53 protein-coding genes and 2 tRNA genes (2 of these 55 cut by a window edge) are annotated in these 55,653 nt (G+C 69.1%); 28 read left to right on the plus strand and 27 right to left on the minus strand.

The annotated features are described in order from the left end of the window. Both ACQPYZ_RS09975 and ACQPYZ_RS09980 read left to right on the plus strand, forming a co-directional pair. Positions 1-521, plus strand: partial view of a DUF4231 domain-containing protein gene (locus ACQPYZ_RS09975; RefSeq protein ID WP_433167167.1) — the 3' portion only. Its footprint begins 364 nt before the window's first position; only the last 521 of its 885 coding nucleotides appear in the window; its start codon lies beyond the left edge, outside the window; the stop codon is at positions 519-521. A gap of 551 nt (positions 522-1,072) precedes the next feature. Next, positions 1,073-2,215: a TIR domain-containing protein gene (locus ACQPYZ_RS09980; protein ID WP_433167168.1), complete on the plus strand. Its 1,143-nt coding sequence runs from the start codon at positions 1,073-1,075 to the stop codon at positions 2,213-2,215. 96 nt (positions 2,216-2,311) lie between these two features. On the opposite strand, the gene ACQPYZ_RS09985 is transcribed toward ACQPYZ_RS09980, so the two are convergent. Further along, the gene (locus ACQPYZ_RS09985) at positions 2,312-2,854 is read right to left on the minus strand and encodes a hypothetical protein (RefSeq protein WP_433167169.1); all 543 of its coding nucleotides are present in this window, start codon (positions 2,852-2,854) and stop codon (positions 2,312-2,314) included. Further along, positions 2,851-3,765, minus strand: coding sequence for a hypothetical protein (locus tag ACQPYZ_RS09990; RefSeq protein WP_433167170.1), 915 nt, complete (start codon positions 3,763-3,765; stop codon positions 2,851-2,853). Before ACQPYZ_RS09990 ends, ACQPYZ_RS09985 begins: the two co-directional genes overlap by 4 nt. Before the next feature lie 56 nt (positions 3,766-3,821). Between ACQPYZ_RS09990 and ACQPYZ_RS09995 the strand changes: the two genes are divergently transcribed. The 3 genes from ACQPYZ_RS09995 (at position 3,822) to ACQPYZ_RS10005 (ending at position 5,935) form a co-directional block, all read left to right on the plus strand. Continuing rightward, positions 3,822-4,088, plus strand: coding sequence for a hypothetical protein (locus ACQPYZ_RS09995; protein WP_433167171.1), 267 nt, complete (start codon positions 3,822-3,824; stop codon positions 4,086-4,088). A 76-nt stretch (positions 4,089-4,164) separates the two neighbouring features. Further along, entirely contained in the window at positions 4,165-4,440 is a 276-nt protein-coding gene (locus tag ACQPYZ_RS10000; protein ID WP_433167172.1) for a helix-turn-helix transcriptional regulator, read from the plus strand. Positions 4,441-4,453: 13 nt separating this feature from the next. Continuing rightward, on the plus strand, positions 4,454-5,935 hold the full coding sequence (locus ACQPYZ_RS10005; RefSeq protein ID WP_433167173.1) for a helix-turn-helix domain-containing protein: 1,482 nt from the start codon (positions 4,454-4,456) through the stop codon (positions 5,933-5,935). 86 nt (positions 5,936-6,021) lie between these two features. Here the strand turns inward: ACQPYZ_RS10005 and ACQPYZ_RS10010 are convergent. The 3 genes from ACQPYZ_RS10010 to tenA form a co-directional block, all read right to left on the minus strand. After that, a tRNA-Lys gene (locus ACQPYZ_RS10010) sits at positions 6,022-6,094 on the minus strand. Between the two features lie 66 nt (positions 6,095-6,160). After that, positions 6,161-7,714, minus strand: coding sequence for a phytoene desaturase family protein (locus tag ACQPYZ_RS10015; RefSeq protein ID WP_433167174.1), 1,554 nt, complete (start codon positions 7,712-7,714; stop codon positions 6,161-6,163). Beyond that, positions 7,711-8,373: a thiaminase II gene (tenA, locus tag ACQPYZ_RS10020; protein ID WP_433167175.1), complete on the minus strand. Its 663-nt coding sequence runs from the start codon at positions 8,371-8,373 to the stop codon at positions 7,711-7,713. Before tenA ends, ACQPYZ_RS10015 begins: the two co-directional genes overlap by 4 nt. A gap of 94 nt (positions 8,374-8,467) precedes the next feature. Here tenA and ACQPYZ_RS10025 point away from each other — a divergent pair, with 94 nt between their 5' ends. Next, a complete protein-coding gene (locus ACQPYZ_RS10025) occupies positions 8,468-10,186 on the plus strand; it encodes an aminotransferase class V-fold PLP-dependent enzyme (RefSeq protein ID WP_433167176.1) in 1,719 nt (572 codons plus the stop codon). 91 nt (positions 10,187-10,277) lie between these two features. Here ACQPYZ_RS10025 and ACQPYZ_RS10030 read toward each other — a convergent pair whose 3' ends face one another. Continuing rightward, positions 10,278-11,315: a hypothetical protein gene (locus ACQPYZ_RS10030; protein WP_433167177.1), complete on the minus strand. Its 1,038-nt coding sequence runs from the start codon at positions 11,313-11,315 to the stop codon at positions 10,278-10,280. A gap of 186 nt (positions 11,316-11,501) precedes the next feature. Here ACQPYZ_RS10030 and ACQPYZ_RS10035 point away from each other — a divergent pair, with 186 nt between their 5' ends. Further along, positions 11,502-11,774: a hypothetical protein gene (locus tag ACQPYZ_RS10035; protein WP_433167178.1), complete on the plus strand. Its 273-nt coding sequence runs from the start codon at positions 11,502-11,504 to the stop codon at positions 11,772-11,774. A 342-nt stretch (positions 11,775-12,116) separates the two neighbouring features. Here ACQPYZ_RS10035 and ACQPYZ_RS10040 read toward each other — a convergent pair whose 3' ends face one another. Together ACQPYZ_RS10040 and ACQPYZ_RS10045 are read right to left on the minus strand one after the other, a co-directional pair. Further along, complete coding sequence (locus ACQPYZ_RS10040; protein ID WP_433167179.1) at positions 12,117-13,475, minus strand: amidase; 1,359 nt, start codon at positions 13,473-13,475, stop codon at positions 12,117-12,119. Next, positions 13,472-14,119: a lipoyl protein ligase domain-containing protein gene (locus tag ACQPYZ_RS10045; protein ID WP_433167180.1), complete on the minus strand. Its 648-nt coding sequence runs from the start codon at positions 14,117-14,119 to the stop codon at positions 13,472-13,474. The genes ACQPYZ_RS10040 and ACQPYZ_RS10045 overlap by 4 nt, the downstream gene beginning before the upstream one ends. A gap of 166 nt (positions 14,120-14,285) precedes the next feature. Between ACQPYZ_RS10045 and ACQPYZ_RS10050 the strand changes: the two genes are divergently transcribed. Beyond that, on the plus strand, positions 14,286-14,921 hold the full coding sequence (locus tag ACQPYZ_RS10050; RefSeq protein ID WP_433167181.1) for a DUF429 domain-containing protein: 636 nt from the start codon (positions 14,286-14,288) through the stop codon (positions 14,919-14,921). Positions 14,922-14,940: 19 nt separating this feature from the next. On the opposite strand, the gene ACQPYZ_RS10055 is transcribed toward ACQPYZ_RS10050, so the two are convergent. Together ACQPYZ_RS10055 and ACQPYZ_RS10060 are read right to left on the minus strand one after the other, a co-directional pair. Beyond that, positions 14,941-16,038, minus strand: a complete 1,098-nt coding sequence (locus ACQPYZ_RS10055; RefSeq protein ID WP_433167182.1) for an ankyrin repeat domain-containing protein — start codon at positions 16,036-16,038, stop codon at positions 14,941-14,943. A gap of 116 nt (positions 16,039-16,154) precedes the next feature. Then, the gene (locus tag ACQPYZ_RS10060; RefSeq protein ID WP_433167183.1) at positions 16,155-17,105 is read right to left on the minus strand and encodes an SMP-30/gluconolactonase/LRE family protein; all 951 of its coding nucleotides are present in this window, start codon (positions 17,103-17,105) and stop codon (positions 16,155-16,157) included. A 135-nt stretch (positions 17,106-17,240) separates the two neighbouring features. Here ACQPYZ_RS10060 and ACQPYZ_RS10065 point away from each other — a divergent pair, with 135 nt between their 5' ends. From ACQPYZ_RS10065 to ACQPYZ_RS10085, 5 genes are read left to right on the plus strand one after another with little or no spacing between them, the layout of a single operon-like run. Continuing rightward, positions 17,241-18,452, plus strand: a complete 1,212-nt coding sequence (locus ACQPYZ_RS10065) for a sensor histidine kinase (RefSeq protein ID WP_433167184.1) — start codon at positions 17,241-17,243, stop codon at positions 18,450-18,452. Further along, entirely contained in the window at positions 18,449-19,069 is a 621-nt protein-coding gene (locus ACQPYZ_RS10070; protein WP_433167185.1) for a response regulator, read from the plus strand. Before ACQPYZ_RS10065 ends, ACQPYZ_RS10070 begins: the two co-directional genes overlap by 4 nt. Before the next feature lie 42 nt (positions 19,070-19,111). Further along, on the plus strand, positions 19,112-19,390 hold the full coding sequence (locus ACQPYZ_RS10075) for a hypothetical protein (RefSeq protein ID WP_433167186.1): 279 nt from the start codon (positions 19,112-19,114) through the stop codon (positions 19,388-19,390). 5 nt (positions 19,391-19,395) lie between these two features. Further along, complete coding sequence (locus ACQPYZ_RS10080; RefSeq protein WP_433167187.1) at positions 19,396-19,809, plus strand: hypothetical protein; 414 nt, start codon at positions 19,396-19,398, stop codon at positions 19,807-19,809. After that, positions 19,806-21,284: a hypothetical protein gene (locus ACQPYZ_RS10085; RefSeq protein ID WP_433167188.1), complete on the plus strand. Its 1,479-nt coding sequence runs from the start codon at positions 19,806-19,808 to the stop codon at positions 21,282-21,284. The genes ACQPYZ_RS10080 and ACQPYZ_RS10085 overlap by 4 nt, the downstream gene beginning before the upstream one ends. 273 nt (positions 21,285-21,557) lie before the next feature. On the opposite strand, the gene ACQPYZ_RS10090 is transcribed toward ACQPYZ_RS10085, so the two are convergent. The 3 genes from ACQPYZ_RS10090 to ACQPYZ_RS10100 form a co-directional block, all read right to left on the minus strand. Next, positions 21,558-21,630 (minus strand) — tRNA-His (locus tag ACQPYZ_RS10090). 78 nt (positions 21,631-21,708) lie between these two features. Then, entirely contained in the window at positions 21,709-22,329 is a 621-nt protein-coding gene (gene orn, locus ACQPYZ_RS10095; protein WP_433167189.1) for an oligoribonuclease, read from the minus strand. Positions 22,330-22,471: 142 nt separating this feature from the next. Next, a complete protein-coding gene (locus ACQPYZ_RS10100; RefSeq protein ID WP_433167190.1) occupies positions 22,472-23,386 on the minus strand; it encodes a class I SAM-dependent methyltransferase in 915 nt (304 codons plus the stop codon). A gap of 130 nt (positions 23,387-23,516) precedes the next feature. Between ACQPYZ_RS10100 and ACQPYZ_RS10105 the strand changes: the two genes are divergently transcribed. From ACQPYZ_RS10105 to ACQPYZ_RS10115, 3 genes are read left to right on the plus strand one after another with little or no spacing between them, the layout of a single operon-like run. Continuing rightward, a complete protein-coding gene (locus tag ACQPYZ_RS10105; RefSeq protein WP_433167191.1) occupies positions 23,517-26,762 on the plus strand; it encodes a tetratricopeptide repeat protein in 3,246 nt (1,081 codons plus the stop codon). A 33-nt stretch (positions 26,763-26,795) separates the two neighbouring features. Continuing rightward, complete coding sequence (locus tag ACQPYZ_RS10110) at positions 26,796-27,209, plus strand: M23 family metallopeptidase (RefSeq protein ID WP_433167192.1); 414 nt, start codon at positions 26,796-26,798, stop codon at positions 27,207-27,209. After that, positions 27,206-27,718 carry a GNAT family N-acetyltransferase gene (locus tag ACQPYZ_RS10115; protein WP_433167193.1) on the plus strand — a complete coding sequence of 171 codons (513 nt, stop codon included), beginning with the start codon at positions 27,206-27,208 and terminating at the stop codon, positions 27,716-27,718. Before ACQPYZ_RS10110 ends, ACQPYZ_RS10115 begins: the two co-directional genes overlap by 4 nt. A 3-nt stretch (positions 27,719-27,721) precedes the next feature. Here the strand turns inward: ACQPYZ_RS10115 and ACQPYZ_RS10120 are convergent, their stop codons facing one another. Next, positions 27,722-27,925, minus strand: a complete 204-nt coding sequence (locus ACQPYZ_RS10120; RefSeq protein WP_433167194.1) for a cold-shock protein — start codon at positions 27,923-27,925, stop codon at positions 27,722-27,724. A 176-nt stretch (positions 27,926-28,101) separates the two neighbouring features. After that, entirely contained in the window at positions 28,102-28,887 is a 786-nt protein-coding gene (locus ACQPYZ_RS10125; protein WP_433167195.1) for a hypothetical protein, read from the minus strand. Positions 28,888-29,000: 113 nt separating this feature from the next. On the opposite strand from ACQPYZ_RS10125, the gene ACQPYZ_RS10130 reads away from it, so the two are divergent. From ACQPYZ_RS10130 to ACQPYZ_RS10140, 3 genes are read left to right on the plus strand one after another with little or no spacing between them, the layout of a single operon-like run. Continuing rightward, positions 29,001-29,807, plus strand: coding sequence for a hydroxypyruvate isomerase family protein (locus tag ACQPYZ_RS10130; protein WP_433167196.1), 807 nt, complete (start codon positions 29,001-29,003; stop codon positions 29,805-29,807). A 12-nt stretch (positions 29,808-29,819) separates the two neighbouring features. Then, positions 29,820-31,589, plus strand: coding sequence for a glyoxylate carboligase (gcl, locus tag ACQPYZ_RS10135; protein ID WP_433167197.1), 1,770 nt, complete (start codon positions 29,820-29,822; stop codon positions 31,587-31,589). Beyond that, positions 31,589-32,581, plus strand: a complete 993-nt coding sequence (locus ACQPYZ_RS10140; RefSeq protein ID WP_433167198.1) for a 2-dehydropantoate 2-reductase — start codon at positions 31,589-31,591, stop codon at positions 32,579-32,581. The genes gcl and ACQPYZ_RS10140 overlap by 1 nt, the downstream gene beginning before the upstream one ends. Positions 32,582-32,627: 46 nt before the next feature. Here ACQPYZ_RS10140 and ACQPYZ_RS10145 read toward each other — a convergent pair whose 3' ends face one another. The 4 genes from ACQPYZ_RS10145 to ACQPYZ_RS10160 are packed head-to-tail and all read right to left on the minus strand — an operon-like array spanning position 32,628 to position 37,550. Next, on the minus strand, positions 32,628-34,370 hold the full coding sequence (locus ACQPYZ_RS10145) for a glycoside hydrolase family 35 protein (RefSeq protein ID WP_433167199.1): 1,743 nt from the start codon (positions 34,368-34,370) through the stop codon (positions 32,628-32,630). Positions 34,371-34,372: 2 nt separating this feature from the next. Next, entirely contained in the window at positions 34,373-35,719 is a 1,347-nt protein-coding gene (locus tag ACQPYZ_RS10150) for an ABC transporter substrate-binding protein (RefSeq protein ID WP_433167200.1), read from the minus strand. An 11-nt stretch (positions 35,720-35,730) separates the two neighbouring features. After that, positions 35,731-36,648: a carbohydrate ABC transporter permease gene (locus tag ACQPYZ_RS10155; RefSeq protein ID WP_433167201.1), complete on the minus strand. Its 918-nt coding sequence runs from the start codon at positions 36,646-36,648 to the stop codon at positions 35,731-35,733. Continuing rightward, positions 36,645-37,550 carry a carbohydrate ABC transporter permease gene (locus ACQPYZ_RS10160; RefSeq protein WP_433167202.1) on the minus strand — a complete coding sequence of 302 codons (906 nt, stop codon included), beginning with the start codon at positions 37,548-37,550 and terminating at the stop codon, positions 36,645-36,647. Before ACQPYZ_RS10160 ends, ACQPYZ_RS10155 begins: the two co-directional genes overlap by 4 nt. A gap of 125 nt (positions 37,551-37,675) precedes the next feature. Here ACQPYZ_RS10160 and ACQPYZ_RS10165 point away from each other — a divergent pair, with 125 nt between their 5' ends. After that, entirely contained in the window at positions 37,676-38,710 is a 1,035-nt protein-coding gene (locus ACQPYZ_RS10165) for a LacI family DNA-binding transcriptional regulator (protein WP_433167203.1), read from the plus strand. Between the two features lie 310 nt (positions 38,711-39,020). Here the strand turns inward: ACQPYZ_RS10165 and ACQPYZ_RS10170 are convergent, their stop codons facing one another. The 3 genes from ACQPYZ_RS10170 to sucC are packed head-to-tail and all read right to left on the minus strand — an operon-like array spanning position 39,021 to position 41,951. Continuing rightward, a complete protein-coding gene (locus ACQPYZ_RS10170) occupies positions 39,021-39,896 on the minus strand; it encodes a 2-hydroxy-3-oxopropionate reductase (RefSeq protein WP_433167204.1) in 876 nt (291 codons plus the stop codon). Continuing rightward, the gene (sucD, locus tag ACQPYZ_RS10175; protein WP_433167205.1) at positions 39,893-40,786 is read right to left on the minus strand and encodes a succinate--CoA ligase subunit alpha; all 894 of its coding nucleotides are present in this window, start codon (positions 40,784-40,786) and stop codon (positions 39,893-39,895) included. The genes ACQPYZ_RS10170 and sucD overlap by 4 nt, the downstream gene beginning before the upstream one ends. Before the next feature lie 10 nt (positions 40,787-40,796). Continuing rightward, positions 40,797-41,951 (minus strand): ADP-forming succinate--CoA ligase subunit beta, encoded by a 1,155-nt coding sequence (gene sucC / locus ACQPYZ_RS10180; protein WP_433167206.1) that lies wholly within the window; start codon positions 41,949-41,951, stop codon positions 40,797-40,799. Positions 41,952-42,100: 149 nt separating this feature from the next. Between sucC and ACQPYZ_RS10185 the strand changes: the two genes are divergently transcribed. Continuing rightward, positions 42,101-43,477: an MFS transporter gene (locus ACQPYZ_RS10185; RefSeq protein ID WP_433167207.1), complete on the plus strand. Its 1,377-nt coding sequence runs from the start codon at positions 42,101-42,103 to the stop codon at positions 43,475-43,477. Further along, entirely contained in the window at positions 43,474-44,067 is a 594-nt protein-coding gene (locus tag ACQPYZ_RS10190; RefSeq protein WP_433167208.1) for a hypothetical protein, read from the plus strand. The genes ACQPYZ_RS10185 and ACQPYZ_RS10190 overlap by 4 nt, the downstream gene beginning before the upstream one ends. Here the strand turns inward: ACQPYZ_RS10190 and ACQPYZ_RS10195 are convergent. Continuing rightward, positions 43,998-44,276: a hypothetical protein gene (locus tag ACQPYZ_RS10195; RefSeq protein ID WP_433167209.1), complete on the minus strand. Its 279-nt coding sequence runs from the start codon at positions 44,274-44,276 to the stop codon at positions 43,998-44,000. The two genes, ACQPYZ_RS10190 and ACQPYZ_RS10195, sit on opposite strands and share 70 nt — an antisense overlap. Positions 44,277-44,414: 138 nt before the next feature. On the opposite strand from ACQPYZ_RS10195, the gene ACQPYZ_RS10200 reads away from it, so the two are divergent. From ACQPYZ_RS10200 to ACQPYZ_RS10220, 5 genes are all read left to right on the plus strand, one after another. Next, entirely contained in the window at positions 44,415-46,130 is a 1,716-nt protein-coding gene (locus ACQPYZ_RS10200) for a thiamine pyrophosphate-binding protein (protein WP_433167210.1), read from the plus strand. Positions 46,131-46,143: 13 nt separating this feature from the next. After that, on the plus strand, positions 46,144-47,370 hold the full coding sequence (gene frc / locus ACQPYZ_RS10205) for a formyl-CoA transferase (RefSeq protein ID WP_433167211.1): 1,227 nt from the start codon (positions 46,144-46,146) through the stop codon (positions 47,368-47,370). 30 nt (positions 47,371-47,400) lie between these two features. After that, complete coding sequence (locus tag ACQPYZ_RS10210) at positions 47,401-49,542, plus strand: acetate--CoA ligase family protein (RefSeq protein WP_433167212.1); 2,142 nt, start codon at positions 47,401-47,403, stop codon at positions 49,540-49,542. A 156-nt stretch (positions 49,543-49,698) separates the two neighbouring features. Continuing rightward, a complete protein-coding gene (locus ACQPYZ_RS10215) occupies positions 49,699-51,105 on the plus strand; it encodes an Nramp family divalent metal transporter (RefSeq protein WP_433167213.1) in 1,407 nt (468 codons plus the stop codon). A gap of 2 nt (positions 51,106-51,107) precedes the next feature. Continuing rightward, positions 51,108-51,641, plus strand: coding sequence for a hypothetical protein (locus ACQPYZ_RS10220; protein ID WP_433167214.1), 534 nt, complete (start codon positions 51,108-51,110; stop codon positions 51,639-51,641). Between the two features lie 73 nt (positions 51,642-51,714). Here the strand turns inward: ACQPYZ_RS10220 and ACQPYZ_RS10225 are convergent, their stop codons facing one another. The 3 genes from ACQPYZ_RS10225 to ACQPYZ_RS10235 all read right to left on the minus strand — a co-directional run bounded on the left by ACQPYZ_RS10225 (position 51,715) and on the right by ACQPYZ_RS10235 (position 53,909). After that, the gene (locus ACQPYZ_RS10225; protein WP_433167215.1) at positions 51,715-52,473 is read right to left on the minus strand and encodes a GntR family transcriptional regulator; all 759 of its coding nucleotides are present in this window, start codon (positions 52,471-52,473) and stop codon (positions 51,715-51,717) included. Positions 52,474-52,587: 114 nt separating this feature from the next. After that, positions 52,588-52,749 (minus strand): hypothetical protein, encoded by a 162-nt coding sequence (locus ACQPYZ_RS10230; protein WP_433167216.1) that lies wholly within the window; start codon positions 52,747-52,749, stop codon positions 52,588-52,590. A gap of 209 nt (positions 52,750-52,958) precedes the next feature. Then, entirely contained in the window at positions 52,959-53,909 is a 951-nt protein-coding gene (locus ACQPYZ_RS10235; protein ID WP_433167217.1) for a LysR family transcriptional regulator, read from the minus strand. Between the two features lie 183 nt (positions 53,910-54,092). On the opposite strand from ACQPYZ_RS10235, the gene ACQPYZ_RS10240 reads away from it, so the two are divergent. After that, complete coding sequence (locus tag ACQPYZ_RS10240; RefSeq protein ID WP_433167218.1) at positions 54,093-54,863, plus strand: alpha/beta fold hydrolase; 771 nt, start codon at positions 54,093-54,095, stop codon at positions 54,861-54,863. A 10-nt stretch (positions 54,864-54,873) separates the two neighbouring features. On the opposite strand, the gene dnaN is transcribed toward ACQPYZ_RS10240, so the two are convergent. Continuing rightward, positions 54,874-55,653, minus strand: the 3' portion of a protein-coding gene (dnaN, locus tag ACQPYZ_RS10245) for a DNA polymerase III subunit beta (RefSeq protein ID WP_433167219.1). 354 nt of this gene lie beyond the right edge of the window; only the last 780 of its 1,134 coding nucleotides appear in the window; its start codon lies off the right edge, out of view — the gene reads right to left on this strand; it ends in the stop codon at positions 54,874-54,876.

The raw sequence follows: 55,653 nt of genomic DNA on the forward strand, positions 1-55,653 counted from the left end.
TGCTCAACCTGCTGAAGGAACTCCGTAACGACTATCCACAGCTGAACTTCCGTCCGATCTCGGGCTCGAACCTCTCTCCATGGATGCGCAATGTGCGATCAAGTGATCTCGATGATCGCCGCCGGATGTACATGGCAGACCGGGTGCGCGACCAGCAGAACTGGTATCAAAAGAAGCACGACGAGAATCGCCGCTGGGCGACGAGATGGCGAGTCTCTCTGATTACTCTTGAATTCCTTGGCGCGGCCGCTGCACTTCTCGAAGCGTTGACGCAGCTTGGCGTTCTATTGACCCCCGCCTTAGCGGCCGCTGTCGGAGCGATTGTAGCGTGGCTGCAAACCAAGCAGCACGATCAGGTCGCACGAGCTTACGGCACAACCGTAGTGGACCTTGCGAATGCCTTGGACAAACTTGAGATGGCGACCTCGGAGGCCGACTGGGCGCGCGAAATGAACGATACCGAGGATGCGATTAGCCGTGAACATACGCTTTGGCTCGCATCACGTTCGTTCGCCGGCTGATTGCAAGCCTCTGCCGTCGCATGTCGCCATCCTTCGGGCTCGCGCTCCCGTATGTTCCAGCCATTGTTGCTCATGCTTCGAGCTGGAACATGGGGGACCATTAGATCGTGGCGGGGCAAGGTCGGCTACTCCCGTCCGGCTCCACGCTGTAGTCGCACAGCCAGTTGGCATCGAGGCAGGCTTGCTCTGCCCGGCACGCCCCTCGGACTTGAGCCCGGCCGGGACAGCCGGGACCGGTTGCAGCCAGGTCAGCACGCCGACCCGGCCTCTTGTGCGCCACCAGGGACTCGAACCCGATTCCGCTGACTCCCGACATGCTCGCGTTAGTGACGCTCGTTGCTTCTCTTTCATGCGCTTGACCTGGGTGAATGATCCGCAGTCCGCGCCTCCAGCCGTCCCGCCGAGCTTGTAGATGCTCGTTGATTTCAATGGGGTAAGGCATGGGGATGAGGGGATCGACGGCTCGCCCAACGTCAGTCGTTCCGGGCTGATGGCTGCCCCGGTAGACTCCGGCCCCTCGGTACGAAGCATACGGAAAGAGGGGGGAGAGCATGTCTGAGGACAATGTTGGACCTATCGGGTTTTGGAGCTATGTCCACAAGGATGACGAAGGTGTAGATGGTCGCATCTTACGTCTAGCACGCAGGCTGTCCGATGAATTCTCACTGCTGACGGGGCAGGAGCTTTCGATTTTCATCGATAGATCGTCACTGGAGTGGGGTAATGAATGGGATCAGCGCATCAACGTTGCATTGCAGGAGACCACGTTCTTTATTCCGGTGATCACCCCTCGCTATTTTCTCAGCAGCGCCTGTCGGGGCGAGTTGTTGAGGTTCTCTGGATATGCGCGAAGTCTTGGTGCTGAGGAGTTGTTGCTACCAATCTACTATGTGAATGTCGCGGACTTGGCGGATGACAGCGACGATGAGGCAAAGGCCCTGATTGCAAAGACTCAATATCAGGATTGGCGAAAGCTGCGCTTGGTTGACGAAGGCTCCGCGGAGTATGCGCAAGCGGTTAACGATATGGCGTTGCGCTTGGCCGATATCAGTAGAGACTACTCGGCCAAGCCGACGCTCACTCCTGATGAGGTTGCGAGCGAGCAAGGAGGGGGTGGAGTTGTAGACGATGAGCCCGGGGTCGGGGACCTGATTGCCCAACTCGAAGAGGCGATTCCAAAATGGCTCGAAACGATTGAGTCTCTGCCGCTGGTTACTCAGGAGATCACAGAGATAATTCAGCGAGCGACCGAGAAGCTGAATGCTGGCAACGAAGAGGGGAAGGGATTCGCGTACCGCGTCCTCGTTGCTCGGGAGATAGCAGCTGAAATCGCTGAGCCGGCCGAGAGGCTAAAGAATCTGGGTGAGCGGTATGCCGCTCAACTTCTTGAGATGGACCCCGGCGTCCGTGCATTCATCTCCGTTTCCGGTGAACCTGAACGAACCGAAGAAGAGCGACAAAGTGCGCTGGAAGCCTTTGATAGCATCGTAGAACTGGTAGCGACCTCGCAAGATACTCGGGATTCTATCAGTGGATTCGCTGATTCTGTGCGCGGTCCAGCGAAGCAGTTCCGGGACTTGCGCCCAGGTATGAATACGATTGAAGCGGGCCTGCGGAATGTCATTGACGCTCAGTCGATCCTGGAGGAGTGGGGTCGGCTCATCGAGACCTCGCCGCTAAAAGCGGTGGATTAGAGCGCGGGGGTGCCTCGGGCGCGACGGAGTTGGATGCGGCCGGGCCCGAGGCGTAGCCCGGGAGTCTTGTCAGAAACCGGCTGGCTACCTAGTCGGCTAGATGCTGATGCCGTCGAGCTGGTCAAGGACCCATTCCCATCGAAATCGGCGCGCCACCTCTTGGCCCGTGCCGGACTCGATTGGTGCGACCGCATCGGTTGTCCCGTCGCCTGGGTCAGAGATCTTCACCCCTGCGTAGCGGAGTACAGCGAGGGACGCGAGCCAAGCGGGGTGGCCTGTGAGGTCGGACTTCGCGAATGGGACCGCGACAGTGGGCGTCCGCGACCCCAAGGCTGCGCAGAGCGTCGTTAGCGGGTAAGTGTGGGCGTTGCCGTTGGCCCAGGCGTTGAGAGTGTTGAAGATGGTGGGCACCACGGCGACCGCGTCGGCCTTTGGGGTGCGTTTCGGTTCGTCGGGTTTGCGGTTGCCGGTTAAGACGAGGGCATCGGCCAGGTCCTGGCCTTCGAGCCAGGGGAGGGCTGCGTCTGTGGGGATGACATATGGCGTCCAGCCACGCTCTCGGGCGGCGCGTACGCCGTCGCCAACGCGGGAGGCCAGGGGGGCGCCACAGGTGACGATGTACAGGGTGCGGTCGGTCACGCGAGGACTCCTGCGCGGGTTGCGATTGCGGTCAGGGCTGGGGTGGGTTTGCGGCTGCGCTTGAGGAGTTCGCGGACCAGCTCGCGCGCGATGAGGTGGTATCGGATGGACTCGGGCGCGACGCGTTCGGCTTGCTGTAGGTGCAGGATCGCTTCCATGTCGTTCTTGGCTTGTGCCTGTGCCCATGCGAGGTCAAGATGCAGGCGCGAACGTCGGCCCTGGAGTCCCGCCGGCATGGCTTCGGTGTCGATCTCGGTTGCTACTCGCAGCACGCCCGAGGGATCACCGAATTCGGCCGCGACCGAGGCCCGGTGGATCAGGACATTGGTCGGGCCGAAGGCTGTCCACCAATGGTTGCCGTCGTGGGCCAGGAGATCCCCGAGCCGGGCGGCGGTCGCCAGCCGTTCGGTGGATGCCGCACGGTCGGAGCGTCGAGCAGCGATGACGGAGGAGATGAGCCAGAGCGCACCGGCGAGCGAGACGGCGTCCGGAGCATCGGAACTGGCGAGCGACATCAAACCTTCAGCGGAACGGACAGCAACGTGTTCGGCGTCATCCATCTGCTGGCTGCGAAGCAGTGCGATTACGACCTGATAGGCAGCCATGCCTTGCGCCGTGGGAGATTCAGCCGCTAGTGCGGCGTGGGTCGCGCGATCGGCCGCGAGCCAACCGAGCTGGTGCTCACCGACCTTGGTTAGCAGCTTGGCGGCGGCGGTGTAGACCGAACATCGGGCCAAGTGCGTCTCGCGTCCGTCGCGACCCTGGTACCCGTCGTACGCGTCGGCGGCTTGGATCAGATCCGGCAGCATCGCGGTTGCGTGTTTGTACTTCGCCGCCTGATAAGCCTGGTTCACCTGGACTGCGCCGTTGCGCAGCTGCGGGAGCGGCCAAGGGGTCGTCGGCTCGCCCAAGAGATGGTGATAGCTCGCGAACTGGCTTCGTACGCGCCCTAGCCGTCTACGACCTCATGGGCCGATCCGACCCCGACCTGGACGACGCCCGCGAAGTCCTCACCTGGATCACCAAGCACGGCCAGCCCACCTTCACCCGACGAGATGCCCTCCGCGCCCTCCAAGGCCGGACCCGATTCAGCACCGCCGCCGACCTCGACCCCGCACTCACCCTGCTCACCGACCACGGCCACATCCGGCCCAAGACGCCCGAGAAGTCGAGTAAGGGCGGCCGTCCTTCGACCGCGTACGAAGTCCACCCCGACGCCCTCCGAGCCCCATGACAAAACTGACAAAACCCCTCGTTCTGTCGGTTTTGTCGGTTTTGTCAGGGGTCATCCACCCCGAGGAGAGACCTGCATGAGCACGGCCAGTACGACACCCAACCTGCACCTGACCCGGGAGGCATCACACATGTCCGAAGGCATCGCCGAGCTCGACCTTCCCCAAATCGGCGAGCACGTCGCCCGCTGGACAGTGCACGACGTGGCCGACTACCTCCGGATTTCGGTGAAGACGATCTACAAGTGGCGACTGACCGGCGACGGGCCGATAGGTGTGCGGATCGGCAAGCACCTCCGCTACGACCCGGCCGATGTCGTGGCCTGGTTCGAATCCCAGAAGACGGCAGCCTGAGAGGAATCCAGACATGGCACGCAAACCCCTCCCGCTGGGTGGCTGGGGCAAGATCCGGACCTACGTTGACGCGACCAACGAGAAGGGCAAGGCGACGTCGTACCGCTCGGTCGCGTACTACCGAGACTTCGACGGGAAGGTACGGCAGGTCGAGGCGAATGGCCGGACGAAGACGCTGGCTGAAAACAAGCTCCTGGAGAACCTGAAGAATCGTCGTCGTGCCAACGGAGGCGTAGGGCTCGACGCGATGGACCGGTTCTCGAAAGCCGCTGAGATGTGGTTCGAGAAGCTGCAGGAGAAGGTGCGGGACGGCAAGAGGTCACCGGGCACCGTAGATACCTACAGGCGTCAGCTCGACAATCACGTGCTCCCCGCGCTGGGCGAGGTGCGTCTCGGGGAGCTGACCACGCCGCTGCTGGACAAGGTGATCGGCAAGATCAAGACCGAGGTTGGTCCGCCGACGGCGAAGACGTGCAGGAGCGTCGTCTCCGGAACGCTCGGTTTGGCCGCTCGGTATGGCGCGCTGGACTTCAACCCCATCAGGGATGTGGACACGATTGAGAGCGCGTCGAAGCGCAAAGCGCGGGCGCTCACCGACGAGGAGCGGGACGCCTGGTTCGAGCAACTTCGAGCCGACCGAGCAGCAGTTGCAGCCGACCTGCCGGACCTGTCGACGTTCATGCTCGCGACCGGCGTACGGATCGGCGAAGCGTTGGGGACGCTCGGGCATCAGGTCAATCTCGCCGCTAGCGAGGTGGAGATCACGCACCAGATCATCCGCGTGAAGGGTGAAGGTCTGATGCGCATCAAGACGAAGTCGCGCGCGGGGGAGCGGGTCCTGAAAGTGCCGGCGTGGGGACTGGCGATGCTCCGCCGACGCCTGATGGACGGCGGGAGGTTGGACCAGCCGATCTTCGCCAACCGTGACGGCGACTACCGCGATCCGACGAACGTACGGCGCGACCTGCGGGAGGCGCGGTCGCCGATCGGCAGCGAGACGCGGCGCGATCTCGGGAACCGGCTACGTCAGGCGCGGCGAGCAGCCGGGCTGTCTCAGACGGAGACGGCCACCAAGCTCGGCTGGCCACAGTCTCGGGTGAGCCTGGTCGAGACGGCCCGCGTCCGGCTGGAGGTGGGTGACGCTGAGAAGGTGCTCGACCTGTACCGGGTCCGTGGCAGCGACCGCGTCGAGCTGCTGGAGCTCGCGAGCGAGGCCGCTGAGGGAAGCCAGGCTGACGCGCTCGCGTGGATCACGTCGCACTCGTTTCGGAAGACCACGGCGACCATCCTGGACGACGCCGGGCAGAGCGCCCGCCAGATCGCCGACCAGCTCGGGCACGCCCGGCCGTCGCTGACTCAGGATGTCTACATGGCGCGGCGGGCGAAGAACCCGGACGCGGCCGCCGCGCTGGAGACCGCTCTCAACCGGTCACTCGACGTCGCCGACCGATCCCGGCACGGTGAGCCGACTGACGCGACAGGAACAGGCGGGTGAGTGTGCGGTAGGACACAAAGCCATGGGATAAACCATGGGGTCCAGATAAGCGAAAGCCCTGGTCACCTTCGTGACCAGGGCTTTTGTGCGCCGCCAGGGACTCGAACCCCGAACCCGCTGATTAAGAGTCAGCTGCTCTGCCAATTGAGCTAGCGGCGCGTGTTTCTTGCGGTGGAACGATGAGGATCGTAGCAGGGGTGGGAGGGAGATGCGAAATCGGTTCTGTCAGGGGTGGCGGGCCAGGACGGACATGGCGGCGTTGTGGCCGCCGAGGCCGGAGACGGCGCCGCCGCGGCGGGCGCCGGAGCCGCAGATGAGGAGGTTGGCGACGTCGGTCTCGGTGCCCCAGCGGCCGGCGTCGGCGTCGTCGGTGGCCCAGGGCCACTGCAGATCGCCGTGGAAGATGTGACCGCCGGGCATGCCGACGGATTCCTCGATGTCGTACGGCGTCTTGGACTCGATGCACAGGTTGCCGTCGGCGTCGCGGGCGATGCAGTCCTCGAGCGGCTCGGCGAGGTACGAGTCCAGGCCGGCCAACACCCGGCGGGTCGCCTCGGCCCGGGCCGCATCGTTGTCCGAGGCAAACAACCGGGCGGGGAAGTGGACGCCGAAGACGGTCAGCGTGTGGTGGCCGGAGGCAACCAGTGACGGCGACAGGATCGACGGGTCCGTCAGCGAGTGGCAGTAGACCTCGGAGGGCGGTGTCGGCGGCACGACCCCGGACAGAGCCGACTGGTACGCGGACTCCAGTTGGCTGTAGTCCTCGTCGATGTGGAAGGTCCCGGCGAACGCGCGGGTGGGGTCGTCGCCCGACTTGAGCGCGGGCAGCCGCGACAGCAGCAGGTTGATCTTGAGCTGCGATCCCTCCGGCTTCTCGCCCACAGGCCGACCACGGAGCGCATCCAGAGTGGTCGGCGCGACGTTGGCAAGCACGTAGGAGCTCTCGACGGTCCGTTCGCCGTCGCCACCGAGCCAGGTCACGGACGCGCCGACGCCGTCGGCCTCCACGGAGGTCACCGCCGCGTTGGTGATCAGCGATGCGCCGGCACGACGGCCTGCGGCGGCCAAGGCGTCGGTCACCGCGCCCATGCCGCCGACAGGCACCCGCCACTCACCGGTGCCGTTGCCGATCAGGTGGTAGAGGAAGCACCGGTTCTGGATGAGCGATGCGTCGTGCAGGCCCGCGAACGTCCCTATGACTGAGTCGGTTGCGACCACTCCGCGCACGGTGTCGTCGGCGAAGCGCCGTTCGACGCTCTCGCCGAGCGGTCGCTCAATGAGCTCCTCCCACAGCCCTGCATCGACACGTGCACGCAGGTCGGCGGCCGACGGCAGCGGCTCGAGCAGTGTGGGAGCGACCACCTCGGCCAGCGACCCGACCGCGCGGTAGAAGGCAGTCCAGGCGTCGTACTCCGCATCACTGCCCGTCAGCGCCTCGAACGACGCCCGCGTCGCCGCGCCCTCTGGTCGCTCGACCATCAGGCCGAGGTCGCGTCCGGAGCGGCGTACCGGGGTGTACGACGCCACCGCGCGCGACCGCAGTTCCAGGGAGAGACCGAGGTCGGCGACGACCTTGTCCGGGAGCAGGCTGACCAGGTACGAGTACCGCGACAGCCGCGCGTCCACACCCGGGAACACCTGCTCGCTGACCGCTGCGCCACCGGTGTGCGACTGCTGCTCGAGGACGAGCGTGGAGAGCCCGGCCTGGGCCAGATAGGTGGCGGCGACGAGGCCGTTGTGGCCACCGCCTACGATCACGACGTCGTAGAAGTCCTTCATCCGACCGGCCAATCCAGCTTGGTGTACGCGGCGTCCCAGAACATCCATTCGTACCGGCACGTCGTCCGGAAGTGCTGGTGACAACGGTCCCGCTCCGACGCGCTCACGTCCAGCCCGTCGGTCACCGCCAGCACCGACTCGACCACGGCGTCGAACTCGTCCGAGCCGTACGTCTCGATCCACTGCCGGTAGAGCGGGTCCGGCGACGACCGCTTGAGCAGTTCACGTCCGACGTCGCGGTAGATCCAGTAGCAGGGCAGTACGGCGGCCACGGCCTCGGCGTACGTGCCCGTCGCGCACACGGCGGTCAGATAGGACATGTACGCCGTCGTCGTCGGACCGGACCCAGCTGCGTCGACATCCGCCGCGGTCAGTCCGAGAGAGCCGAGCAGAGAAGCGTGCAGCTCGCGTTCGACCTCGATCGCGTTGGCGGCGTGCAGCGCGAACATGCGGACCGCGTCCTCGTCGACCGCACGGCCGGCGACCAGCGTCAGCGCCCGCGAGTACGAGCGCAGATAGTGACTGTCCTGGACGATGAAGTAACGGAACGCGTCGTGGTCCAGCGTGCCGTCGGTCAGGCCGGTGATGAACGGGTGCTTGACGATCTCGTCGTACACGGTCGCCCCGCCGCGGTCCCACAGCTCGCTGGAAAACGTCATCCCCAACTCCCTCGCGGTCGACTGCGACGACCTTATCCACAACCCGGCGCGACGGCACGAGACGAAAGTCACTCCGTCGCTCTACCCTGACGCCATGACGATGCAGGGGGAGCGGGTCGAGCCGACGGCGGGGATGCCGCCGGACACGCCGCTGCTCGCCCGGATCCGCGCGTCCGTGATCGGCGACGACCAGGTGATGCCCGGGCCGTACGGTCCGCGCCGGGTCACGTACGCCGACTACACCGCCTCGGGCCGCGCGCTCACCTTCCTCGAGGACTTCATCCGCGACGAGGTGCTGCCGCGGTACGCGAACACCCACACCGAGTCCAGCGGGACCGGTCTGCAGACCACCCGCCTGCGGGAGGACGCCCGCCGGATCATCCTGAACAGCGTCGGCGGCGACGACCGGACCGCGGTGATCTTCTGCGGCTCGGGCGCGACCGGCGCGATCGACAAGCTGATCGGGATCATGGGGCTGCGGATCCCGGCCGAGCTCGACGACACGTACCACTTCACCGACCAGATCCCGCCCGAGCAGCGCCCGGTCGTCTTCATCGGGCCGTACGAGCACCACTCGAACGAGCTGCCGTGGCGCGAGTCGATCGCCGACGTGGTCGTGATCGGCCAGGACCACGACGGCCACATCGACATCGACCAGCTCGAGTCGCGCCTGGTCGAGTGCGCCGACCGCCCGCTCAAGATCGGCTCGTTCTCCGCGGCCAGCAACGTCACCGGGATCGTCAGCAACACGCGGCGCGTCTCCACGCTGCTGCATCGGTACGGCGCCCTGTCGTTCTGGGACTGCGCGGCGGCGGCGCCGTACGTCGAGATCGACATGTACGGCGACGACCCGCTGGCGTACAAGGACGCGATCTTCCTCAGTCCGCACAAGCTGATCGGCGGGCCCGGGACGCCCGGCGTACTCGTGGCCCGGCGGGAGTTGCTGCGGAACCGCGTTCCCGACGTACCGGGCGGGGGGACGGTCGCGTACGTGAACCCGCTCGAGCACCGGTACCTCGAGGATCCGGTGCACCGGGAGGAGGGCGGGACGCCGGCGATCATCGGGTCGATCCGGGCCGGGCTCGCGTTCCAGCTCAAGCAGGCGGTCGGGATCGACGTGATCCGCGCGCACGAGGACGCGTACCTGCGGCGCGCGGTCGAGGCGTGGACGGCCGAGCCGAACGTCCAGATCCTCGGCAACCTCGACGCCGAGCGGCTGTCGATCGTGTCCTTCGTGATCAAGGCACCGTCCGGGCGGTACCTGCACCACAACTTCGTGGTCGCGCTGCTCAACGACCTCTTCGGCATCCAGTCGCGCGGCGGGTGCTCGTGCGCGGGGCCGTACGGGCACACCCTGCTCGGGATCGACCTGGTCCGCTCGCACGAGTTCGCCGAGGAGATCCTGCACGGGTGCGAGGGGATCAAGCCCGGCTGGGTCCGGGTGAACTTCAACTACTTCATCTCCGAGGCGGTGTTCACGTACGTCGTGGAGGCGGTGAAACTGGTCGCCCGCGACGGTTGGCGGCTGCTCGGTGACTACCGGTTCAACCCGGCGAACGGGCTGTGGCGGCACCGTCGCGGGCCGGTCGAGCCGCCGATGCGGCTGTCCCAGGTCGGGTACGACGCCGACGGCACGCTGAGGTACCCGCGCCACGACCACACGGCTCCCGAGTCGGCGCTCGAGGACTATCTGGCCGAGGCCCGCGAGCTGCTCTCGACGTGTCCGGAGAGTGCGGATCGCGATGGTCACGTGAATGCGGACTTCGACCACTTGCGCTGGTTCGATCTGCCGTCCCGCTGTCTGTCGGGCTGAGCGCGGGTTGTGTCGAGGCCTGGACGTGAACAGTGGCCGGGCGCCTCGGGAGGCGACCGGCCACTGATGTCGTACGGGTGAGCCAGCGGTCTTACGGGCAGCGCGGGGCCTTCTTGCCGTCGGGCGCGATGGCGAACCAGGCGTTGCCGACGCCGTACCCGGCGGTCTGGCCGAGCTTCTTGTCCTTGTGGAAGTAGTACAGCGGCCAGCCGTTCAGCGTGAGCTGCTTGCCTTCCGGGCGGTCGATCGTGCCGACGGCCGCGCGGTCGATCTTGTTGCTCAGGATCTTGACGCCCTTCTTGCCGGTCAGGACCGGCTCCCACTTCTTCGCGCAGTCGCCGGAGCAGTTGCTGCGCGAGGGGTTGGCGGAGTCGTTGTCGAAGCGGTAGATCGTCCGGCCAGCCTGGTTCGTGAGGAACGGCATGAATCCGTCGACCACGTTGACGGTCAGCGTCTGCACGTCCTTCTGCGCCGGCGCGGCCGGCTCGGCCTGCGTGGTGGACTTCGCCTTGCCGCCCTGCGGGCTGACGGCGAACCACACGCCGCCGCGACCCTGACCCGCGAGTTCACCGAGCTTCAGGTCGTCCTTGAAGTAGTAGAGCGGCCAGCCCTTCAGCGTGACCTGCTTGCCTTCCGGGCGGTCGATCGTGTTGATCAGAGCCTCGTCGACACCGCCGCCGTCGATCTGTACGCCGGCGCCGGCGAGCACCGGCTCCCAGAGTTCGGCGCACTCGTCGAAGCAGGTCGACTGGGACGGGTTCGCCGAGTCGTTGTCGAAGCGGTAGACGGTCCGGCCGGTTGCGCTGGTGACGATCGGCGTCAGGCCGGGAACCTGCTGCACCTTGAGTACCTTCGCCTCTTCCTCGCCGGCCTGCTCGGCCCCCTGCGCGCCGCCTGCCGGTTCGGTGTTCTGCGACGACGGTGCGGGTTCCGGTGTGCTGTTCCCGGCTTGGCCGTTTCCGGCTTGGGCGTTGCCGGTCTGGGCGTTGCCCGTTTGGGTGTTGCCCGTGTCAGCGGTGCCGGTCTCGGTGTTGCCGTCAGCCGATCCGTAGAACTCGGACGCGTCGCAGGCCGACAGCGCCAGCACGGCGGCAAAGGCGGTGATCGTCGCGGCAAGGGACTTTCTCATCGGATCCTCCGTGGTCTGGAACGCCTGTCTTCGGTCTGTCTCAACGGGGGATACGGACGCTTCGGCGGACCGGTTCACCGTCGGCCCAAGTTTTTTCTGATCGGGTTCGTCGGTTGCTATAAGCAACAAAACTGGTGACCCCTCGGGTTGACAGGATGGGCCGACGGCGACGGGAGAGAGGTCACGGTGGGGTCCAAGCTGCCAGGTGTGCTCGCGGTGCTCGGCGGAGTCTGGATGCTGTATCTGTACTTCGGTGCCGCCGAGGTGACGTACTTCGGGGCGGGTCAGGACGACCGGGTGGAGGTGAGCTGCGCGCCGTTCGGACCGATGGGCGGGACCGTGGAGAGCTTCCGCGATCCGCTGACCGTCGAGCAGCGTGAGGCCGTGAGCGCGTACGTCGACACGCTCGATGGCACCACGTCCCGCGAGGATGCCGAGCGACTCGAGGCCGACGCCTAGCAGTCGCTGATGGCCGACTGTGATCGCGCCCGACTGGACCGGCTCGCCCTGCTGGTCCTGGTAGCTGCTACAACCTGCCTACTCGTCGTTGCCCAACGCACACGCAACCGCCGCGCGGCACCAGTCGAAAGCTCAGCGGACAACAACCACGCCTCGTCCGGAAGCGACCACCACCCGCCCACGGCCGACGGCGGTCCATCCGCGGTCGACCGCGGCCTATCCACGGCCGACCGCCGCCCGCCCGCGGCCGACGATGGCTCGTCCGAGTCGTCCGCGCCAGACCTCGCCTCGTCGGAGGGCGAGCAGGCGGCTTCCCGACGCGATGGGGCTTGAGCAGGATTGCTAGCGCAGCTGCTGCTCGATCCAGTGGGCTGTCTCGAGGGCCCGGTTGTTGCTTTTGGCAATGATCTGTAGGCCGATGGGGAGGCCTGGGGTCGGGAGGGGGATGGTGATGGCTGGGTGGCCGGTGAGGTTGGCCAGGCGGGTGTTCTTGAGGAGTTGCGCGCGGACGGCGAGGGAGCCGGCGGGGGTGTCGACGGCGTCGATGGGTGGCGCGGTGGTGAGCACCGTGGGCGTGATGACGGCGTCGACCTCGGTGAGGAGCGCGTCCATGGCGTTGGTGATCTCGGCTGCTTTGGCGCGCGCGGCGCCGTACTGGCTGGCTGAGACTGCTGCGGCTTCGCGGAGTCGCTCCTGGACGTCGGGCTGGTAGTTGGTGAGGTCCCGCCCGGCGTGGTTGGCGGCCGCCTCGGGACCTTGGATTTCCGCCGCGGCCTGGAAACTCTCGGCCCACTCCGGCAGGCGGACGTCGATTGTCGACAATCTGCTGATCGACAACCGCCAGGCTGTCTCGACCTCAGGGGTGAAGTCCAGGTACTCCTCGTTCACCACTACCCCGAGCCGCTGCGGCCCAGACCCGCTTGTGGCTGCTGTGGTCGGACTGGCGGCGGGGGTGGCCAGGGCTGCTAGGGCGTAGGCGGCGTCGGGGACGGTGTTGGTCAGTACACCTACGTGGTCGAGGCTGATTGCGAGGGGAAAGACGCCGTCGACCGGGAGCGTGCCGTACGCCGGTTTGAGCCCGACGACGCCGCAGAGCGCTCCGGGGATCCGGACTGATCCGGCGGTGTCGGTGCCGATGGCCAGTGGGACGATTCCGGCGGCGACCGCGGCGCCGGCGCCGGAGCTGGAGCCGCCGGTCATGCGGGTGGGGTCGTGCGGATTGCGGCAGGGCCCGGCGCGGTTCGACGTACCCGTGCAGCCGTACGCGAACTCGTGCGTGTGGCTCAGCCCGATGACGATCGCCCCGGCCGCCCGGAGCCGCGCGACCACCTCGGCGTCGCGGCGCGCGGGCTCGTCCATCGAGGCGGATCCGCAGCGGTGCGGCATGCCCTCGACCTCGATGATCTCCTTGACCAGGACGGGTACGCCGGCCAGCGCGCCGGTTCGCGGATGGTCGGCCGCAGCCTTGCGGGCGCCGTCCGCGTCGAGGTGTACGACGGCGTTCAGGTGCTTGGTCTCTTCGGCCCGTCGGAGTGCTTGCTCGACCAGTACGACGGGATCCAGACGACCGGCCCGGACGCCGTCGGCGATCTCCGCAAGACTCGGCCAGCCCCCGGACCGCGCCGAGCTCCCGGGCGGTGCCGAGTTCGCGGACGACGCCGGCCTCCCGGGTGGTGGCGAGGTCGTGGGGTCGGGGGTCATGGGGTGATCCTGTGGTCGGGGGCTAGTTGGGTTGCCAGTTCGAGGGTCGCTTCATCCAGCGGTTGCGGGCTCGTCGCGCCGTACGCCTCGAGGACTCGTTGCTCGACCGAGTCCACCGTCAGCCCGGGCACCTCGGTCGCGAGCGAGCCGACCGACGCGGGGTCGAACGGTAGCTCCAGGAGGTCGTACACCTCGGCCAGCAGCGGTCGCAGGCGGGCGTCGTCGCCGACCACGGTCAGCGCGCTGAACAGCCAGCCGTTGGGTACGACGCGCTGCCCGGTCCCCACCAGCTTCACCACACCGCGGGCGTTGACGCTGTGCGCGCCGGGGCAGTATTCACCAGGAACCGCACCCACGCGCGCGTCGATCCCGAGTCCGTGCAGTACGTCGGCGTACAGCGAGCCGTACTGCTTGAACCGCGTTTCCAGTCCCTCCGGCGCCAGTCGCTCCTGCTTGACGTGGTCCACCACCAGCGCCTCGGTCGTGTAGGCGACCGGCCGACCGCCCACGGCCCGCACCAACGGCTCGAACCCAGCAGCCTCGGCAGCCCGTACAGCCGCCGGGAACCCGGGTAGGTGCGTGTCCCGCCGCCCGAACACCACCACCGGCGCGGTCGGCCGATACACGCGCAGGGCCTCCGTCACCGCACCAGCCGACACCCGCCGCACCAACGCGTGCGCCGCCGCCAGCTCAAGCCCCTCATCCCCAACGCCACCACCAAACACCAGCACGCCGCCATCGTGTCATGTGACACTCGGGCGCATGGGTAGCAGCCGGGTCTTGGGGGTTGATGCTTGTCGGAAGGGGTGGGTGGGGGTTGCGGGGGAGCTGCGCGGGTACTTCGGCGTGACCATCGGGGATGTGGTCGCGGCGGCCGAGCGGGATGGGGCTGTGGGGGTGGTGGGGGTGGATATCCCGATCGGGCTGCCGGTAAGCGGGGTCCGGGCGGCTGATGTGCTGGCGCGGCGGGTGGTGGGGCGGCGGGCGTCGTCGGTGTTCGCTACGCCGGTGCGGGAGGCGTTGCTGGCGGCCACGCACGCCGAGGCGTCGGCGGTGAACCTGCGGGCTACCGGGAAGGGACTCAGTCAGCAGGCATACGCGTTGGCGCGGAAGATCCTCGAGGTGGACGCGTGGGCGCCGACTGCCGGGTGTGCGGTGATCGAGGTGCATCCGGAGGTGTGCTTCGCGACGATGGCGGGGCGGCCGTTGGTGCACCCGAAGTCGACCTGGGCGGGTGGGGAGGAGCGTCGGCAGTTGCTGGCCGCCGCTGGGATGCTGCCGGGGGCTGACGTCGGGCAAGCGGGCGAGTACGCCGCCGTCGACGACGTACTCGATGCAGCCGCAGCCGCCTGGACCGCCCGCCGCTACGCCGACGGTCGCGCCGTCTCCCACCCCGACCCACCAGAAATCTTCCCGAACCCCCCACCAGCAGCCATCTGGTCCTAGCCTGGCCGCCTCGTCGGAGCTAGCGGGCGCCGGCGTTGCGGAGGGTGGTGGCTATTTCGGTGTAGCCGCGCGACTTGGCGTGTTGGAGAGGGGTGACGCCGTCCTTGTCGGGGAGGGAGGGGTTGGCGCCGGCGGCCAGGAGGATGGTGACGATCTGTTGCCAGGGCTCCGTGCCCTTGCCGAGGATGACGGCCTCCAGCAGGGCGGTCCAGCCGAGATTGTTGACGTGGTTGACGTCGATGCCCGTCTGGACGACGCGGCGGACGTAGTCGACGTGACCGCGTTCGCTGGCGGGGATCACGGAGATGCCGCCGTAGCGGTTGCGCAGCGTGAGGTCGGTGTCGGCCGGGAGCAGCGTCTCGAGCATGGCGACGCTGCCCGTCACGCCGGTCACGAGCCACGCGGAGTCCTGGCGGTCGTCCTGCGCGTCCGGGTCGGCGCCGAGCGCGACCAGGAGCCGGGCCACGTCGACGCGATCCTTCAGCGATGCGAGCAGGAGCGCAGTACGCCGGTGCTCGTCGCGCGACTCGATCGGCGCACCGCCCGCCAACGCAGCCGCGACCCGGTCGGCGTCACCCGCATCCGCTGCCGAGAGCAGGGCCTCAACAGCCTGGGATCGAGCAGGCACCTCAGTGGCGAGTACGGCGGCCACCTGCCCCCGAGCCGCCTCCACAGGAGTGGTCCCATCGCGCTCGGCGGGCAGCTCGCGGTTGGCGCCGGCAGCGATCAGCAGCCGAACGGTGTCCACATACCGCGCACTGCCGTCACCGAGCAGCACTGCCTCGTGCAACGCGGTCCACCCGAGCCGGTTGACGTGATCGACGGTCACCCCGGCGCGGAGCAGTCGCCCGACCACTGCGGCGTGACCACGTTCGGCAGCGCGGATGAGCGCCGTACCGCGGTAGCTGTCGAGGCTGCGGAGGTCGGCGCCGTTCTGCAGCGTCAGGTCGAGCAGTTCGAGGTAGCCCTCGCTCGCGGCGATCAGGAAGGCACTCTGCACGGTGTCGTCGACCGCGTTGACGTCGGCGCCGGCCGTGATCAGTCGGCGAGCGGTCGGTACGTCGTTCTTCCAGGCGGCCGCGATGAGCTGCTGGTCGAGTGAATCGGCCTTCTGCACGATGGAGGTCCTCGGAGTTGGCGGGGCAGACGAAGGGGCGGACGGAGCAGGCGAAGGTGCGGGGGAGCAGGCTGCCGCCACCAGGATGACGGCAGCCGGCGCGGTGAGCTTGTTCATCAGCGTGGCGGGGTCAGCGCGACGACTTCGTACGGCGGCACGGCGACCTGCTCGTCGAATTTGCTGTCCACGAGCAACAGCCTGCCCTGTGCCAGTTTCGCGGTGGTGAACACGCGCGTGGGGTCGGTCGGCGTCGCGGACAGCAGTGTGGCGGTCCGGCCGTCGTACGAGAGGCGCAGCGTGCTCAGCACGCGGGAGAAGTTCCGCACGACCCACAGCCGGTTGCCTTCGCGTACGAGCCCGTCGGCGTTGACCAGGTCCGCCGTACCGGTGTCGACCGGCGAGACGCGTCCGGTCCGCAGGTCGAACCGCCAGAGCTTGCCGACGTTGCCCTGGGCCACGACCAGCGCGCGGCGGTCCGGCGACACGACGATGCCGCCGAGGTTGAACCCGCTCTGCGTCGGGATCGTCGCGGTCGCGTCCACCCACGTCCGCACGGTCCAGCGACCGTGTCGCTCGGCCACGCGGAACACCTGCGGCGAGTTCGAGTTGGTGAAGTACGCCGCTCCGTCCGGCCCGATCACCACGTCGTTGAGGAACGCGTTGGCCACTCCGGTCCGCAGAACCGCCAGCAGCCGGCCGGACCGGTCGTACACCCACAGGTCGGGGGCACCAGGGTGGTCGATCCCGTTCGGGCCACCGGCGACGTACACCCGGCCCTGGGAGTCGACAGTGACGCCACGCGCGGTCCAGCGGCCGTCCGTGCCGTCACCGCGCAGCCACTCTGTCGCGGCGGTGGAGTGGAGCCGGCCACGGTGGATCTCGCCACCGGTGGTCTCCGACACGTAGAACCGCTGCGTGCGTACGTCGTACCCGATGCCCTCGAACTTCGACCCGCCGGCGTCACCCGGCAGCTCGTAGCTGACAGGGTGCGCGGACGCGGTGGTGACGCCGACACCGAGCAGTCCGGCGGACAGCGCCAGCGTGGCGGACAGGGAGCGGACGGACATGATGACCTCGCTTCAGAAGGAGTGGATGGCTCCAGCCTGCTGCGTGGATTCCGCGCGGACGACGGGCGATCGGGGACGATCGGATAGCCGAACGGATGATTTCGTCGCCGCGTTTCGGGCCTACCATCGGCGGACATGACCACTTCACGCTCACACCCGGCGACAGCGGTCCCTGCCGCCCCCGGCGCACCGGCCTGGGCGGCCGGGATCCTCGGCCGCGCCAACGGGCTGGTGACGGCGCTGCACGCGGCGTTCGTCGTACTCGTGCTGGCGTCCGCCGTGCGGTACCTGTCCGGGCACGGCTTCGGCGACCGGGCGCCGTGGGTGTTGACCGGGGCCGTCGTACTGCTGGCGACGTACGCCGCGTACCGGGTGCTGCCGAGCCGGGTGTGGCTGGCTCTGCTCGTGGCGGTGTGGTTCGGGCTGGTGCTGCTGGCGCCGTCGTTCGCGTGGTGCGCCGTACCGCTGTCGTTCGTGGCGTTGCGAGTGCTGCCGTTCTGGCCGGCCTGTGCGGTCGTGGCCGGCATGGTCGTGACCACTGTGGTCACGTGGACCCGGATGACCGACCGGCTGGACCCGACCATCGTGCTCGGGCCGGTGTGCGTCGCCGTACTCGCAGTCGGCGCGTATCGGGCACTGGAGCGGGATGCACTCAAACGACAGGCGTTGCTGGACGACCTGCACGCGGCACAAGGCGATCTGGCCGACGCGCAGCATCAGGCCGGCGTACTGGCTGAGCGGGCGCGGCTGTCGCGCGAAATCCACGACAGCGTCGCCCAGGGCCTGTCGAGTATCAATCTGCTCCTGCAAGCCGCTGAACGCGAGTGGGACGACCGGCCGGGCGCTGCGCGCGAGCACGCGGCTCAAGCGGCGGCAACGGCCCGCGACGGTCTGGACGAGGTACGGCGGGTGGTCCGCGACCTGGCGCCCGCGGAGCTCGCCTCGGGAGATCCTGCCCTGCCTGGCGCGTTGCGAAGCACGTGTGAGCGCCTGGCCGCGCACACCGGGGTCGACGTGCAGGTCCAGGTGCACGGCACGCCGGTGGCACTCGGAGCCGAGGTTGAAACAGCACTGCTGCGTACTGCGCGTGGTGCACTGGCAAACGTGCTCGAACACGCTGACGCGACCACTGCGGTCGTCACCCTCACGTATCAGCCGGATGCCGTCGTACTGGACGTCCGCGACGACGGCCGCGGGATGACAGCTCGCCCCACCGACCCAGACCGCGGCCGCGGGCTGGCAGGCATCCGCGAACGTCTCCAGGCGCTCGGCGGCACGCTGGTGCTGGAGAGCGAGCCGGGCGAGGGTACGGCGCTCGCGGCGTCCGTACCGTTGGAGCGCTCATGATCCGGGTCGCGCTGGTCGACGACCATCCAGTGGTCCGTGCGGGGATGCGTGCGCTCGTTGACGGGCAGGAGGACCTGACCGTCGTCGGCGAGGCGTCCGACGCGCACAGTGCGGAGCAGCTGGTCGCGGCTGTCCGTCCGGACGTCGTACTGATGGATCTGAACCTCGGGCACGGGCCTGGTGGCGCTGAGGTCACTGCACGGCTGCGTGCGCTGCCGGAGCCGCCACAGGTGCTGGTGCTGACGACGTACGACACCGAGGCGGACATCTCGAGCGCGATCGACGCCGGTGCGTCCGGCTACCTCCTGAAGGACGCGCCGCCCGAGGACCTCTTCCGCGCGATCCGCGGCACCGCCCGCGGCGAGGTCGTGCTGGCGCCGGCCGTCGCCGCCCGCCTGGTACGGCGAACCGGTCCGCAGCTCACCGACCGCGAGGTGGAGATCCTCGGCCTGCTCGCCACCGGCCAGTCGAACCGCGAACTCGCCAAACGCCTCTTCGTCAGCGAGGCCACGATCAAGTCCCACCTCTCCCACATCTACACCAAGCTCGAGGTGGACACCCGAGCCGCCGCCGTCGCCCGAGCCATCGAACAACGCATCATCCGACCACCCGCGTAACGGAGCGTGCGCGCCCTCGATAGTCAGGGTGGGGGTGGGGGTATGAACGAGGGGGAGTTCGCCGACTGGATCCAGGAGCTGGTGGACGAGGGGGTGTATAGCGCGGAGCTCGGCCGGGACTTCGTCGACCAGCGGTCGCTGTTCGAGGAACTGTTCCGGCTGCGCATCCTGGCCGGCGACCCGGAGCTGCCAGGTGCTGTCGGCTGTGTCGCGGACGAGCCGATCGGCGCGCCCAGTCCGAACGAGTTGGTCGCGGCGGCGAGCGAACGACACGAAGGCCGGGCGATCTACTTCGAGTCGGTCATGACCAGGATCCGGTGAGCGGGATGACGCTGACCGCCATCGGCAACTCGTCGAGGCCGTTCCAGACCGGCAGGGCGCACGGGGTCAATCCACTCAGCGGGGGCAGGCACAGCCTGACCGTCGACTGGCTGGTCGACACCGGCGCCGACTGGTCCGCCGTACTGCCGAACCTGGCGATGAACTTCGCCACCACGACACCGGTGCCGGCCGTGAGCGCGCCACCGGCGGGCTCCGCCTACCGGCTCGCGGCGGGGATCGAGGTCGAGTTCACCGTGTGGACGAAGCTGGGTCAGCAAACGGTGTGCGCGACCACGCCGGTGATCGCCATCAAGGCGAACAACGTCGGCTCCAACCTGATCGGCGTACCGGAGCTCGCCGACCGCAGCGCCGAGGTCCGCTGGAATGCACGCACCAGGACGGGGGAGTTGCGTCGATGAGTCTGTTCAGGAAGGCAGCGGTGGTAGCCGAACCGATCGCGTACCGGCTGCCGGTGACGGTGGTCCGTATCCAGGGCACGCGGACGACGACGACCTCGTCGGTGGACCCGACGGCCAGGCCCCAGGTGGAGCGGGAGGCCACGGTCGACGTCGACGTGGTTGCCGACCCGCGGCAGACGTACGAGCTGCGCGCGCCGGCCGACTCTGGCTGGCAGGACCGCCAGCTGTCGCTCACGTTGACCACCGACGGCCGTCTCGCGACCGCCGGCGCCGAGCTGACCGACCGGTCCGGTGAGCGGCTCAAGGCGGTCGTGACGATCGGTGCCGTCGTCGCCGGCAGTCTCGTGCTCGGCGCGAATCCGATCACGGCCGGCGCGGGAGCGCTGGTCGTCGCGGCCGGGTCGCTCAGGCGTGCCATCGAGGAGCTCGACAGCGACGGTCACAGCGGTACGTCGCAGGACGACGAGGAGCAGGTTGATGAGGCGCTGCCGAAACCCGAGGAGCTCGGGATCAACCCGGAGTACGAGACCGACCATCCGGCCGACCACGCGCTCCTGTACGCGTACCGGATGGCCCTGCTGCGGCTCACGCTGGAACACGCCACCATGGCCGGCCGCACAGGCTCCCTGCCGGGCTCGGTGGCGGACGCGCTGAAGCAACTCGACGCGATCCTGAAGAGCACGCGAGCCGAGGCCAAGCACGTCGAGGCCAGGTACGACGCGTGGCTGAAGTCGAAGGAGACCAGGGACACCAAGACCATCGTACTCGAGTTGTACGCCGACCAGTTGCCCGACGAAGCCGCGTTCCACAAGCAGTTGCTGGACGGAGCGGGCAGTACGCCGCCGGTCTGGTGGAAGGCGATGGAGACCGTGCGCACGATGGCGACCGTGGACTACCTGGACGGGGGTACGGCGAGCGCGCCATCGGAAGCTGCGATCGCGGCCGGCTCGATCGTCTATCGCGTGCCCCGGCCGGCGACGTTGCAGACGTGGAGCGTGGTCGAGAAGGAGTCGGGGTACGAAGCCACGCGGGCCACGCAGGATCGCATCCTCGTCACCGTGCCGGGGAGTGAGCAGACGATCGCCGTGTCGTCCGCGAAGAAGGAAGGCAAGGTCGAGATCGGGCTCGATCCGTCCGGTGCGTTGATCTCGCTGGAGGTCACCAGCAACAGCTCGGCTGCCCGGCGCGCGGAGACCGTCGCCGGACTGCCCGCCGTCGTCAAGGACGCGCTGACCACGGGCGGAGAGCTCGCCGCGACCTTCGACCCGACCCAGCGCGAGCTGCAGCGGCTCGAACGTGAGCTGAAGATCGCCGAGGCGAACGCGAAGCTCAAGGGCCCGGCCGACCCGGATCCCAGGCTCACCGAACTGCAGGACAAGCTTGCCGTCGCCGAGCTCGAGGCGCGTCTCGCCGCGGCCGAGCTGATCCGGTCGGACCCGTCGCGCGCGACGATCGTCGTCCGGACGACCGAGTAGGCGAGCGGATCAGAAGACTTTCGACAGGACCCAGACGGTGAAGGCCAGAAAGCCGATCACGAACGTGACGACGACCACAACACCGTACCCGAACCACAAACTCCCGGAAGACTTCACCGCCACATCCTGCCAGCAACGCGAGCTGCCCCGACCACAGGAGAGGGGGGTGCGGGTGGCGGAGCCCCCGACCGCGGCAAGCGGAGCGCAGCCGCACAACATGCCGAAGGCGACCCGGTCCGCGCTGTCCGCGGACACGAATCGCCTTCGCCTGAGGGTGAGTGACGGGACTCGAACCCGCGACCACCTGGACCACAACCAGGTGCTCTACCAGCTGAGCTACACCCACCATTGCCGTCCGACTGCGACGGCTGAGCAATCATAGCGATGATGGTCGATTACCAGAAATCGGCCCCGGCAGCGCCGATCAGGAGGCGGGGGACGAGTCGGTGACCGCGTCGGTGACCAGGTTCGCTGCCGCTCGGGCGGTGTCGGAGTCGGGGCCGGGCTGGGGGACGAAGACGGTCTGGCGGTAGTACCTGAGCTCGGCGATGCTCTCGGTGATGTCGGCCAGCGCTCGGTGGTTGCCGGTCTTCGCCGGGGTGGCGTAGTACACCCGCGGATACCACCGCCGGACCAGCTCCTTGATCGAGCTGACGTCGACGTTGCGGTAGTGCAGGTGCGCCTCCACCCGCGGCATGTCGCGCACCAGGAACGTCCGGTCGGTGCCGACCGAGTTGCCGGCCAGCGCGGCCTTGCGCGGCTCCTTGACGTACCCGGAGATGAAGTCGAGCACCTGCTGCTCGGCGTCGGCGAGGGGGATCCCGTGCGGCAGCTCGGCGAGCAGGCCGGACTCGGTGTGCATGTCGCGGACGAAGTCGCCCATCTGCTCGAGCGCGGCCGGGGGTGGCGCGATGACCAGGTCGATCCCGTCACCGAGCACGTTCAGTTCGTAGTCGGTGACGAGAACCGCGACCTCGATCAGCGCGTCCGCCGCCAGATCGAGGCCGGTCATCTCGCAGTCGATCCACACCAGCCGGTCGTTCATGGGCACCCACCTTACGGTGACCCGGGGACAGCGTCGCGCCCACCGGCCCCGAGCGGCGGCGTGGCGTTCCTCTCGTACGTACGCCGTCACCGCAGCCCAAGGCCCCCTACGCAGTCACCCCAGCCCGAGGCCTCGTACGGCGTCAGCGCGGCACGTGGCCGACGTGGATGCTCCGCACGGACAGCATGAACACGTCGGTACGCCGTCCGAGGTAGTGCTCGTCCTCCGGATCCAGCAACCGGGCCCACACCGCCAGATCCTCCCGCGACAGCCACTCCTGGACCTCGACCTGGCCATGACCGTGACCGTGACCATGACCGTGCCCATGACCCGGCGCAGCCTCGGCATCCGGGTTCAGCCGGTCCACCCGGTGCCGGAACTGCGTGACGAGTTGCTCACGCTGCTCGTCCGTGAGCGGCGCCGACGTCTCGGACAGGATGCTCCGGGTGCTCACGTCGGTCAGCCCGGCCCGGGTCAGCGCATCCGTCCACCCGTACGGCAGCGGCACCGAGCCCGGCAGCGCGTCGCGCATCGCCGCGAACCACCGGTCCTGCGCCAGGTCCAGCCGCAGCTCCAGGCCGGGCTCGCCGATCCCCAGGTCCCACGGCAGGTTCCGCGCCGGCAATCCGCCCTCGGCCAGCGCCAGCCGTCCACCTGGCGCGAGCAGCGACGCCAGCGCGTCGATGGCCGCCTGCTGGTCCGCCGCGTGGTGCACCGAGGCGGACGCCCAGATCAGGTCGGCCGGCGCGTCGATTGCCTTCCGCAACGGTTCGGCGCCGTCGTCCATCGACGCCAGTTCGCACCGGACCGCGCCGGCCGTGTGCTCGCGCGCCTGCTCGAGTACGTCGGGATCCGCGTCGATCGCGACCACCGTCGTACCGGCCGGCATGGCCTCGGCCAGCGCCTTCGCCATCCCGCCGCCTCCGCAGCCGACGTCGACGGCCACCCGGTCGCTGTCCCGGACCAGACTCGCGGCCACGGTCGCGTTCCAGTCGGCCTCGCTCGCCGCCGACGCCCGCAGCCGCCCGGCTTCCTCACTCCACTCGATCTCCACCATGCCGCCCAGTCTCGGCCCACCTCCGCCGGAACACACGTTCCGTTGCCGTTCCGGCAACAGGGCCACCACCGGCGATTTTCACGATCAACCGTGAGATCCGGGCCAGCACGGTTGCCACCGTGCACTCCTGGTGCTGTTCTATTCGGGACTGGGGGAGGAGGTGGGCGAGCCGGTGGACTCCGTGGCGGGGACGGTGGGGCGGCCCCGGTTGGCGACGCTGCTGGACGAGGGGGTTCAGCGCCGGTTGCTGACCGTGGTGGCGGATGCCGGGTTCGGGAAGTCGACGCTGCTGGCCTCCTGGGCGGCCGGACGTCCGTGTGCCTGGCACACCGTGCGTGCGGAGGACGCCTCGCTCGCGGCCATGGTGTCCGGCCTGGTCGACGCGCTCCGGCGCCAGGTGCCTGCCCTCGAGGCGATTCCGGCCGAGCTGCAGAGCCCCCGCGGCCCGGACGCCGACGCGGAGCAGCAGACGAGAGCGCTCGCGTACGCCGCCCTGCTGGCCGACGCCCTGGAGCACAACCTCAGCCACGACCTGGTCCTCGTCCTGGACGACCTGCACGAGATCGATCCGGGGGCTCCGGCAACCAAACTGATCGAGGGCCTGGTCCGGACCGCGCCGTCTAACCTCCACCTCGTCGTTGCCTCCCGCACCCAGATGCCGTTCGGCATCGACCGCCTCCGGGGCCGCGGTCAGGTGCTGGAGATCGACGCGACCGCGCTCGCGTTCACGGTGCCCGAGACCCTCGCCGTACTGCGGAACGTGCTGGGTGAGGCGACCGACGAGCTCGCCGAGGCGTTGCGGACCGCGGTGCAGGGCTGGCCGGCCGCCGTACGGCTGGCCGCGGAGGCGCTCCGGACGGTCCCGGCCGACGAGCGCGTCAGCCGGCTGCGGCGGGCACTCCGGTCGGACGGCCCGCTGTACGACTACCTGGCCGAGGAGGTCTTCGCCGCCGAGCCCCCAGCGGTACGGCGCCTGGTCGCGAGCGTCGCCGTACTGCCGCGGTTCGGGGCCGAGCTGTGCAAGGCCATCGGGCTCGCGGACAGCGGGGAGACGCTCCAGCAGCTCCGGACGCGCGGACTGCTCGTTTCGGCCGGGGAGGCGGACGGCTACGAGCTCAACCCGCTGGTGCGGAACTTCGCCAAGGATAGGCTGGCGGTGGACGAGCAGGAGATGGCCGGGCTCTCCCTCGAGGCGGCCAGGTGGTTCGAGTCGATCGGTGAGCACCGGGACGCCCTGGTCTGCTATCAGGCCGTCGACCCGGTCGCGGCCGCGCGCATGCTGGCCGAGCACGGTCATGCGATGGTCAGTGGCGGTCTGGCGGAGACTGTGGTCGCGGCCGTCGCCGCCCTGCCCGCTGAGCTGCGGAACCCTGCCCTGGAGCAACTGGAAGGCGAGGCCCGCCAGGTGCTCGGCGACTGGCAAGGCGCGGCCGAGTGCTTCGACCGGATCATTGGGCCTGACGGCGAGATCCCGGTCGGGGTCGCCTGGCGACTCGGGCTGATCCATCACCTGCGGGGTCAGACCGACGTGGCGATCGCGACGTACCGGCGGGGCCGGATCGATGGGCGGCATCCGACGGACGAGGCGCTCCTGCAGGCGTGGTGGGCGGGTGCGCACTGGCTGCGGGGTGAGTTCGAGGAGTGCCGTGTTCTGGTGACCGCCGCACACACGGCGGCCAAGCTGTCCGGAGACGACGGCGCCCTGGCCATCGCGCACACCGTGCTCGCCATGCTGGCCGCGGTCGACAGCGATCCGCACGGCAACTACACGAACTACGTGCGGGCGCTCGAACACGCGGAGCGGGCCGGCGATCTGCTGCAGTCGATCCGGATCCGGGTGAACCGGTCCTCGCACCACATCGCGGAGGGCGACTACCAGCACGGGTTGAAGGAGCTGGACGTCGCCATCGAGCTGGCCGACCGAGCCGGCTTCGCAGTCTTCCGTGCGCTGGCCCTGAACAACCGTGGTGAGGCGCTACTCCGGCTGGGCCGCCTCGACGAGGCCATCGGTGAGCTGGAGGCGTCCCGGGCGCTCTACCAGAAGCTGGACTCCAGGCGAGTCGCACAGCCGCTGTCCGTTCTCGGCGAGGTCTATCGCGAGCGTGGTGACCGGGCGATGGCCAGAGCCTGCTTCGAGGAGGCCATCCCGATCGCCGAGGCGACCAAGGACATGCAGTCCCTGGTGCCGTCGCTGGCCGGTTTGGCGCGCGTACTCGCGGTCGAGGAGCCCCAGCGTGCTGCCGAGCTGGCCGCATTGGCTCGGCAGGCAGTTGCCTATGGCCCTGTCCTCGGTCTGTCCGGTGCGCTGGTCGCGCTTGGCTGGGTGACGTTGCACGCAGGCAACCAGACAGAGGCCGCCACCACCGCCCAGGAGGCCGCCGCGCTCTGCCGTAAGCGTCGCGACCGAGCCGGATTGGCGGACGCGCTCGAGCTGTACGCCGCAGCCGGCGGCGCCGAAGTACTGCACGAGGTCCTCAACATCCGCAGCGAGCTAGGAGACCAGCTAGGTGAGGCCCGCGCCGAGCTAATGCTTGCCAAGCGCACCAGTGGCTCCGAAGGTCGTGAGCTGGCTCTGCGCGCGCACCAGCGGTTCCTGGCCGCAGGTGCGACCCGGTACGCCGCAGCCGCGCTGGCAGCCAGTGAGGAGACCGGTCCGGTCCCCGTCCGGATCGAGTGCCTGGGTGGCTTCCGGGTGCTGCGGGACGGCAAGGCGGTCCAGCTGGGGGAGTGGCCGTCGAAGAAGGCTCGCGACCTGCTGAAGATCCTGGTGGCCCGTCGCTGCCGCCCGGTCGCCCGCGTGCAACTGCTGGACCTGCTCTGGCCGGAGCAGGACGAGTCGGTCGCGTCACCGCGGCTGTCGGTCGCGCTGTCGACCGTGCGGTCCGTACTCGACCCGGAGAAGCGGTACGCCGCGGACCGGTTCGTCGGCGCGGATCGGGCGACGATCTGGCTCGACGGTGAGCAGGCGGCCGTGGATGTGGAGCAGTTCCTGCACGACGCCCGGGAGGGCCTCAACACCAGCGATCTCCGGTTGCTCCGGGCCGCCGAGGCGGCGTACTCCGGGGACTTCCTGGAGGAGGACGTGTACGCCGACTGGGCCGCCGGCATGCGGGAGGAGGCGCGGGCGCTCTACGTCCGGGTGGCGCGGGTGCTGGCCGAGCGGGGCCGGCGTGACCCCGACGCGGCCGCCGGATACCTGCTCCGGATCCTGCAGCGGGACCAGTACGACGAACGCGCGCACCTCGGCCTGGTGTCGGCGTTCCAGGCGAGCGGGGCGCACGGTGAGGCCCGCCGGGCCTACCGCACCTATGTGCAGCGGATGGGCGAGCTGGAGGTCGAGCCGGCGCCCTATCCGGCCGTCCCGGCCCGGCTTTAAGACTTTCTGAAGATCCGGCCGCACCATCTGACCATGGCAGCGCCGGTGCACAACCCAGTGGTGGTTCGCGAGTACGACCGCGCGGGGCATCCCGGTCGCGACTACCGCACCGAACCGGGTACTCCGATCAGGGCGACCCTGGCCGGAGTAGTGGTCCAGGTCGAGCACCGGCGGGTCGTGGTCGAGTCGAACGCGATCTGGCACGTCTACGACCAGCTAGCCGAACGCACGGTCAGCCAGGGGGAGACCGTGGAGACGGGCGACCTGCTGGGTCTCGCGGCCGGTCCGCACCTGCACTACGAGGAGCGGGTCGCGCCGTACGGAGTGGGGGACCAGCGGAGCCCGCAGTTCGATCTGCATACGAATGCCCGGATGCGGAGGGTGGCGCAGGACGGGTCGGTCGTGGAGGGAGCGACCGAGCCGTCCGGCGCTACCGTTGACCCGTGATCGCGTCGACCTTCGAGACCGCCCGCCTGGTCATGCTGCCGCTGCGCGTCGAGTACGCCGCGGAGATGGCGAAAGTCCTCGCCGACCCGGCGCTCTACACGTTCACCGGCGGTGAACCGCCCAGCCTGGAGGTCCTGGAGGAGCGCTACCGCCGTCAACTCGCGGGACCGGGCCGCGATGACGAGCACTGGCTGAACTGGGTGATCCGGTACGACGGCCGGCTCGCGGGCTACGTGCAGTCGACAGTCACCGGTACGACGGCCGAGATCGCCTGGGTGGTCGGTGCGGACTGGCAGGGCCGCGGCCTCGCCAAGGAGGCGGCACTGGGCCTCGTCACCTGGCTGGACGGTCAGGGCGTCGAGCAGGTCATCGCCCACGTGCACCCCGACCACGCGGCCTCGGCCGCCGTCGCCGCGGCCGCGGGACTCACTCGCACAGCTCACCTGGACGACGGCGAGTACCTCTGGACGAACAGACCCGGCCCCGAAGGACCGGGTCTGCCGGGATAGCGCTCAGAGCGGCCGGACGTTCTCCGCCTGCAGGCCCTTCGGGCCCTGCGCGACCTCGAACTCGACCTTCTGGTTCTCCTCGAGCGACCGGAAGCCGCTCGTCGCGATCGCCGAGTAGTGCACGAACACGTCGGCACCGCCGCCGTCCTGGGTGATGAAGCCGAAGCCCTTCTCACCGTTGAACCACTTCACTGTTCCGCTGGCCATGATCTGCTCCTCTGAGTTCGGGCCGGGGACGGGCTCCGGCGGCGCCGGGTCCCGGGTTGCCGCAACGAGCCCTCCCACCGCAGACCAGAGCCTGAAATGAGAAAACGCCCGGCGGATCACAAATCCGCGGGCGCTTCGAAACGAACGGGAACTGCAAACTGCAACCGCCCAAGACCCTAGCAGACCGCCAACCACCCGTCACCGCGCCGCGCGTCGTACGCGTCCGGCGTACCCGGCCAGACCGCCGCGCACCCGGACCGCCCACACTCGCACGCGAACGGGTACGGCGGCAGCTCCGCCAGCCCGACGTCCGCCTGCCACAACCGCCCCTGCCGGCACGCGGTCTCGTTCTCGAACCGCCGCTGCCGCCTTAACTCCTCACCGGCCCCGAGCCGCGGCAGCGATCCCAGCGCTCCCTCGACCGCCGCTCCGATCGACGCCCAGTCCGGCGCGGCCGGCACCTCGATCAGCGGCCGACCGTGCTCCACGGCCTCTGCCCGGACCCGATCAGCCAGTACGGCGTCCCGCGCGAGCAACCCCTCCAGCCGCGCGCGCCCCTCCGGATCTTCGGTCCGGGCCAGTCGCTCCTCGCGTGCCCGCCGGGTCTGCTCGCCGTCCGGCACCAACCACACCGCGGCCGCCACCCCGTCCGCCATCGAGGGGAACAACTGCGGCCCCTCCACCAACGCCGGTACGTCGCCCAGTCCGCGACCCCGCACATCCGCGGCGACCAACTCGAGTCGAAGGGCCGAGATCCGCACGAACGCATCGGCCGCGACGACGGGGCCGTCCGCCAGATCCTCGGCCAGCGGCCGCAGCGGCGGCATCCGGGGCACGTGGTCGTAGGTCCACAGGTCGACCGGATGCAGCGGCAGATCCCGGCGGCGGGCGAGGGCGCGCGCGATCGTGGACTTCCCGGCTCCGGGCGCCCCGCCGATCCACGCCATCGGTGGCCATGTCATCCCGGCAGTCTCGCAGAAACTGGCGAGCGCTTGCCGGGAAGTGTGATCTTGACCGCATTCAGGCTCCCGCCTACTGTATGCCGTATACCAAGCCCCTCCGGAAGGTGGGACCGATGGACTCTGCCCGTTTCGCGGTCAACTGCTCGATCCTGTTCACCGAACTCCCACTCCTGGAGAGGCCCGCGGCCGCGAGCGCGGCCGGGTTCGGTGCGGTCGAGTTCTGGTGGCCCTTCGACACCCACCTGCCCGGTGACGCCGAGGTGGACGCGTTCGAACGCGCCGTCCGCGACGCCGGCGTGCAACTGACCGGACTGAACTTCGCCGCCGGCGACCTGCCCGGCGGCGATCGCGGCCTGGTCTCCTGGCCGCAGCGCTCGCTCGAGTTCCGCGACAACCTCGCGGTCACCCTCGGCATCGGCGAACGGCTCGGTTGCCGCGCCTTCAACGCGTTGTACGGCAACCGCGTCGACGGGGTCCGGCCGGAGGCCCAGGACGAGCTGGCCACCGAGAACCTCGCACTGGCGGCGACCGCGGCCGGCTCGTTCGGCGGCGTCGTACTGGTCGAGCCGGTCAGCGGTGCCGACCGCTACCCACTCCGGACGGCGGCCGACGCGGTCGCCGTGATCGACCGGGTCCGGGCCGCGTCCGGGGTGACCGCCATCGGACTGCTGGCCGACCTCTACCACCTCACCGTCAACGGGGACGACGTGACGGCGGCGATCGCGACGTACGCGGACCGGATCGCGCACGTCCAGCTCGCCGACGCTCCCGGCCGGAACGAACCCGGCACCGGGAAGATCGCGGTCGACCAGCACCTCGACGAGCTCCGGGCCGCCGGCTACGACGGCTGGATCGGGCTCGAGTACACGCCGAGCGGCACGACGGCCGAGAGCTTCGACTGGATCTCACCCACCGACTGAAAGGCAGCTGGCATGCCCCGAATGACCGCCGCCCGGGCCGCCGTGGAGATCCTTCGCCGCGAAGGCATCACCCATCTGTTCGGCCTGCCCGGCGCGGCCATCAACCCGTTCTACTCCGCCGTCCGCGCCCAGGGCGAGCTGCGGCACGTGCTGGCCCGGCACGTCGAGGGCGCCTCGCACATGGCCGAGGGCTACACCCGCGCGAAACCCGGCAACCTCGGCGTCTGCGTCGGTACGTCGGGACCGGCGGGCACCGACATGATCACCGGCCTGTACTCCGCGAGCGCCGACTCGATCCCGATCCTGTGCATCACCGGCCAGGCCCCGGTCGCCAAGCTGCACAAGGAGGACTTCCAGGCGATCAACATCGCCGACATCGCCGCGCCGGTCACCAAGTGGGCGGTCACGGTGATGGAGCCGGCCCAGGTCCCCGGCACCTTCCAGAAGGCCTTCAAACTGATGCGCGAGGGCCGGCCGGGTCCGGTGCTGATCGATCTGCCGCTGGACGTCCAGCTCGCCGAGATCGACTTCGACCCCGAGCTCTACACACCCCTCCCGATCGCCACGCCACGCGCGACGGTCGCCCAGGCCGAGTCGGTACTGCGGATGCTCGCCGAGGCGGAACGCCCGCTGATCGTGGCCGGTGGCGGCATCATCAACGCGGACGCCTCCGACCTGCTGGTCGAGTTCGCCGAGCTCACCAACGTGCCCGTGATCCCAACGCTGATGGGGTGGGGGAGCATCCCGGACGACCATCGGCTGATGGCCGGCATGGCGGGTCTGCAGACCTCGCACCGCTACGGCAACGAGACCCTACTGGCCTCCGACCTGGTGATCGGGATCGGCAACCGCTGGGCGAACCGGCATACCGGCGGTCTGGACGTCTACCGGGCCGGCCGGAAGTTCGTGCACATCGACATCGAACCGACCCAGCTCGGCCGGGTGTTCGCGCCGGACCTCGGCATCGTGTCGGACGCCCGCGCGGCGCTCGAGGTCCTGCTCCACGTCGCCCGGCAGCAGGCGCCATTGGCCGATCGGTCCGAGTGGGTCTCGGCGTGCCGCGACCGCAAGCAGACGCTGGAACGGCGGACCGGCTTCGCCGACGTACCGGTGAAGCCGCAACGGGTCTACCAGGAGATGAACCATGCCTTCGGCCCCGAGACCCGCTACGTGTCGACAATCGGATTGTCACAGATCCAGGCCGCCCAGATGCTGCACGTCTACCGGCCGCGGCACTGGATCAACGCCGGCCAGGCCGGGCCACTCGGCTGGACCGGCCCGGCGGCTCTCGGGGTCGCGGTCGCGGACCCGGACGCGACGGTGGTGGCGCTGTCGGGTGACTACGACTTCCAGTTCCTGATCGAGGAGCTCGCGGTCGGCGCGCAGTTCAACATCCCCTACATCCACGTGGTGGTGAACAACTCCTACCTCGGCCTCATCCGGCAGGCCCAGCGCAACCTGGACATGGACTACTGCGTGCAGCTCGCCTTCGACAACATCAACAGCCCCGAGGTCGACGGGTACGGCGTCGACCACGTGAAGGTCGCGGAAGGCCTCGGCTGCAAGGCGTTGCGGGTGTTCGAACCCGACGACATCCTGCCCGCGTTGGACGACGCCAAGAAGCTGCTCGTCGAGCACCAGGTGCCGGTGATCGTCGAGGTGATCCTGGAGCGGATCACCAACGTGTCCATGGGCACCGAGCTCGACAACATCGTCGAGTTCGAGGAGCTGGACGAGATCGTGCACCCGGTTCCCACTGCTTCGGGCCCGAGGAGGGACTGATGAAGGTAGCTGTTCTCGGTGCCGGCGCGATCGGTGCCTACGTCGGCGCGGCCCTGCACCGCGGTGGGAGCGAGGTCCACCTGATCGCCCGCGGCGCCCATCTGGAGGCGATCCGGTCCGATGGCGTCCGGGTGCTCAGCCCGCGCGGCGACTTCGAGGCCCGTACGCCGGCCACCGACGACCCGGCCGAGGTGGGTCCGGTCGACTACGTCTTCCTCGGACTCAAGGCTAATTCCTATGCGTCCGCCGGCCCGTTGCTCGAGCCGCTGCTGCACGACGAGACGGTCATCGTCGCCGCGCAGAACGGCATTCCGTGGTGGTACTTCCACGGTCTCAAGGGCCCGTACGAAGGCCGGCGGATCGAGTCTGTCGATCCTGGGGGCTCGGTGACCCGGGTGCTGGATCTCGACCGCGCTGTCGGCTGCGTGGTCTACTGCTCGACCGAGCTCGAGGGTCCGGGCGTCGTACGCCATCTCGAAGGCACCCGCTTCTCGATCGGTGAGCCGTCCGGCGGGATCTCGGACCGGTGCGCGGCGTTCAGCGAGGCGATGATCGCCGGCGGGCTGAAGTGTCCGGTCGAGGAGGACATCCGTAAGGACATCTGGATCAAGCTGCTCGGCAACGCGGCGTTCAATCCGATCAGCGCGCTCGCCCGGGCGACGATGGTGGAGATCGCCACGCACGAGGGCACCCGGGCCATGGTCCGGCTGATGATGGAGGAGTCGCTGGCGATCGCGGCCGCGGTCGGCTGCCATCCCGACATCTCGGTCGACAAGCGGATCAACGGCGCCGAACGCGTCGGCGAGCACAAGACGTCGATGCTGCAGGACTTGGAGAAGGACAAACCGCTGGAGCTGGACGTGATCCTCGCCGCGGTCGTCGAGCTCGCGGACCTCACCGGCGTCCCGGCGCCGACACTGCGCGCCGTCCACGCGGTCGCCGACCTGCTCGCCACGAAGGTCGGGATAGCGCAGGTGCCGGCACCGTCCTAGAAGCCAGGTGGGTCCGGCCACAGCGACGTCGGACCCACCTGTTCCATCACAGCTCGGTCGGCCCGAGTGCCAGACCGGCGACGAAGTGCGCGACCGGCTCCGCCATCACCTCCAGCTCCAGTACGACGAGCTCGTTGTGCCCAGGACGCAGTACCGGAGCCGGGACGTAGAGCGTCTCCTGCGGTCCACGGCGCGAGTAGCGGCCGAGACAGAACCCGTTCACCCAGGCGATGCCCTTGCCCCAGGCAACCGTGGACAGGAAGTGGTCGGCCGGCTCGGCGACGTCGAAGCCGGCCCGCCACGCGGTCGGACCGACGCCAGGGGCATCCGGAGTCCGCGCGTCCCACAGGCGCGTCACGGTGTCCAGGTCGATCACGCACGCCGACCAACCGGTCAACTCGGCCGAGCCGAGCTGGACCGGACCGATCAGTCCCTTCGGCTCGCCGATCCGACGCCCGTAGTTCACCCGGCCCTGGTCCTCCACGAGGATCTCCAGCCGGCCGCGGCCGCGCGGCACCATCAGCGCGCGGTCGTGCCGTTCCCGATCGAGTACGCCGATCGGATCGCCGTCGAGGTACACGTACGCCCGGTCCCGCACCTCGTCGACGGTCAGCAGCGCCGGACCGTCGATGTCGATCGTGGTCCGGAAGAGCGCCAACCGGGCGTCCAGGTCGTCGAGCGTCGGCATCACCTGGTGGTCACTCCACGCACCGAAGGCCGAGGGGTCGGCGAGCAATCGGATCGGTGAGTCGAGCGCGGCGGAGGTCTCCGGCGCGGCGGTCCCCGACGCCGGGACAACGTCGGGGACCGGCGCGTACCGGGAGATGACCTCCCGGAAGGCGTGGAACTTCGCCGTCGGGTTCCCGGCCTCGTCCACGGGAGCGTCGTAGTCGTACGACGTGACCGTCGGCCGGTAGACGCCCTTGTCGTTGGCCCCACTCGTCAGCCCGAAGTTCGTGCCGCCGTGAACCATGTAGATGTTCACCGACGCGCCCGCCGCGAGCAGGGCGTCCAACTCGGCGGCGGCCTCGGCGACCCCGGTCGTGTGGTGCGGTCCACCCCAATGGTCGAACCACCCGTCCCAGAACTCCATGCACATCAACGGTCCGGTCGGCTGGTGCTTCCGCAGGGTCGCCAACCGTTCCTCGACCCGCGACCCGAAGGATCCGGTCCGCAGTACTCCGTCCAGACCGCCGGCCACCAGCATCGCGTCCACCGGCTGGTCGACCGTGACCAGCGGCACGGTGATCCCGGCGTCCCGGATGATCTCGGCCACCGACTTCAGGTACGTCGTGTCGTCGCCGAACGCGCCGTACTCGTTCTCGACCTGGACCAGCAGGACCGGGCCGCCCTGGTCGACCTGCAGCGGCCGGACGATCCGGAGTACTTCGTGCAGGTAGTCCCGGACGGCGGCCAGGAACTTCGGCTCGTTCCGGCGGATACCCATGCCCGGCTCCCGGAAGAGCCAGGCAGGGAGTCCGCCGTTGTCCCACTCCGCGCAGATGTACGGGCCGGGGCGGACGATCGCATACAGCCCCGCGTCGGCCACCTCCCGCAGGAACCGCTCGAGGTCGAGCATCCCGGCGGTGTCGAAGGCGCCCGGCCGCGGGCTGTGCGCGTTCCACGGCACGTACGTCTCGATGGTGTTGAGCCCCATCAGGCGGGCCTTCTCGATCCGGTCGGCCCACTGGTCCGGGTGCACCCGGAAGTAGTGCAGCGCCCCGGACAGGATCCGGAAGGGCCGGCCGTCGAGCAGGAAGTCGGACTCACCGATCGCGAAGTGGGTCACGGTCAGCCGTTCACCTGGAAGCCCTGCTGGTTGCCGTAGGCCACCAGCGCGTCCTGCCAGGCCTGCAGACCGGTGTTCAGGTCCGACTTGGACTGGTACGACTTGCCGACGGTGTCGCCGTAGATGCTGTTGGCGTACAGCTCGTACGGCAGGTAGCTCCAGCCCTTGACGACCTGGCCGGCCGCGCCGGTGAGCACCTGGTTGATCTTCTGGCCGCCGAAGTACGCGCTCGGCTTGTCCACGAACGCCGGGTCCTGCAGGTCCTTCGTGGTGGCCGGGAAACCACCGCTGGCCAGGAACGGCTTCACGCCCTCGTCGTGGTTCAGCCAGCGCACGAACGCCGCCGCCAGCGCCGGGTTCGCGCTCTGCTTCAGCACCGACTGCGTGCTGCCGCCGTTCTCCGCGGTGGCCGGCTGCCCGTCGTACGTCGGCATCGGGGCGACCCGCCACTTGCCCGCGCCGGCCTTGACCGACGCCTCCATCACCCCCGGCATCCACGCGCCGGTCGGCATGGTGGCGATGGTGCCGTCGCCGAGCGCCTTGAACCACTCGTCGGTCCAGCCCGGGATCTGCGCCACCAGACCGCCCTCGACCAGCTGGTTCCAGCTGCCGGTCCACTTCTTCGAGCCTTCGTCCTGCAGGTTGATCGTGATGTTCTTGCCGTCGGTCTTGAACGGCGTACCGCCCGCCTGCCAGATCATGCTGGTGGTGAAGCCGGCGTCGCCCGAGTCGTTGGCGATGTAGGCCTTCGGGTTCGCCGCGTGCAGCTTCTTGGCGGCGGCGACGTACTCGTCCCAGGTCTTCGGTACGGCGATGCCGTACTTGTCGAAGACCTCCTTGTTGTAGAAGAGCGCCATCGGCCCCGAGTCCTGCGGCAGGCCGTACAGACCCGCACCGGCGTGGACGGCAGCCCAGGTCGACGGGGTGTACGCCGACTCGTACTGGTCGAAGCCGTACTCGTTCAGGTCGACCAGCGAGCCGGGCAGCGCGAACTGTGGCAGCGCCTGGTACTCGATCTGGGCCACGTCCGGTGCACCGGAGCCGGCCTTGATCGCGTTCTGCAGCTTGGTGTAGTGGTCGTTGCCGGTCCCGGCGTTGACGTAGTTCACCTTGACGTTCGGGTACTGCTTCTGGAACGCCGCGACCTGGGCCTCGGCCGAGGGCGTCCAGCTCCAGTAGGTGATGGTGCCGCCGGCCTTGAGCGCGGCGTCGACCGCGTCGGGCGAGCCGGTCGCCTGACCACCACCGCCGCTCGAGCTGTCCGAACCACCGCAAGCCGCCACGACCGCGAGCGCGGTGAGAGCGGCCCCGGCAACCACCAGGTGCCGGATGCGCCGATGAGACTTCATGGTGTTCCCTTTCACTTGACGCTGCCTGCGCTCAGGCCGGACTGCCAGAACCGCTGGAGCAGGAGGAAGGCGACCACGAGGGGCACGATCGTCAGCAACGATCCGGTGATCACCAGGTTGTAGATGGGGCGGGCCCCCACGCCGGTCGCCTGGTTGCTCCACTGGGTGAGCCCGACCGTGAGGGGGTAGAGGTTGGGTTTGCTGAGCATGATCAGCGGGAGGAAGTAGTTGTTCCAGGTCGACACCACCGCGAACAGCAGCGTGGTGACGATGCCGGGGGCAAGCAGTCGCAGGGCGACGGTGAAGAAAATCCGGACCTCGCCGGCCCCGTCGATCCGGGCTGCCTCGAGCAGCTCGACCGGGATCGCGTCGGTCGCGTAGACCCACATCAGGTAGAGCCCGAACGGGCTGACCAGCGAGGGGATGATGATCGCCCAGACCGTGTTCGTCAGCCCGAGGTTGGAGAACATCAGGAACGTCGGCACCGCCAGCGCCGTCCCCGGTACGGCGACCGCCCCGAGCAGCACCGCGAAGACCGCGCGCCGGCCGGCGAACTTGTACTTCGCCAGGCCGTAGCCGGCCGCGGTCGCGAGCAGCGTCGCACCGCCGGCGCCGACCACGACGTACAGCACCGTGTTGCCGAGCCAGCGCAGGAAGATGCCGTCGTTGTAGGTCAGCGTGTCCTTGATGTTGTCGAAGAACGCGAAGCTGTTGCCGAACCACAGCCCCGGGCTGGAGAGCAGGTCGTTCTGCGTCTTGGTCGCGCTGATGAACAGCCAGACCAGGGGGACCAGCGTGTAGATCAGGTAGAGCACCATCACCCCGGTCAGCAGCGGCGACCGTTTCGGCCGCAACGGCGAGGTCGCGCTCTTCTTGTTCGCCGTCCGCGTGGTCGTGGCGACGCGCGGCGCGTCCATAGTGGTCGTCACAGTGCCTCCCGGGAGCCGCGGAGCTGGACGACGTACGCGATGATCGCGGTGATGACGCCCATCACGATCGCGATCGTGGCGGAGTAGTTGAACTGCTGTCCGGCGAAGGACAGGTTGTAGGCGTACATGTTGGGCGTGTAGTACGTCGTGATCACGTTCGGTGCCAGCGTGCGCAGGATGTTCGGCTCGTTGAACAGCTGGAAGCTGCCGATGATCGAGAAGATGGTCGCGATCACGATCGCGCCGCGCAGCGCCGGCAACTTCACCGCCCGGATCGTCCGGAACGTCCCGGCGCCGTCGATCGCGGCCGCCTCGTACAGCTCACCCGGCACCGTGCGCAGCGCCGAGTAGAAGATCAGCATGTTGTAGCCGACGAACTCCCAGGTGACGATGTTGGCGATCGACGGCAGCATCCAGCTGCCGCTCAGCGGCTGGATCGCGGTCGTGCCGAACAGCTCGTTCAGGTCGGCGGCCAGGCCGAAGTTGTTGCCGTAGATGTAGCCCCACATCAGCACCGCGACCACGCCGGGGACGGCGTACGGCAGGAAGATCACGATCCGGAAGAAGCCGGCCGCGTGCAGCCGGGCGCTGTCGATCGCCAGCGCCGCGAGCAGGGCCAGCACCAGCATCACCGGCACCTGGACGACCAGGAACACCGCGACCCGGCCGAACGCCTCCCAGAACTTCGGGTCGCGCAGCGCCTCGGTGTAGTTGTCCAGGCCGACGAACACGGTGCCGCCGAAGAACGCCTGGTCACGGAACAGACTCAGGTAGATCGCGTACCCGATCGGAGCCAGGAAGGTGAGCGCGAAGACGGCCAGGAACGGGCCGACGAAGACCCAGCCCTTCCCGTCCTGACGGAACCTCCCACGCCTTCGGCGCAGTGCCACGGACTCGCTCATCCCTCCGCCGGCCTCCTTCGAAACTTGTCGCCGACACGCGATGTTGACGTCAACATCGATCGCCGAGACGGTAGCGTGTTTACGTCAACATGTCTACACTTCCGGGACAAGCGAGGAGGGGTCGGATGTCAGCCGAGGAGTCTCCGGTCCGGCGGCGGCGCGGACCGTCGATGGCCGACGTGGCCCGCCTGGCCGGCGTGTCCGGTCAGACCGTGTCCCGGGTCGCGAACGACCGGCACAACGTGGACGCGACCACCCGGGACCGGGTCCAGGCCGCCATGCGCGAGCTCGGCTACCGGCCGAACAGTGCCGCCCGGGCGCTGCGCAACGGCCAGTTCCGGAGCATCGGCGCGATCGTCTTCGAGCTGTCCAGCTTCGGTACGACGCGGACGCTGGACGCGGTCGCCGCGGCGGCCACCATCAGCGGCTACGCGATCAACCTGCTGCCGGTGCTCGACGTGAACCAGCGCGCGGTCACGAACGCGTTCAGCCGGCTCGGCGAGCAGGCGGTCGACGGCGTGATCATCCTGATCGAGGCGCACACCCTGGACGAGGCCGGCGTACTGCTGCCCGAGGGGCTGCCGGTCGTCGTGGTCGACTCCAGCGCCCACTACGACTACCCGATCGTCGACACGGACCAGGCGCAGGGCGCCCGGCAGGCCACCGAGCACCTGCTGGACCTCGGTCACCAGACCGTCTGGCACCTCGGCGGCCCACCGACGTCGTTCGCCGCCGACCGGCGCCGGCGTTCCTGGGAGCGGACGCTGACCGAGCGTGGCCGCGAGGTCCCACCGGTGCTGGACGGCGACTGGTCGGCCGGGTCCGGATACGAGGCCGGCCGCCGGCTGGCCGCCAACCCGGACGTGACGGCCGTGTTCGTCGCGAACGACCAGATGGCGCTCGGGCTGCTGCGCGCGCTGCACGAGGCCGGGCGGGTGGTGCCGGACGACGTCAGCGTGGTCGGCTTCGACGACATGGAGGAGGCCGCGCACTTCTGGCCCCCGCTGACCACGATCCGGCAGAACTTCACCGACGTCGGCCGGCTCAGCGTCGACGCCCTCATCCGCGAGATCCAGGCCGGCGAACACCACCACGACCCAGTCGCCGTACCCACCAAGTTGGTCGTCCGCAGCAGCACCGCCCCGCCCCGCACCCCCTAACCCCAACCCCGCCCCGCCCCGCCCGCGCCTAGCCCGCCCCGCCCGCGCCTAGCCCGCCCCGCCCGCGCCTAGCCGGCCCGCGCTCAGCCCGGCCCGCGCGCCCGCGCCCAGCCCGCCCGCGCGTAGCTCCGCCCGCCCTGCCCCGCCGCTTCGGCCCGCCCGCGCCGCCGCCACTTGGCTGGTGGACCCTTCACCTGGTGGGTTCTCCACCCTGGATACGGGTGAAGAACCCACCATTTGGCTGGTGAACCAGGGAAATGCACGACGGCGTGCAGGGGCACGTGGCCGCGGCCCGGGTGAACCAGGAAAGTCAGCGGGCGGAGAGGTGTTCGACGACTTTCAGGAGGGCGGAGTGGTCGAGGGAGCCGTGGCCTTGGGCGCGGGCGGCGGCGACCAACTGGGCGACGACTCCGGTGAGGGGGAGGGCGACGCCGGCCGCGCGGGCGGAGGCCAGCGCGATGCCCATGTCCTTGTGGTGCAGGTCGATCCGGAAGCCGGGCTCGAACTGGCGGGCGAGCATCGTGGTCGCCTTGAGGTCGAGGATGCGGTTGCCGGCCAGTCCGCCGGCGAGCACCTCCAGGCCGCGTTCGCCGTCGACGCCGGAGGCCTCGAGCAGCACGATCGCCTCGCTGACCAGGCCGATGATGCCGGCCACCATCAACTGGTTCGCCGCCTTGACGGTCTGCCCGGCGCCGTGACCGCCGACGTGGACGATGGTCCGGCCGAGATCCTCGAGGATCGGTGTCGCCGCCTCGAAGTCGGCCGCGTCGCCGCCGACCATGATCGACAGCGATGCCTTGATCGCACCCTGCTCGCCGCCGCTGACCGGCGCGTCCAGCACGCGTACGCCGCGCTCGGCGCCGGCCGTCGCCACTTCACGTGACGTCTCCGGCGCGATCGAGCTCATGTCGATCAGCAGTACGCCGGGCTGGACCGCCGCGAGCACGCCGTGCGGACCGAGCACGACGTCGGCGACCTGCGGTGAGTCCGGCAGCATCGTGATCACCACCTCGGCTCCGGCGACGGCGGACGCGAGGTCCGCGGCCGGCTTCCCGCCCGCCTGTGCCAGCCGGTCCACCGCCGCCGGTACGACGTCGTACCCGGTGACGGCATGTCCGGCGCGGACCAGGTTGGCGGCCATGTGCGACCCCATGATCCCGAGACCGACAAAGCCGACCGCGGTCATACGGCAACCTCCTCGACGGCCATCACCGCACGCATCAGCTGGGCGGTCTCCGACGGCGTCCTGCCGACCTTGACGCCGACGGCCTCGAGGGCCTCCTGCTTGGCGGCCGCCGTACCGGAGGAGCCGGAGACGATGGCGCCCGCGTGGCCCATCGTCTTGCCCTCGGGCGCGGTGAAGCCGGCCACGTAGCCGACGACCGGCTTGGTGACGTTGTCCTTGATGAACGCCGCCGCCCGCTCCTCGGCGTCGCCGCCGATCTCGCCGATCATCACGATCGCGTCGGTGTCCGGGTCGTCCTGGAACGCCTGCAGCGCGTCGATGTGCGTCGTGCCGATGATCGGGTCACCGCCGATCCCGATCGCGGTGGAGAACCCGAAGTCCCGCAGCTCGTACATCATCTGGTACGTCAGCGTGCCCGACTTCGACACCAGCCCGATCCGGCCGGGGCCCGCGATGTCGGCGGGAATGATGCCGGCGTTGGCCCGGCCCGGGCTGATGATGCCGGGGCAGTTCGGCCCGATGATCCGAGTCCCCGCGGCGGCCGCGTGCGCGAAGAACGCCGCGGTGTCGTGCACCGGGACGCCCTCGGTGATCACGACCACGAGCGGAATCCCCGCGTCGACGGCCTCGATCACCGCGCCCTTGGTGAACCGCGGCGGCACGAACACCACCGAGACGTCGGCGCCGGCTGCCTTCACCGCGTCGGCGCAGGAGCCGTAGACCGGGATCGACCGCTTCGCGAAGTCGACCGACCGGCCGCCCTTGTCCGGAGTCACCCCGCCGACGATGTTGGTGCCGGCGGCAAGCATCCGGCTGGTGTGCTTCTGTCCTTCGGACCCGGTCATCCCTTGCACGACGACCCGGCTCTGCTCGGTCAGGAAGATCGCCATCTCACGCCTCCTAGTTCTGTGCTGCGAGTTCGGCGGCGCGGGCGGCCGCGCCGTCCATCGTGTCCACCACGGTCACCAGCGGGTGGTTGGCCCGGGCAAGGATCCGGCGGCCTTCGTCGACGTTGTTGCCGTCCAGCCGGACCACCAGCGGCTTGTCCGCCGTGTCGCCCAGCACCGCGAGTGCCTGGACGATGCCGTTCGAGACCGCGTCGCAGGCGGTGATGCCGCCGAACACGTTCACGAACACGCTGCGGACCTGGGCGTCGCCGAGGATGATGCCGAGACCGTTCGCCATCACCTCGGCCGACGCGCCACCCCCGATGTCCAGGAAGTTCGCCGGTTTCACGCCGCCGTACGCCTCTCCGGCGTACGCGACCACGTCGAGGGTGGACATGACCAGGCCGGCGCCGTTGCCGATGATGCCGACCGAGCCGTCCAGCTTGACGTAGTTGAGGCCCTTCTCCTGGGCCGCGGCCTCGAGCGGATCGGCGGCCGCCTTGTCCTCGAACCCGGCGTGGTCGGTGTGCCGGTACGACGCGTTGTCGTCCAGCGTGACCTTGCCGTCGAGGGCCTCGAGGGTCCCGTCGGCCAGTTTCACCAGCGGGTTCACCTCGACCAGCGAGGCGTCCTCGGCGACGAACACGTCCCACAGCCGCCGTACGACGTCCTCCGCGCCGGCCGGGAAGCCCGCGGCCGCTACGATCTCGGCCGCCTTGGCCTCGTCCACGCCGACGGCCGGGTCGATCGCGATCTTGGCGATCGCGTCCGGGTTCGTGTGCGCGACCTCCTCGATCTCGACGCCGCCCTCGGTGCTGGCGATGCAGAGGTAGTCGCGGTTGGCGCGGTCGACCAGGAAGGAGAGGTAGTACTCCTCGGCGATGTCGGCGGCCGGCGCGAGCAGAACCCGGCGGACGGTGTGGCCCTTGATGTCCATGCTGAGGATCTCGCCGGCCCTGTCGACGGCCTCGGCGGGGGAGCCGGCCAGCTTCACGCCGCCGGCCTTGCCCCGGCCACCGGTCTTGACCTGGGCCTTCACCACCACGCGACCGCCCAGCTCCTCGGCCGCCGCGGCCGCGTCGGCCGGGTCCTCGATCACCCGGCCGAGCGTCACCGGGACGCCGTGCCGGGCGAACAACTCCTTGGCTTGGTACTCCATCAGGTCCACGATCGCGCCTCCTGGTCGGGGTTATCGGCGACTGTATGCTGTATGCACATCGCGTCACAAGGGCTCGACCGCAACACCCCGGGTCTGGACAGGCGACTCTGAGAGGAGTACCAAAGTTCCATACGGTATGCAGTAGTCAGGAGGCGACGATGAACCACGCGACTCCAACGCCCCGGGACGTGCGCGATGTGTACGGTCGGCGCTACCGGATCGGCGAAGATGCGCGAGACCTGACCGGGCACTCCCGGCGGTGGCAACTGTGGGCCGCCTGGGCCTGCATGGTCGCCATCAGCCCGTTGCAGTACTCCTTCGGCACCGCCGCGCTCGGGCTGCAGGACGGTCGTGGCTGGGGTGCCGTGGCGACGATGTGGCTGCTCGCCGTCTTCGTCGCCTGCCAGGCACTGATCGCCATCCCGGCCGCCTGGGCCCAGCGCGTACGCCGTGCCTCGCCGACCCAGCTCGTGGTCGGCGGCGGATTGCTCGCCGCGGTCGGCCTCGCGACGCTCGCGCATGCGGACAGCTACCCGCTGGTGGTGCTCGGCTACGCGATCGTCGGCGGAGCCGGTGCCGGTCTGGTGTACGCCGCCTGCATCACGACCGCGGCCCGGTGGTTCCCGGACCGGCGGACCGCCACGATCGGCTTCGTCACGGGTGGTTTCGCGGTCGGCGCCGTACCGAGCATCGCATTGTTGACAATCTTCCAATCCGCGGGCGGGCAGCGGATCGTGTTCGACCTCGCGGCCCTCGTCAGTGTGCTGGTGGTGCTGGTCGCCGGTGGAGTGCTGAAGGATCCGCCGCGGCACTGGTGGCCCGCGGACATCGACGCGCAGGCATGGGCGGTCGACCGCAAGCTCAACCGCAACATCCCGCACAACCTGCCCGCGGTCCGCCACTACCGTCCGGCCGAGGCGATGCGGACCGGAGCGTTGCCGCTGATGTGGCTGCTGCTCGCGGTCAGTACGGCGTTGTCCCTGTTCGGCATCGCGTTCGTGGTGAGCTACGCGGTCACGGCGGATTTGGGTGTCGCGGTTGCCGGGTTCGCAGCCGGAATGCTTGCCGCGGTCAACGGTCTTGGCCGGTCGCTGGCCGGGAACCTGTCCGACCAGTTCGGCCGGCGTCGGGTGCTGGCCGCCGTACTGATGGTCGAGGGGTTCACGCACGTCGGGCTGGTGGTCGCCGGGGAAGCCGGAGCCGGGTGGGCGTTCGTGCTGTGCGCGATGTTCGCCGGGCTCGGCGGCGGGGCGTTCTACGCGATCATGGCGAATCTCGTGCTGGAGTTCTTCGGCGAGAACAGCCTGCTGCAGAACCAGGCGATCCTGTACTCCGCCAAAGCCGCCGGCGGACTGCTCGGCGTCGGAGTCGCGGCGTCGGTCGTCGCCGCGGTCGGTTACCGGCCGCTGTTCCTCGGGGCCGGGCTGCTCGGCGTACTGACTGCGTTGGGTGTGCGGCTACTGAAACAGCCCGGACGGCCGGCGCTACCGGTCCGGCCACAGCTGGGGACGCCGGTCGCCGGGTCGGGCGAATGAGCGGCTACGGGCGGGTCGTCCGGCCCGATCCCTGCGTGATGGAGTTGGTGTCGAAGCTGGCCCGCGAGCCGTGGACCGATCGGCCGACGTGCGTGCATCCGACGTTGAGTGCGGTGGCGCGGGCAGTGCACGACCACAGCAGTTCGGCGGGCCGCCGGGCGTTGCTGCCCTTCGCGTCGAGTTTCATCGACACCGCGCGACCCGGATTCGAGCCCGCAGCCCGGGTGGTCGCCCTCTGCGTGTCGACCGCGCTGGCCGGCGGGGAGGTGACCAAGGACGAACGCGTCCGGTTGGCGAACGCGCATTGGACCGCGCTGCATCTGCTGACCGGACAGGACGAGCCCGGAGGAGCGGCCCGTTGGTGGCTGCCGCTCCTCGGCCGGCTCGGGTGGAGCGAGCCGTTCTACCGGACCTTCGTCGCCACCGAACAGGCCGCGGAAGCAGTCGCGGTCACCGCCCGATGCCCGGACGGCGACCGCGACCTCCGCCTACGTCAGCTCCTCAAGCAGTGTCTCGCGGCTCACGGTGCCCGCCGGCCGGGGGCGCCGAGGCCCTCGTGTTCGACGTCGGCCCAGAACGCGTGGTCGTAGTCCCCGTCGGGGATCACCACGAGCTCCTGCCGCCGCGGTGCGCGGACCTGCTGCTCGAGCCGGCTCAGGTCCGCCGAACACCGGTCCAGGTCGTCCATCAGCCGCAGTACGTCGAGATGCGGACCGAGCTGATTCCTCAACGCCAGCAGGGATTTCTCCAGTGCCTGCACGGCCTGGCGGGTCCGGTCGAGATCGTCGTGAATCGTCATCGCAGCCTCCTGGGGAGCGAACTCTGGACAACCACCGCGGCGTGCGATAAGACTACGACTACACCATACGGTATGCAATCTACATTGCTGTATCGACCACAGGGGCGAATCCCGGCCCTTCCGAGGAGATGACTGCAGATGGCGCAGACAGTGTCGGAGACCCAACCAGTCGCGGACGTCAAGGAGCCGGAACCGGCGACGATCTCAGGCGGCCACCTGGTCGCGAAGGCCCTGAAGGCCGAGGGGATCGACGTGATCTTCACCCTCTGTGGCGGTCACATCATCGACATCTACGACGGCTGCGTCGACGAGGGCATCGCGGTGGTCGACGTCCGGCACGAGCAGGTCGCCGCGCACGCGGCCGACGGCTACGCCCGGATGACCGGCAAGCCCGGGTGCGCGGTGGTCACCGCCGGCCCGGGGACGACGGACGCGGTCACCGGCGTCGCGAACGCCTTCCGGGCCGAGAGCCCGATGCTGCTGATCGGCGGCCAGGGCGCGCTGAACCAGCACAAGATGGGGTCCCTGCAGGACCTGCCGCACGTCGACATGATGACGCCGATCACGAAGTTCGCCGCGACCGTGCCGCACACCGCCCGGGTCGCGGACATGGTCTCGATGGCGTTCCGCGAGTGCTACAACGGCGCCCCCGGCCCGTCGTTCCTGGAGATCCCGCGCGACATCCTGGACAACTCGGTCCCGGTGGACTCCGCGACCGTCCCCGAGCCCGGCCGGTACCGCGCCTCCACCAGGAGCATCGGCGACCCGGCGAACATCGAGGCGCTGGCCGACCTGCTGGCCCGGGCCGAGAAGCCGGTGGTGCTGCTCGGCACCCAGGTGTGGACCTCGCGCGGCAGTGACGCGGCGATCGAGTTCGTCCGGCAGCTCGACGTACCGGCGTTCATGAACGGCTCGGCCCGCGGCACGCTGCCGCCCGGCGACCCGCACCACTTCCACCTGTCCCGGCGGTACGGCTTCAACAACGCCGACCTGATCCTGATCGTCGGTACGCCGTTCGACTTCCGGATGGGGTACGGCCGCCGGCTGCCGAAGAACGCGACCGTGGTCCAGATCGACATGGACTACCGCACCGTCGGCAAGAACCGCGACATCGACCTCGGCCTGGTCGGCGACCCGGGCGCGATCCTGGCCGCCGTCACCCAGGCCTCCTCCGGCCGGGTCCGGAAGGCCGACCGGAAGGCGTGGTTCGCCGAACTGCGGGCCGAGGAGGACGCGGCGTACCAGAAGCGGTTGCCGCGGCAGCTCTCGGACGCGAACCCGATCCACCCGCTGCGGCTGGCGCACGAGATCAACGAGTTCCTCACCGAGGACTCGATCTACATCGGCGACGGCGGGGACATCGTCACCTTCTCCGGCGGCGTGGTCCAGCCGAAGTCGCCCGGCCACTGGATGGACCCGGGCCCGCTGGGCACCATCGGCGTCGGCATCCCGTTCGTGATGGCGGCCAAGTACGCCCGGCCGGACAAGGAGGTCGTCGCGCTCTTCGGTGACGGCGCCTTCTCGCTCACCGGCTGGGACTTCGAGACCCTGGTCCGCTTCAACCTCCCGTTCGTCGGGGTCGTCGGCAACAACTCGTCGATGAACCAGATCCGCTACGGCCAGGAGGCGAAGTACGGCGAGGCCCGCGGCCGCGTCGGCAACACGCTCGGGGACGTCAAGTACGACGAGTTCGCCAAGATGCTCGGCGGGTACGGCGAGGAGGTCCGCGACCCCAAGGACATCGGGCCGGCCATGCAGCGCGCCCGCGAGTCCGGGCTGCCGTCACTGATCAACGTCTGGGTCGACCCGGACGCGTACGCCCCCGGAACCATGAACCAGACCATGTACAAGTAGAGGGGACCCCAGCATGCCGAAGGCCCTCGAAGGTGTCCGTGTACTCGACATGACGCACGTGCAGTCCGGACCGTCCTGTACCCAGATCCTCGCCTGGCTCGGCGCCGACGTCATCAAGCTCGAGGCGCCCACCGGTGACATCACCCGCCAGCAGCTGCGCGACCTGCCGGACGTCGACAGCCTCTATTTCACGATGCTGAACTGCAACAAGCGCAGCATCACGCTGAACATGAAGTCCGAGCGCGGCAAGGAGATCTTCACCGACCTGGTGAAGGACGTCGACATCCTGGTGGAGAACTTCGCCCCCGGCGCGATCGACCGGATGGGCTTCACCTGGGACCGGCTGCAGCTGATCAACCCGCAGCTGATCTACGCCTCGATCAAGGGCTTCGGCCCGGGCCGGTACGAGGACTTCAAGGCCTACGAGGTGGTCGCCCAGGCGATGGGCGGCGCGATGAGTACGACCGGTTTCGAGGACGGTCCGCCGACCGCCACCGGCGCCCAGATCGGCGACTCCGGCACCGGCATCCACCTGGTGGCCGGCATCCTGGCCGCGCTCTACCAGCGGACCAACACCGGCAAGGGCCAGCGGGTCAGCGTGGCCATGCAGGAGGCGGTGCTCAACCTGACCCGGGTCAAGTTGCGCGACCAGCAGCGGCTCGCCCACGGGCCGCTGCGCGAGTACCCGAACGAGCACTTCGGCGACGAGGTGCCGCGGTCGGGGAACGCCTCCGGCGGCGGGCAGCCCGGCTGGGCGCTGCGGTGCGCGCCCGGCGGTCCGAACGACTACATCTACGTGATCGTCCAGCCGCCCGGCTGGGCCCCGATCGCGAACCTGATCGGCAAGCCCGAGCTCGCCGACGACCCGGACTGGTCCACCCCGGTGGCCCGGCTGGACAAGCTCGACAAGATGTTCGCGCTGATCGAGCAGTGGACCGAGCAGCACACCAAGTTCGAGGTGATGGACAAGCTCAACGCGCTGAACGTGCCGTGCGGGCCGATCATGTCCACCCGCGAACTGATCGAGGACGAGACGCTGGCCGAGCTCGGCGCCGTGGTCGAGGTGAAGCACCCGCAGCGGGGCAGCTTCAAGACCGTCGGCTGCCCGATCAAGCTGTCCGACTCCCCGGTCCAGGTGGAGACCTCACCCGGCCTGGGCGAGCACAACACCGTCGTCTACGGCTCGCTCGGCATCGACGCGGGTGAGCTCGAGCAACTCAAGGCCGCCGGCGTCGTCTGACGCACACTTCCTGGGAATGGAGCTCATGGCATGACGTATGACAAGGCAGCAGTCCGGACCATCCTCGACCAGGCTCTGGCGGACGGCCGTACCTCGCTGAGCGCACCCGAGGCCAAGCAGGTCGCGGACGCGTACGGCATCCCGACGCCGGGCGAGGGGCTGGCCACGACTGCCGAGGGAGCGGCCGGTCTCGCGGCCGAGATCGGCTTCCCGGTCGTGCTGAAGATCGTCTCGCCGGACATCCTGCACAAGACCGACGCCGGCGGCGTGGTCGTCGGGGTCGACTCCGAGGAGGCCGCGAAGGAGGCCTACGCGCGGATTGTCGACAATGCGAAAGCCTACAAGCCGGATGCCGACATCACCGGCGTCCAGGTGCAGAAGATGCTGGTGACCGGCGGTGACGTGCAGGAGGTCATCGTCGGTGCGGTCACCGACCAGACGTTCGGCAAGGTGGTCGCGTTCGGACTGGGTGGCGTCCTGGTCGAGGTGCTCAAGGACGTCACCTTCCGGCTCGCCCCGCTGGCGGCCGATGAGGCCCGGGCGATGGTGGACGGGATCGGCGCGCACGAGATGCTCGAAGGCGTCCGCGGCGCGCGGCCGGTCGACAAGGAGGCGGTCGCCGACCTGATCAAGCGGCTGTCCGACCTGGTCACCGACTTCCCGCAGTTCGCCGAGGTGGACCTGAACCCGGTGCTCGTCGGGCCGGACGGCGCCACCGCGGTGGACTTCCGGATCATCGTGGACGCCGAGGCCGGCAAGCCGGTCGAGCGGTACAGCCAGGAAGAGATCCTGACCGCGATGACCCGGATCATGAAACCGCGCGCGGTCGCGGTGATCGGGGCCTCGAACGAGACCGGCAAGATCGGCAACTCGGTGATGAAGAACCTGGTCAACGGCGGCTACCAGGGCGACATCTACCCGATCAACCCGAAGGCCGACGAGATCCTCGGGCTGAAGGCGTTCCCGTCGATCACCGACGTCCCCGGGGACGTCGACGTCGCGGTGTTCGCCGTACCGGCGAAGTTCGTCGGCGGGGCGCTCGAGCAGTGCGGCGAGAAGGGCGTGGCCGGCGCGATCCTGATCCCGTCCGGCTTCGCCGAGACCGGCGAGCAGGAGCTCCAGGACGAGGTCGTCGCGATCGCCCGCAAGCACGGCGTCCGCATCCTGGGACCGAACATCTACGGCTACTACTACCTGCCGGAGAGCCTGTGCGCGACGTTCTGCACGCCGTACGACGTCCGCGGCAGTGTCGCGTTGTCGTCACAGAGCGGCGGCATCGGGATGGCGATCCTCGGGTTCAGCCGCTCCAGCCGGATGGGCGTCTCCGCGATCGTTGGGGTAGGCAACAAGGCCGACATCGACGAGGATGACCTCCTGACGTTCTTCGAGAACGACGACAACACCAATCTGATCGCCATGCACCTGGAGGATCTCAAGGACGGCCGGGCGTTCGCCGAGACGGCGGCCCGGGTGTCGAAGAAGAAGCCGGTCGTCGTGCTGAAGGCCGGCCGGACGGACATGGGCGCGCGGGCGGCCAGCTCGCACACCGGCGCCCTGGCCGGCAACGACAAGGTGTACGACGACATCCTCCGGCAGAGCGGCGTGGTCCGGGCGCCGGGGCTGAACGAGATGCTCCAGTTCGCCCGCGGCATCCCGCTGCTGCCGACGCCGAAGGGCGAGAACGTCGTCATCATCACCGGCGCCGGCGGTTCCGGCGTACTGCTGTCGGACGCGTGCGTCGACAACGGCCTGCAGCTGATGTCGATGCCGGCCGACCTGGACGAGGCGTTCAAGAAGTTCATCCCGCCGTTCGGTGCCTCCGGCAACCCGGTGGACATCACGGGCGGCGAGCCGCCGTCGACGTACCGGAACACCATCGCGCTCGGCCTCGAGGACGAGCGGATCCACGCGCTGATCCTGGGCTACTGGCACACGATCGTCACCCCGCCGATGGTGTTCGCGAAGCTGGTCGCCGAGGTGGTCGAGGAGTACCGCGCGAAGGGGATCGACAAGCCGGTGGTGGCCTCGCTGTCCGGTGACGTCGAGGTCGAGGAAGCCAGTCAGTACCTGTTCGACCACGGTGTGGTCGCATACCCGTACACCACCGAGACACCGGTCCAGGTGCTTGGTGCAAAGTATCGCTGGGCCCGCAACGCCGGCCCGCTCGGTTGATTGGAGGAAAGGAGCGCGGGGGAGCGTTGATCAGCTCGTTGGCGTCAATCTAAGGAGTCCGCCTTGGACGTCACAAGCAACACCTCAGAAGTACCCGATGGGCCGGCCGCGGCAGCTGTGACCGAGAAGGTCTGGAAAGCGGGCAGGCTCGAACCGATGCCGATCCGGAAGCTTCCGGACGCCCCGCCCTCGCTGCACATCCTCGGTCCGACCGTCTTCCTGGTCGCGCTGGGCGTCGGTATGGGCGAGTCCTACATGTGGCCCCGGCTCGTCCTGGTGTTCGGGCCGGACATCCGCTGGCTGTTCATGGTCGGTGTCACCCTGCAGGCGTTCGTGCTGCTGGAGATGGCCCGGTACGCGATGGCCACCGGCGAGAGCATCTTCTTCGGCGCGGCCCGGATCTTCAAACCGCTGATGTGGTTCTTCTACGTCGCGGCGATCCTGATCTACATGTGGCCCGGCCACCTGTCGGCCGGCGCCGCCGCGTTCGAGGAGGTCAGCGGCATACCCTGGCAGGTCTCGGCCTGCGTCGCGCTGATCTTCGTCGGGGTGCTGTTCAGCATGCTCTCGGTGATCTACAACTTCCTGGAGAAGCTGCTCGGCCTGCTGATCGGCCTGCTGGTCGTCGGTACGTCGGTGATCGCGGCGATCGTCGGCAGCTGGGACGACCTGGCGAACACGCTCTCGGGCATGTTCGCGTTCGGCTACTTCCCGGACAAGGCGCTGTCCGAGGCCTGGTTCCCGATCGTGGTCGGCTCGATCGCGTTCGCCGGACCGTCCGGCATGCAGCAGATGTGGTACACGCTGCAACTGCGTGACAGCGGGGCCGCGATGGGGTCGCACATCCCGAAGATCCGCGGTCTGCGGTCGGCCGGCGAGGCCGAGTCGATGCCGTCGCGGGGCTTCATGTTCGACACCGAGGACCCGGCCGAGATGCAGAAGTGGAAGGGCTGGCGCAAGTGGGTGACCTTCGACGCGCTGCTGCTCTTCTGGGGTATCACCATGCTGGTCACGGTCTCGTTCACGGTGCTCGCCATGTCGGCGGCCCGGACGAACCCGAACGTGGCGAGCCTGATCGAGGGCGGTGACCGGGAGGCGGCGCTGGGCGCCATGTCGGATGCCTTCGCCTCGGCCGGCGGCCCGATCCTCGGCTCGCTGTTCTTCGGCTTCATCGCGCTGATCGGGCTGAACGCGACCCTGGGGTTGTTCGACTCGTTCTCCCGCGGCCAGGCGGACATGACGTACTACTTCGTGCCGGGAGCCAAGCGGTTCTCGATGTCGAGGCTGTACGCCGGGTTCCTCTGGGGCGTGATCACCTTCGGCATCCTGATCCTGCTGTTCGGGCCGGCCGACGGTCCCGCGGGCATCCTGGACATCCTCGCCTTCCTGTCCACGTTCGCGATGGGCGCGTACTGCGTCGTCCTGCTCCTGGTGAACAACAAGCTGCTGCCGAAACCGATCCGGCCGGGGCCGGTGCGCAACGTGATCATCGGGTTCGGCGCGGTGTTCTACCTCGGGCTGCTGTTCTACAGCCTGGTGCGCTTCGGCGTGGTCGTGGGCTGATCATGGCCGAGGTCAAGCAGTTGGCGGAGTTCGCCGTACCGGCCGCAGCGGTCGGCGCCGCGGCCGGGGTCATCGCCGGTGGTCTGGCCGCATTCGTCGGCCAGCCCGCCGGCTGGGCCGTGGTCACCGGCCTCGGCCTGGGCATCCCGCTGGTCCTCTTCGGGGCCGGGTACGCAGTCCTGGTCGCGCTGGGCAAGGTCCCCGCCGGGGTGTTCGCGCCGGCGGCGGTCTACTGGGTGATCGGCTTCCCGCTCGCTCTGCTCGTGCACTCGGTGGCCACCGAGTGGGCGGTCACCGGCGCGCCGGGCCTGCCACCCGAACCGTGGAAGTTCCTCGCCTTCCGTGCGCTGGTGAGCATGGGATTCGCGATCGGCTTCCTCTGGATGCACGAGCAGATCGGCCGCCACTGGTGGCCGCGCATCCTCGACCACAACGTCTACGCCCGGCGGACGGTCCAGCAGTACGTCCACCTGGCTCAGGCGCTCGAGGCCCGCAAGGCCGCCACCGCCCGAGGCCGCAAGAAACGTGTCGCCTGATTCCCCCGCCAGTCGCCCGCAGCTCTCGTGGTTGCGGGCGACTGTTCTGTGCCCGGGGCGCGGTGCCGACCGGTCAGCTCGGCGTACGGCGGCGCCGGCGCGGGGTCGCCTCGGGCTCCTCGGGGGCCTCGTCCTGGCCGTTGGCGGCTTGGAGGTCGTGGTACGCCTTCCGGGTGTGCTCGGTGTGCTCGCGCATGGTCTGCGCGGCCTTGTCCTCGTCGCCCTCGCTGATCGCCTTCACCAGCCGGTTGTGCTCCCGCCAGGACGCCGCACCCCGCGCGGGGGCGACGGGCGTGTAGTACCACCGGACGCGGCGATCCACCTGTGCGGCGAAGTCCACCAGGAACCTGTTGCCGGACATCTGCGTGATCAGGCTGTGCAGCTCGCCGTTCGTCCGGACGGCGCCGTCGATGTCGCCGGCCTCGTGGTACGCCGTCCCGACCTTGCACAACTCGCGGAGCCGGGCGACGTCGTCCTTGGTCGCGTGCCGGGCCGCGAGCCGCGCGGACTCCGACTCCAGCGCCGCGCGGGCCGCCAGCAATTGGTCGACCTCGTCCTCGGCGGGCACGTGCACCATCGCGCCGAAACCCGGGCGCAGATCCACCCAGCCCTCGTTGTTGAGCCGCTGCAGAGCCTCCCGGACCGGCTGCCGGGAGACGCCCAGCATGCCCGCCAGCTCGACCTCGACCAGGTGCCGGCCGCGCTCGAGGGTGCCGTCGATGATCATCTCGGTGAGGGCCTCGTAGACGGACTCGCGCAGCGGCGTCGGCCGCTTGACGTGCCGGACGCCGGGGGAGACGGGGTCGGTGGTTCCCGTGCTGATGGTCGTCATGAGGTCCTTCCCGGAACGAACACTGAGGAGATCAGGATGGCACTTGGTAGACAGTCTACCAAGTGCCATGACCGGGCCTATGATTTCAGCGCCGAGACCCTCGGCGCGCTGGGGTCAGGCGGCGGTCTCGTCCCGGCGCCGGGTGTCCTCGTCGGTGAGCTGGGCCAGCTCGCGGGCGAGCTCGACGTCCAGGTCGATCTCCTGCTGCAGCTCCGGGGCATCCGGGAACTGCGGGCGTGCCGCCAGAGCACCGAACCTCCGCGTGAAAATCATCATGACCCTTCCTGCTCCTCGGTGGAGCGTGTTTGAATTCTGCCTTCTGTATACATTCAACCAGCCGTACTCACCGGTTATGCCCACGTCTCACGTGATCCCGGTTACCCCGTGCGTGATCCGCATTACACGCTTCGAGGTACTTCCACCGTCGCCCAGGCATGGCCGGGCGGTCAAAGACCCGCTCGCTATCGGCTGATAGACGCGAGCTCTCAGAGAAGCTGTCCGGAATAGCCCGAACCCATCAAGTGAACGTCGAGCAGGTCGTCGAGCGCCTTGTGGACGCCGGCCAGGCGGGCCACCTCGAGCAGCGCGCGGGCGAGCACCGGCTCCGGGCTGCGGGCAGCGATCACCAGCCCGACCCGCGGACCGTGCGCCGGGCTCTTCAGCGGTACGACGCGCATCCCGTCGGGTACGCCGAACATGTGCAACCACGCGTGCGAGATCACCGTCGACCAGTGGTTGCCGTGCAGGTGGCTGTAGAGGCCGGAGACCGTGTCGCTCTCGATCGCCGGCGAGGCGGTGACGCCGTCGTCGGTGAAGTACCCGTTCATGATCCGGCGGTTCCGCATGTCCGGGGACAGCAGGCACAGCGGCAGCTCGGCGACCTGCGCCCACGTTGCCACCGGCAACTCGGCCAGCGCGGTGTGCTGCGGGGTGAGCAGCAGATAGCGCTCCTCGTACAGCGGGGTCTTGCGGACCTGGCCGAGGGTGTCGTCGTCGAGGTAGGTCATCGCGACGTCCAGGTCGAACTCGGCGAGCTTCTGGGTGATGTCCCGCGACGACAGCGACTCGATCGTCACCTTCGCGCTCGTGTGCCGTTCGCAGAACGGTGTGGTGAGCAGCGAGACGACCGGCATCGCCGTCGGGATCGCGCCGAGCCGGAGCGTTCCGGTCAGGCCGCCGCGCATCATCGACAGCTCGTGCCGCAGGGCGTCCTGCTCGGCGAGGATCCGCTGCGCCCACAGCAGCACGCGCTCACCCTCCGGGGTGAGGCCCTCGAACCGGCGGCCGCGGCGGACGATCGGTACGTCGAGCTCCTGCTCGAGCTTGCGGATCGCGGCGGACAACGACGGCTGGGAGACGTAGCACGCGTCGGCGGCCCGGGCGAAGTGCTTCTCCCGGGCCAGGGCGACGAGGTACTCCAGCTGGCGGAGCAGCATCAGAACCCGCTCTTGCTGTGGATCGCATACCAGCTGTCTGTATACATAATCCAACTGTAGTGAGCGGTGCAAGGTGCCGGTAGGGTGCGCGAGTCCTGTGACGGGGCTCACATTGCGCGGGGGTCTGTTCCCGGGGCGGTCGTTCGACGGATGAGCAGGGAATCCCGTTGAAAAGGAGCAGTGATGGACAAGGTGGTCTCCAAGGACGGCACCGAGCTCGCGTACGACACTTACGGCAGCGGGCCCGGCCTGGTGCTCGTCGCCGGCGCGTTCACCGACCGGTCGTTCTTCACGCCGTACGCCGAGGCGCTCGCCGCGACGTTCACGGTGGTCAGCTACGACCGGCGCGGACGCGGTGACTCCGGCGACACCACGCCGTACGCGGTCGAGCGGGAGTGGGAGGACCTGGACGCGATCCGCACGGCGACCGGTGCCCGGTACGCCTGCGCGTTCTCGTCCGGGGCGATGGTGATGCTGCAGGCCGGCCTGCCGTTCGAGAAGCTCGCGATCATGGAGCCGCCGTTCCGGGTCGAGGGCGCGCCGCCGGCGCCGGAGCGGTACCTCGAGCGGCTGCAGGAGTACGTCGACGCCGGCAACCCCGGCGGTGCGGCCGAGCTGTTCATGGTGGAGGCGGTCGGTCAGCCCAAGGAGGTCGTCGACCAGATCCGGGAGACGCCGATGTGGGCCGGGCTGGAGGCGATGGCGCACACGCTCGTGTACGACGGCCTGCAGATGCGGGACAGCGCCGTACCCGTCTCGCTGTTGTCGTCGGTGGCTGTGCCGGTGCTCGCGCTCTGGAGCAACGCCAGCCCGGAGTGGATGCAGCGGGCGACCCGTGAGGCGGCCGCTGCACTCCCGCACGGGACGGCGGAAGGGCACGACGGGACGTTCCACACGCTGGCGCCGGAGACGTTGGCCGCTGTCCTGAGCGGCTACTTCCTGGGTGAGCGCTGAGCGTTGAGCCTCAGGTCGGCAGGCGCATCGGCATCAGGATGTACGCCGATGCGTCGGTCGGCTCGTCGTCGGGGGAGCGGAGGCCGGTCAGGTTGGCCGGCTTCGTCGGCTGGGTGAACGCGAAGTGGGCGACCGGTGCACCGATCGACGCCAGCCCGTCCAGCAGATAGCCGGCGTTGAATCCCATCACCACGGGCTCCCCGGTCAGGCTGACCTCCACCGACTCCGACGCCTGCGCCTCCTCGCCGCTGCCCGCGTCCAAGGTCGCCGTCCCGTCCGCGAACGTCATCCGCACCGGTGTCGACCGCTCCGCGACCAGCGCGACCCGCTTGACCGCCTCGACCAGGGCGGCGGTCTCCACGCGGACCGCGGTGGTGACAGCGGACGGCGCCGGGATCAGGCTGCGCACCTTCGGGAACTCGCCGTCGATCAGTCGGCTCGTCGCCCGCCGGCCCGCACCCTCGAACCCGATCAACCCGTCCCCTGTGCGGGTCGAACCGAGCGCGAGGGTGAGCTCGTCACCGGCCATCGCCTTGCACACGTCGGCGAGCAGCTTGGCCGGGACCAGCGCGTTCGCCTCGACGCCGGCGTCGACGGGCTCCCACTCGAATGAGCGGAGCGCCAATCGGTACCGATCCGTGGCCAGCAGGGAGATCGTCGAACCCCGGATCTCGACCCGGATCCCGGTGAAGACCGGCAAGGTGTCGTCCCGCCCGGCCGCGCTCACGACCTGGGCGACCGCGCGGGCCAGCACCGCGCCGCTCACGACACCCGTTGCCTTCGGCAGCTC

Source organism: Kribbella sp. CA-247076 (assembly GCF_050942445.1).
Classification (GTDB): domain Bacteria; phylum Actinomycetota; class Actinomycetes; order Propionibacteriales; family Kribbellaceae; genus Kribbella.

Excerpts from the sequence above, each read along its gene's own strand:
- ACQPYZ_RS09980 (WP_433167168.1), top strand. The coding sequence starts at position 1,073 with ATGTCTGAGGACAATGTTGGACCTATCGGGTTTTGGAGCTATGTCCAC.
- ACQPYZ_RS09995 (WP_433167171.1), top strand. The coding sequence starts at position 3,822 with ATGGGCCGATCCGACCCCGACCTGGACGACGCCCGCGAAGTCCTCACC.
- ACQPYZ_RS10000 (WP_433167172.1), top strand. The coding sequence starts at position 4,165 with ATGAGCACGGCCAGTACGACACCCAACCTGCACCTGACCCGGGAGGCA.
- ACQPYZ_RS10005 (WP_433167173.1), top strand. The coding sequence starts at position 4,454 with ATGGCACGCAAACCCCTCCCGCTGGGTGGCTGGGGCAAGATCCGGACC.
- ACQPYZ_RS10015 (WP_433167174.1), bottom strand. The coding sequence starts at position 7,714 with ATGAAGGACTTCTACGACGTCGTGATCGTAGGCGGTGGCCACAACGGC.
- tenA (WP_433167175.1), bottom strand. The coding sequence starts at position 8,373 with ATGACGTTTTCCAGCGAGCTGTGGGACCGCGGCGGGGCGACCGTGTAC.
- ACQPYZ_RS10025 (WP_433167176.1), top strand. The coding sequence starts at position 8,468 with ATGACGATGCAGGGGGAGCGGGTCGAGCCGACGGCGGGGATGCCGCCG.
- ACQPYZ_RS10030 (WP_433167177.1), bottom strand. The coding sequence starts at position 11,315 with ATGAGAAAGTCCCTTGCCGCGACGATCACCGCCTTTGCCGCCGTGCTG.
- ACQPYZ_RS10040 (WP_433167179.1), bottom strand. The coding sequence starts at position 13,475 with ATGACCCCCGACCCCACGACCTCGCCACCACCCGGGAGGCCGGCGTCG.
- ACQPYZ_RS10060 (WP_433167183.1), bottom strand. The coding sequence starts at position 17,105 with ATGTCCGTCCGCTCCCTGTCCGCCACGCTGGCGCTGTCCGCCGGACTG.
- ACQPYZ_RS10065 (WP_433167184.1), top strand. The coding sequence starts at position 17,241 with ATGACCACTTCACGCTCACACCCGGCGACAGCGGTCCCTGCCGCCCCC.
- ACQPYZ_RS10070 (WP_433167185.1), top strand. The coding sequence starts at position 18,449 with ATGATCCGGGTCGCGCTGGTCGACGACCATCCAGTGGTCCGTGCGGGG.
- ACQPYZ_RS10075 (WP_433167186.1), top strand. The coding sequence starts at position 19,112 with ATGAACGAGGGGGAGTTCGCCGACTGGATCCAGGAGCTGGTGGACGAG.
- ACQPYZ_RS10080 (WP_433167187.1), top strand. The coding sequence starts at position 19,396 with ATGACGCTGACCGCCATCGGCAACTCGTCGAGGCCGTTCCAGACCGGC.
- ACQPYZ_RS10085 (WP_433167188.1), top strand. The coding sequence starts at position 19,806 with ATGAGTCTGTTCAGGAAGGCAGCGGTGGTAGCCGAACCGATCGCGTAC.
- orn (WP_433167189.1), bottom strand. The coding sequence starts at position 22,329 with ATGAACGACCGGCTGGTGTGGATCGACTGCGAGATGACCGGCCTCGAT.
- ACQPYZ_RS10100 (WP_433167190.1), bottom strand. The coding sequence starts at position 23,386 with ATGGTGGAGATCGAGTGGAGTGAGGAAGCCGGGCGGCTGCGGGCGTCG.
- ACQPYZ_RS10110 (WP_433167192.1), top strand. The coding sequence starts at position 26,796 with ATGGCAGCGCCGGTGCACAACCCAGTGGTGGTTCGCGAGTACGACCGC.
- ACQPYZ_RS10120 (WP_433167194.1), bottom strand. The coding sequence starts at position 27,925 with ATGGCCAGCGGAACAGTGAAGTGGTTCAACGGTGAGAAGGGCTTCGGC.
- ACQPYZ_RS10125 (WP_433167195.1), bottom strand. The coding sequence starts at position 28,887 with ATGACATGGCCACCGATGGCGTGGATCGGCGGGGCGCCCGGAGCCGGG.
- ACQPYZ_RS10130 (WP_433167196.1), top strand. The coding sequence starts at position 29,001 with ATGGACTCTGCCCGTTTCGCGGTCAACTGCTCGATCCTGTTCACCGAA.
- gcl (WP_433167197.1), top strand. The coding sequence starts at position 29,820 with ATGCCCCGAATGACCGCCGCCCGGGCCGCCGTGGAGATCCTTCGCCGC.
- ACQPYZ_RS10140 (WP_433167198.1), top strand. The coding sequence starts at position 31,589 with ATGAAGGTAGCTGTTCTCGGTGCCGGCGCGATCGGTGCCTACGTCGGC.
- ACQPYZ_RS10150 (WP_433167200.1), bottom strand. The coding sequence starts at position 35,719 with ATGAAGTCTCATCGGCGCATCCGGCACCTGGTGGTTGCCGGGGCCGCT.
- ACQPYZ_RS10160 (WP_433167202.1), bottom strand. The coding sequence starts at position 37,550 with ATGAGCGAGTCCGTGGCACTGCGCCGAAGGCGTGGGAGGTTCCGTCAG.
- ACQPYZ_RS10165 (WP_433167203.1), top strand. The coding sequence starts at position 37,676 with ATGTCAGCCGAGGAGTCTCCGGTCCGGCGGCGGCGCGGACCGTCGATG.
- ACQPYZ_RS10170 (WP_433167204.1), bottom strand. The coding sequence starts at position 39,896 with ATGACCGCGGTCGGCTTTGTCGGTCTCGGGATCATGGGGTCGCACATG.
- sucD (WP_433167205.1), bottom strand. The coding sequence starts at position 40,786 with ATGGCGATCTTCCTGACCGAGCAGAGCCGGGTCGTCGTGCAAGGGATG.
- ACQPYZ_RS10185 (WP_433167207.1), top strand. The coding sequence starts at position 42,101 with ATGAACCACGCGACTCCAACGCCCCGGGACGTGCGCGATGTGTACGGT.
- ACQPYZ_RS10190 (WP_433167208.1), top strand. The coding sequence starts at position 43,474 with ATGAGCGGCTACGGGCGGGTCGTCCGGCCCGATCCCTGCGTGATGGAG.
- ACQPYZ_RS10195 (WP_433167209.1), bottom strand. The coding sequence starts at position 44,276 with ATGACGATTCACGACGATCTCGACCGGACCCGCCAGGCCGTGCAGGCA.
- ACQPYZ_RS10200 (WP_433167210.1), top strand. The coding sequence starts at position 44,415 with ATGGCGCAGACAGTGTCGGAGACCCAACCAGTCGCGGACGTCAAGGAG.
- frc (WP_433167211.1), top strand. The coding sequence starts at position 46,144 with ATGCCGAAGGCCCTCGAAGGTGTCCGTGTACTCGACATGACGCACGTG.
- ACQPYZ_RS10210 (WP_433167212.1), top strand. The coding sequence starts at position 47,401 with ATGACGTATGACAAGGCAGCAGTCCGGACCATCCTCGACCAGGCTCTG.
- ACQPYZ_RS10215 (WP_433167213.1), top strand. The coding sequence starts at position 49,699 with ATGCCGATCCGGAAGCTTCCGGACGCCCCGCCCTCGCTGCACATCCTC.
- ACQPYZ_RS10220 (WP_433167214.1), top strand. The coding sequence starts at position 51,108 with ATGGCCGAGGTCAAGCAGTTGGCGGAGTTCGCCGTACCGGCCGCAGCG.
- ACQPYZ_RS10225 (WP_433167215.1), bottom strand. The coding sequence starts at position 52,473 with ATGACGACCATCAGCACGGGAACCACCGACCCCGTCTCCCCCGGCGTC.
- ACQPYZ_RS10230 (WP_433167216.1), bottom strand. The coding sequence starts at position 52,749 with ATGATGATTTTCACGCGGAGGTTCGGTGCTCTGGCGGCACGCCCGCAG.
- ACQPYZ_RS10235 (WP_433167217.1), bottom strand. The coding sequence starts at position 53,909 with ATGCTGCTCCGCCAGCTGGAGTACCTCGTCGCCCTGGCCCGGGAGAAG.
- ACQPYZ_RS10240 (WP_433167218.1), top strand. The coding sequence starts at position 54,093 with ATGGACAAGGTGGTCTCCAAGGACGGCACCGAGCTCGCGTACGACACT.